We start from the raw sequence: 55615 nt of genomic DNA, 5'->3' as shown, positions 1-55615 counted from the left end.
CCAAGGCGCGCTCGATGCTGGCCGCGGCCGGTTACGCGAAGGGCTTCACCCTCACCACCATCGTCGAGACCGGCGAGTACGCCACCGCCAACGCCGAGGCCCAGAACGTCCAGTCGCAGCTCTCCAAGATCGGCGTGAACCTCCAGCTGAAGCAGCTCTCCACCGGGCCGTACGTGTCGGCGTGGCTCGCGGCGGACTACGACGCCGCCGTCGCGCTGAACGGCGGCTCGTACGATCCGTTCCTGATGTACGGGCGCTACTACACCTCCGGCGGCAGCCTCGCCAAGCCGGCGGGCCTGGACTCCTCGACGCTGTCCGACCTGCTCAACCAGGGCAACTCCACCAGTGACGACGGCAAGCGGCAGGAGACCTTCCGCAACCTCCAGAAGGAGCTGCTGGCCGAGTCCCCGTGGGTCTGGATGTTCCGCTCGGACGACTACTACCTGGTCGGCTCGGGCGTCCACGGGTTCACGCCGCGGCCGGACGAGTTGCTCAGCTCGCTGACCAGCGCGTCCTGAGAGCGGCGAGCCGATGCTGAACCTGCGATGGCTGGGGGCCCGGCTCCTGGGCGCGCTGATCACCCTGCTGGGGGTGACGGTGGTCGTCTTCGTCGTCCTGCGCACCATCCCGGGAAACGCGATCACCGCCTCCCTCGGCATCGAGTCGGGCACGCTGACCCCCGCGCAGCGTGCCTCGCTCGAGCACTTCTACGGGATCGACCAGTCCTGGTTCTCCCAGCTCTGGACGTGGATCTCGGGTGTCGCGCGCGGTGACCTGGGCCTGTCGCTGACCAGCGGCCGGTCCGTCACCGGCCTGGTGGCCTCGGCGCTGCCGGTGACGGTCGAGCTCGCCGTGCTGTCGGCGCTGATCGGCACCGCCTTCGGCGTGGTGCTCGGCGTGCTCGCCGGCAGCCGGCCGGGACGGGCCTCCGACTCCCTCACCCAGGGCGCGTCGCTGGTCGGCCTGGCCATCCCCGAGTTCGTGCTCGGCACCGCCATGGTGACGTTCCTGGCTCAGGCCTTCCACTACTTCCCCGACACCGGCACGTTCGTGCCGCTGACCCGCTCCGTCGGGGGGAACATGAGCCAGGTCCTCTACCCGTCGCTCGTGCTCGCGGTCGCGTTCGCGGCCAACGTGATGCGCACGACCCGATCGGAGTACGTCGAGATGGCCGAGGCCGACTACGTGCGCACCGCACGGGGCAAGGGGCTGTCGCCGGGCCGGGTCCGGAACTCGCACATCCTGCGTAACGCCACGATCCCGATCGTCACGCTGACCGGCATCCAGTTCGGCTACCTGCTCGGCGGCACCGTGATCATCGAACAGATCTTCGCGCTGCCCGGGATGGGACGCCTGCTGTTCACCGCCATCTCCAACCGGGACTACCCGGTGGTGCAGGGCACGGTGCTGGTCATCGCGGTGCTGTTCGTCCTCGTCAACCTGCTCGTGGACCTGCTCTACCGGATCATCGACCCACGGACGCGTGCGGCATGAGTTCTCTCCCCACCACGGTGGCCGAGCCCGTCGGCTCCGCCCCCGCCGCGCCCGGACGGTCCCGGCTGCTCGCCCGGGTCTGGCGGGACCGCAACGGGCGGATCGGCCTCGCCGTCATCCTGCTGCTCGTCGTCATCGCCGTGCTCGGCGCGCTCGGGGTGCTGCCGAACGACCCGATCGCGCAGCACCCGGCGGCCCGGCTCCAGGGCCCCTCAGGCCGGTACTGGTTCGGTACGGACCAGTTCGGCCGGGACATCGCCGCACGGGCCGCCGTCGGGATCTGGACGTCACTGCGGGTCGCGGTCGTCTCGGTGGCGGTGGCGGCCGTGCTCGGCTCGATCCTCGGCATCAGCGCCGGGTTCTTCCGCGGCTGGGTGGACCAGGTCGTCAGCCGCTTCGTCGACATCCTCTTCGCGTTCCCCGCGATCCTGCTGGCGCTCGCGGTCGTCAGCGCCCTGGGCAGCGGGTGGCAGAACACCGCGATCGCGATCGCCGTCGTCTACACGCCGATCTTCGCCCGCGTGTCGCGGGGTCCGACGCTCGCCGTCGGCGCCTCGGAGTACGTCAAGGCGCAGCGGGTGCTCGGCACGCCACTGCCGCGGATCCTTCTCCGCCACGTACTGCCGAACGTCAGCGCGCCGATCATCGTGCAGGTGACGCTGGCGCTGTCCTGGGCGATCCTCACCGAGTCCGCGCTGTCGTTCCTCGGTCTGGGAACCCGGCCGCCGACGCCCAGCCTCGGCCTGATGGTCTCCGAGGCCCGCAACACCGTCGCGGACGCGTGGTGGACGCTGACCTTCCCGGCGCTCGCGATCGTCGTCGCGGTCATCGCGCTCAATCTCCTCGGCGACGGCCTGCGCAGCGCTCTCGATCCGCGAAGGGACTCCCGCTCATGAGCGAACCGATGCTGGCGGTACGCGGTCTGCACACCGCGATCCGTACTCCGTCCGGGCCGCTGGAGATCCTGCGGGGCGTCGACCTCGAAGTCGACCGCGGCGAGACCCTGGCGGTCGTGGGCGAGTCCGGTTCGGGCAAGTCCTTCACCGCCCTGAGCATCGCCGGCCTGCTGCCGACCGGCGCCTCCGTCACCAGCGGTCAGGTGCTCCTGGAGGGCCGGGACCTGGTGGCGCTGCACGAGGCCGAGCGCCGTGCCGTTCGCGGCGCTGAGATCGGCATGGTCTACCAGGACCCGATGACGTCCTTGAACCCGATGATGCGCATCGGCAAACAGGTGACCGAGGGGCTGCGGGCGCACGGCTGGTCGAAGGAGGCCGCCCACGATCGGGCGGTGACCGTGCTCGGCGAGGTCGGCCTGCCGTCGCCGCGGGCGCTGATGCGGCTCTACCCGCACCAGCTCTCCGGCGGCATGCGGCAGCGGGTGCTGATCGCGTGCGCGATCGCGCCCCGGCCCAAGGTGCTCATCGCCGACGAGCCGACCACGGCGCTGGACGTGACGATCCAGCAGCAGATCCTTCAGCTTGTCGCCAGGCTGCGGGACGAGTACGGGCTCGCCGTCGTCTGGATCACCCACGACCTCGGCGTGGTGGCGCGGATCGCCGACCGGGTCGCCGTCGTGTACGCCGGCCGGGTCGCCGAAGTGGCCCGTACGCGCGAGTTGTTCGCCACCCCTCACCACCCCTACACCGACGGTCTCCTGCGCTCGCTGCCGACACCGGAAGATCCGCACCAGGCGCCGTTGCCGCAGATCGGCGGCAGCCCGATCGCGCTGTCCGCGCTCCCGCCGGGCTGCCCGTTCGCGCCGCGCTGCCCGGAGCGACAGGACCGTTGCGACACGGAGGAACCTCCATTGATCGACCGTGCCGGCTCCCGAGCCGCATGCTGGGTGCCGCGCGGGGAATGGCGCGCACCGTCCGCGGGGGTGACCACCCGTGCCTGACAAGCCGACGCCCGGTGGAGGGAACTCCTCCGGTGAGATCGCGATCGAGGTCCGCGACGTCGTCAAGCGCTACCGGACCCCGGGGCGCGGCGAGGTCCACGCACTCGACAACGTGAGTGTGCGCGTCGAGCGCGGTCAGGTGCTCGGCGTCGTCGGGGAGAGCGGCTGCGGGAAGTCGACGCTCGCGCGGCTGCTGACCCGGCTCGAACGGCCGGACTCCGGAAGCGTCGAGATCCTGGGCCGCCGGATCGACCTCGCCAAGCGGCGGGAACTGCGGGAACTGCGGCGCGTCATCCAGCTCGTCTTCCAGGACCCGTACGCCTCCCTCGATCCGCGGCAGCGGATCGGCACCGCGCTGGCCGAGGTCCTGACGGTGCACCGGCTGCCGTCCGGTACGGCGCGGGTCGGCGAACTGCTCGAGACGGTCGGGCTGTCGCCGGCGACCGCGGACCGGTACCCCCACCAGCTCTCCGGCGGGCAGCGGCAACGCATCGGCATCGCCCGCGCGCTCGCCGTCGATCCGCAGGTCCTCGTGCTGGACGAACCCGTGTCGGCGCTGGACGTGTCGGTCCGCGCGGAGATCATCAACCTGCTGGCCCGGCTGCGTACCGAGCTGGGACTGACCTTCGTGTTCATCTCTCACGACCTCGGCATGGTGCGCCATCTCGCCGACCAGGTCGCGGTGATGTACCTCGGCAAGATCGTCGAGTACGGGCCGTGGGACGCCGTCTCCGACACTCCCGGACACCCGTACACGCGCGCGCTGCAGGCGGCGGTGCCGATCGCCGACCCGCGGCTCGACGCTCCGCCGGCCGACCTGGTCGTGACCGGGGAGGTCCCGGACGCCGCGAACCCGCCATCGGGATGCCGCTTCCACCCGCGATGCCCGCTGGTCGAGGACCGCTGCCGCAGTGTCGAACCGCTCATGCTGCCGGAATCCGGCTGGCATCGGCTGGCCTGCCACGTCACGAGCAGCGAGGCGACGGCTGAGGGGACGGACCGGTGAACGCGGCCGCCGACCACCCTCAGGATCACCAGCAGGACGTCCTGACCAGACTGCGAGGACTCCAGCCGACGCTGGTGCCGTCGAAACGGCGGGTCGCCGCCTACATCCTGCGCGCGCCGGCGCACGCCGCCACCCAGACCATCTCCGAACTCGCGCGGGCCGCGCAGACGTCGGAGAGCACGGTGCTGCGACTGTGCCAGGAACTCGGGCTGCGCGGGTACCGCGAGCTCCGGATCACCCTCGCGGCGGAGTCGGGACGCGAGCAGGAGCGGGCGGCGAACCGCCGTATCGGAAGCGACATCAGCCGCGACGACGACCTCGACTCGATCATCGACACCGTCACCTTCACCGACCAGCAGGCGATCGCCGACACGGCGCGTAACCTCGACCGGGCGGCACTCGCCGAGGCGGTCGTGCTCACCGCGGGCGCGCGCCGGGTCGACATCGTCGGCGTGGGGGCGAGCGCCGTCGTCGCACTCGACCTGCAGCAGAAACTGCACCGGATCGGGCTCATCGCGTACGTCTGGCACGACACCCACGCGGCCCTGACCGCCGCCGCGCTGCTCGGTCCGGCCGATGTCGCGATCGGCGTGTCGCACACCGGTACGACCCCGGACGTCGTCGATGTCATCCGCGAGGCGAGCGCACGCGGCGCCATGACGGTCGCGCTGACCGGCGTACCGAACTCACCGCTCGCCGCCGCGGCGGACGTTTTATTGACCACGGTGGATCGGGAGACGACCTTCCGCTCGGGAGCGACAGCGTCCCGAATCGCGGCCTTGTGCGTGGTCGACGTGCTGTTCACCGCGGTCGCCCAGCGCCGCTACGACCAGGCCATCGCCGCGCTCGAGGCGACCCGGGAGGCCGTCGTCACCCGCCGTTCCACTTCGGGCAACGCCCCGACCGCACGGTAGCGAGGCCCGCTGAAAGAGTCCCAGACAGGAAGGCCGTTCGTGAACCACTCCGGAATCCGGGTCGTGTCCCCGACCGAGCAGGTCAACGCCCGGACCGCCGAACTCGACGCCGTGCCGACGCTTGAGCTCGTCCGCCTGCTCCACGAGGAGGACCGCACCGTACCCGACGCGGTCGCCGTGGTGCTGCCCCGGCTGGCCGCGCTGGTGGACGACGCCGCGGCGCGGGTCGCCGGCGGCGGCCGGGTGCACTACTTCGGCGCGGGGACGTCCGGACGGCTCGGCGTGCTCGACGCGGCCGAACTGCTCCCGACGTTCGGGCTGCCCGACGACGTGGTCATCGCCCATCAGGCCGGCGGCGCCACGGCGTTGGTACGCGCCGTCGAGAACGCCGAGGACAACGACGACGGAGCCGACGCCACCGAGGTCACCGGGGCGGACGTGGTGATCGGCCTGGCCGCCTCCGGCCGCACCCCCTACGTCGGGGCGGCGCTGACGGCGGCTCGCGCCGCGGGGGCGGCCACGGCGCTCATCACCTCGAACCCGAACGCCCCACTGGGGGAGCTCGCGGACTACCTGCTCGTCGCGGACACCGGCCCGGAGGCGATCACGGGCTCCACCCGGCTCAAGGCGGGCACCGCGCAGAAGCTCATCCTGAACACGTTCTCGACCGCGCTGATGGTGCGGCTGGGGCACACCTACGGCAACCTCATGGTCGACATGCGGGCGACGAACGCCAAGCTCCGCGGCCGGTCAATGGAGTTGCTCGTGCAGGCCACCGGGGCGGACGACGCCGAATGCGCGGCCGCGATCGATCTCTGCGGCGACCTGAAGACCGCGCTGGTCTACCTGCTCGCGCGGCGGCGCACGGCGGTGACGCCGGATGAGTGCCGGGCCGCGCTGGCGATGTCCGGCGGGCGGGTCCGGCAGGCGCTGGCGACCCTGGACGCGGACCCCGCGCCTCCGGCAGATCTCCCGGCCTGACGGCGGCGGGCCCACCGGCGATGGCGCGGGCCGGCGGGCCCGCCGCCGAGGGCGGGCCCGCCGGCGGCCGGATCAGCGGGCGAAGACCTGGAAGTCGGCCGCCCTGACCTGACCGGAGATCGCGCTTCCGGTCGTGCAGTCGGTCGGGACGTTCGGGTCGTTCGTCTGCTGTCCCGCGTATTCCGGTCCACCGGTGCACTGCGAGGCGGCGACCTCGAGGCGCAGGTGCGTGGCGGTGGTCCGCGGGATGGTGAAGGACCGCATGGTCAGGTCGGGCGCGACCGGGCGGGGCCGCACGGACGGGAAGGCGTCCTTCGCGCTCGTGTAGACGGTGCGGTAGTCGGCGGGGTTCGAGCAGTCGACGGTCGCCGACGCGGTGCAGGCCAGGACCTTGAACGACCGCAGCGCGGTGAACCGGTTCTGGGTGCCGGTGTCGCCGCCCGGGTCCTTGGCGTCGGCCGGCCGCAGCAGCGCGCTGACCTGGACGCGCCGCACCTGCTGTGGCTTGTCGCCGGCGAGGCGCACGGTGACCGCGCGGCCCGCCACCGGGGTTCCGGCCGCGGCGAGCGAGGCCCACGTGGTGCCCTCGTCGTCGTCGATGAGGGCGCCGAGGTCGACGCCGTCGCCGGTCGCCGTGGCGCCGTTCGCCGCCGCGGCGAGGTTGCGCGGCAGCCGTACCCGTACGGTGCGGTGCGAGCCCGGCGTCACCCGCTCGGTGATCCGCGCCATGCCGTGGCCGGGCGCCTGGGCGATGACGTGGTACCGGCCCGCCACCATGGCCGCGGTGTCCGGCCGGTCGGTGGCGGCGTCCGTGTCGGCGACCGGGACCGCGCGGGCCTGGTAGTCGCCCAGGAAGAAACGGGCGCCCGGCACCGGCCTGCCGGTCTCGTCGACGGCCTCGAACCGCACGGTGGCGTTGCGCGCGCTCGGCGAGGCGAAGCCCGGCGTCGCGTCCGCGTCGGCGTTGGTGTTGCTGGCGGCGCCGGAGCCCATGCCGCGCGCCGCGAAGGCGTTCCAGAGCAGGGTCTGGTTCGCGCCGCCGAACCGCATCTGGTCGGCGGCGAGCATCGCGTCACGGGCGTCGAGCATCGTGACGTCGCCCCGGGCCATCAGCAGCCACGCGTCGAAGACGAGCTGGATCCAGCGCCGGTCGCCCGGGCAGGCGGTGACCGGGGTGCGTCCCTCGGCGCAGGCCTTGCGCGAAGCGCTGGTGCCCTTGCCGTAGCGGTCGATGAACGCCTGCCGGATGTCGTAGTTGACGGCGTTCCAGATCTCACCGTCCGCGTGGACCTCGGGACCGGTCAGGTCGAAGCCGAGGTCGCCGTAGTTGAGCGGGTTCTTCGCCAGGTCGTAGTCGCGGATGCCGCGCACCGGGTTGCCGGTCACGTACTGGCCGGTGACGGACTCCTTCTGCCCGGCGGGCACCAGGCCGTTCGCGGCGAGGTACTCCATCGCGACCAGGTCGGACCAGGACTCGCCCATCGAGTTGGCCTGGTAGCCGCTGAGGCGGTTGTCCGGGCCCGCCACCATCCGGTTGGAGATCGCGTGGGTGTACTCGTGGCCGATGACCGACATGTCGTAGTCGCCGTCGACGCAGGGACTGTAGAACGAGCCGGCGATCGACTGCCACAGGTACATGTTCGTGGTCGGCGGGGTGCCGTCGGGCGGCGTGGCCTGGTTGGCGTTGTCCCGGATCAGGCTGGTGGCGACCCGCGCGCCGGACTGGGCGTTGCCGTGCTCGGGGTCGCCGCCGAGCCCGCCCTTGCCGAAGTTGTCGTCCTGCAGGTTCCAGGCGTTCTCGGTGAAGCCCAGGTTGTAGGAGAAGTCGTGCATGCGGTTGTGCATGGCCAGCAGGTTGGTGTCCGCCGCGTCGATGTCACCCCGCTGCGGGCTGTCGAAGACGCCGGGCGCGCACTTCTGGGCGTACCACTGGTTGGTCCAGGGGTAGGTGTACCGCCGGTCCGGGCGCGGCGTGGCGAAGCCGTTCGGGTTGAACCCCGTGCCGGTGGCGTTGTTCCACGCCTCGGCGGCCCACTCGTTGTTGCCGCGCGTCGTCTGGGTGGAGGCGGTGCCGCCGGCTCCCGGGTCGACGTCCCAGGCGAGCGGGGAGGCGGGGTTCGCGACGACGCGGTCGCAGCCGGCCGCCTTCGTCAGGCACCAGGTCTCGCGGGTGTCCTTCGTGCGGTAGTCGGCCGGCGGATTCGCCGGGAAGGCGTTCCATCGCGGGTCGTCGGTCTCGTCGTCCACGTTGTCCTGACGGATGAGGACCTCGCCGGTACGGGCGTCGACGTAGCTGGTGTAGGACCGCACGCCGTCGGGCGCGTCGTCGTTGACCGACACCTCGTAGGCGGCGCGCGCGCCGCCGGCCGGCATCGGCACCGCGACGAGCTTGACGCTCTGCGTGCCGTTCAGCCCGGCGGCCGCGTACCGCCGCCAGTCGCCGGCGGTTCCCCGAGCGGTCACGGTTCCGGCGTCGAGGCGCACGTCGCGGGCCGCGGTCCGCACGGCGTCCTTCTCGGTGAGCGTCGCCGGCGCCGGCGCCGCGACGTCCGGCGCGAGCGTCGAGCTCACCTGGTAGACCCTGCCGTCGGCGACGCCGACCACCGCGAGACCGTCATGACCGGCCGGCAGGTCGCCGAACCGCTGGCGGAACAGCACGGCGGCGCCGGAGCCGATCGGGTTCTTCGCCACGACCTCGAGGGAGTCGACCGCCCGCTGCGACAGGCCGAGCAGGTCGCGGTGCTGCGTCAGGTAGGTCCGCGCGGCCGTCACCGGGTCGGGGGGCAGGCCGGTCGCCAGGGCCGTGGTCCCCTGCGGAGCCAGGCCGGCGGGCGTGCCCATCCGGTTCCAGCGGGCGGCGACGTGCTGCCGCAGGGCCAGGTCGCGCTGCGCGCCGGACGGGGCACGGCCGCCCGGACGGGCGTCACGGTCGCCGACCCCGTGGTGTTCCGTCTGGACGCGCGGCTCGCCGGAGCGGGCGGCCGCCGGCTGGGCGGCCGCGACCGCGCCCTCTCCGAGTGCGAACAGCGCTCCCGCCGACATCACTGCGATCAGCCGATTGGCTCTTGCGTGTCTGCGCCACGTGCGCACGGCACACCGCCTTTGGGGTATGGGGGCAAATTGTGGCGGAGCTTAAAGCGCGGGTAAAGGGCTCGTCAATGCGATGAAAGGGCACGATCCGGCAACGCTCATGGTTACTCACAGCGGAAATGCCGGTTTCACGCTGTTCGCGGGGTTGCCAGGCGATGGCAGGCGCCTTTGCGGTGAAGACCGAGATGGACGGGTCCGTCCCTTGTGGCGGTGACCCGGCAGGATCTACGGTTCTCCCGAGCCCTGACCAAGATCCTCGCTGGGATGACAAATGCTGTCAGTGATCGCCGAGGCCGAGCCGCGCGCCGCGTCACGGGCCCGCCTCCTGCTCGTCGAGGACGACGACGAGCTCAGCGAGATGCTGGGCCGGCTGTTCGCCGAAGAGGGCTACTCCGTCGACGTCGCACCCGACGGCCAGCGGGGCCTGCACCTCGGCCTGAGCCGGCCGTACGACGCGATGATCATCGACCGGGGCCTCCCCGCGATCGACGGCCTGGACCTGCTGGTCCGGCTGCGCCGCCGGGCGGTCGTCACCCCAGTGCTCGTGCTCACCGCGCTCGGCGCCGTCGCCGACCGGGTCGCCGGCCTCGACGCGGGCGCCGAGGACTACCTCGTCAAGCCGTTCGAGGTCGACGAGCTGCTGGCACGGGTACGCGCGCTGCGCCGCCGCAACCGGGACACCGCCCAGGTCCTGCCGCTGGGCGCCGGCCGGTTCGACCTCGCGACCAGAGTGGTGACCCTCCCGGACGGCGCTCAGGTGACGCTGTCGGGACGGGAGTACGAGCTGCTGCGCGTGCTGACGAGCCGCCCCGACCAGGTGCACACCCGCGCCGCGCTGCGCGAGCGCGTCTTCGACGCGGCACCGGCCGAGTCCATCGTCGACACCTACGTGTACTACCTGCGCACCAAGCTCGGCCGGACGGTCGTCCGCACCGTACGAGGCGTGGGCTACCGGGCGGGCGAGCTTTGACCGCACGACCGGGAGCGGCGCCGTGACCAGATCCCCGGACCTCGAACGGCGACTGCTGGTCCGGGCCCGCGCCGTCATCACCGCGCAGGTGGCCGGGGCCGTGACCCTCGTCGTGGCGCTCGTCGGCATGCTCGTCTACTGCGTGACGATCGAGGGCCAGGAGTCCTCCGCGCGACGTGACCTCGCCCTCGCGGTCGCCCAGGCCGACATCGCCCACCCGCCGCCCTGCATCTGGCTGTTCGAGCTGCGCGGGAACGCCCTGACCACCTCACCCGGCGCGCCCGCGGACCTGCCCGTGCGCTCGGTGCTGCGCCGCGTCGCGGCCGACCACCGCACCAGGGTCGGACGGGCCACGGTCGGCGGCCGGGCCTATGTCGTACGGACGGCGGCCCGCGGAGGCGTGGTCCGGCAGGCGGCCATCGACCTGCGCTACCAGGTGGAGGAGCGCCGCCGGCTCTACGGCGCGCTCGCCGCGGCCGAGGCCGCCGGGCTGGCGGCGGCGCTGGTCGTGGGCCAGTTGCTCTCCCGCCGGGCGATCGCGCCGCTGGGCGAGGCCCTCGCCCGCCAGCGCCGGTTCGTCGCCGACGCGAGCCATGAGCTGCGCACGCCGCTGACCCAGCTGCACACGCGCGCGCAGCTCATGGAGCGCCGGCTGCGTTCCGGCGGCGACCCGGCGGACCTGGCCACCGAGCTGCGGCGCATGGTCACCGGCACCCGCCAGCTCGGCGAGGTCATCGACGACCTGCTCCTGTCGGCGCAGCTCCGGCAGAGCCGGCGACCGTTCGGCGCGGTGGACCTCGGAGTCCTCGCCGACGACCTGGTCACCGCCGAGAGCGCCCGCGCCGAGGCCCGCCGGGCCACCGTCGAGGTCCGGCGCCGGGACGCGGGGCCGTACGCCGTCCGTGGCGTGGAGCCGGCGCTGCGGCGAGTGGTCACCTCGCTGATCGACAACGCCTTCGGTCACATCGCCCCGGGCGGGCGGATCACGGTGACGCTGACCCGGAGCGAGAGCGTGGTCGCGCTGGAGGTCCGCGACGACGGCGTCGGACTCGACCCCGGAGACGCCGAGCGGCTGTTCACCCGGTTCGCCCGCGGGGAGCACGGCACGGGCCGCAGGTTCGGCCTCGGGCTGGCCCTCGTCCGCGAGGTGGTCGACGGCCACGGCGGCACGATCGAGGTGGACGGACGGCCCGGCGCGGGCGCGGCCTTCACCGTACGCCTGCCCGCGGCCCCCCGCGCCGAGCCCGCGTTCCCCCGCGTCGAGCATGCCGAGGTCAACCCGTCTCCGCCTCCACCAGTGGCCGCCCCGCGGTCTCCATCCCGGTGAGCCGCAGCACCAGCGCCGCCGCGCCGACGGGAACCGCGACGACGAGCGCCATCGTGGGCAGCTCGGGCGCCGAGGTGAGCAGCAGCGGGCCGAGCATGCCGCCGATCTTGCCCGCGGCCGCGGCCAGACCGCTGCCGCCCGCGCGCAGGGCGGTCGGATAGACCTCGGTGGAGTACGGCGACAGCAGCGCGATCATGCCGCCGGCCCCGGCCAGCAGCGTGACCAGCAGGACGAGGAGGAGCGCCCGGCCGCGGTCCGCGTCCACGCCGAGCACCGGGAACAGCACGAGCACCCCGCCGGTGATCGCGGCGTAGCAGAACATGGTCCGGCGGCTGCCCCACCGCCCGTACAGGTAGGCGGCCAGCACGGTGTTCGGCACCGCGAACAGGGAGGAGAAGAACAACAGCCCGCCCGCCGAGTGTTTGCCGCCATCGCCCAGGAACGTCGGCAGGAACGTGATGAAGCCCCAGTTCACGATGCCCCAGCCCAGGCCGTACAGGGTGATGGTGGCCGTGCGGCGGCGGAACGGCGGCACCACGAGCGCGCGCAGCCGGGACCGGAACGACGACCAGGCGGGCGGGGTCACGGGCGCGGGACCGGACGCGCGGGTCGTGATCCCGTATCGCGCCATCACCCGGGCCGCCTCCTCCTCCCGGCCCATCGTCAGCAGGAACCGCGGCGACTCGGGGATCCAGTGGCTCAGCAGGAGCAGCAGCGCGCCGGTCGGCGCGTTCAGCACCCACAGGATCCGCCAGCCGAAGTGCGGGATCAGCAGGGTGGACGCGCCGCTGGCCACGAGGTACCCCAGCGCCGCGCCCAGCCCGCTCTGCAGCACGATCAGCCCGCCGCGCCGCCGGGCCGGGATCGACTCCGCCATCAGCGAGTACACGGTGGGCAGCATGCCGCCCGCCGCCGCCCCCATGAAGAAGCACATGACGAGGTTCCAGCCGAGGCTGGGCATGAAGCCGCAGATCGAGGTGGCGATGTAGATGATCGAGGACAGCAGGATCGTCGACCGGCGGCCGAAGACGTCGGCGAGGAACCCCCACAGCACGGACCCGATGACGGTCCCGATGATGGCGACGAAGGGCAGCGTCGCCGCCTCCCGCGTGCTGATCCCGTACTCCATCGACATGCCGGGCACCACGAAGCCGAGCGAGGCCGGCTTCATCGTGTCGACGACCAGGCCGACCGTGAGCACGACCACGAGCAGCCAGTGCGCGCGCGACAGCGGCGCCTCGTCGAGCGCGGCGTACGGCACGGCCGAGGCGCGCCGCGCCCGGGCGGCCCGCTCCTCCCGCCCGGGCAGCAGGCACCACGTGCACAGGGCGAGGCCGATCACGATCAGCGTCATGCCGAGCGACATCGTCCGGCCCATCGGCATCCCGGCCATCATGTAGTGGTCGTGCCGGGCCGTCACGTAGTCGGGGACGTGCATGAGAACCCCGGCCGTGACCAGCAGGGCGCCGATCCAGAACGCGTGTCGTTTCACCGTGACCTCCCGGTGCCGGGACAGGCCGCCTCAACGGCCGCGAAATGACGCTCGCACAGCCGTTGCCGGCGGGCGTCCCACACCATGTAGCCGCCGAGGACGAGCTGGACGACGCTGCGCCAGACGTCCTCCCAGCGATCCCGGACGCGCATGACCGCCAGCCGCGCCGCGGGCCGTACGCCGGAGACGGCCGCGCCGCGGGGGATCAGCAGGCAGGGGCCCCGGTTCGGCGCGGACCGGGTGTGCGCGGCGGACGTCCGCAGCGCGAACCGCCGGACCACCTCGCGCGCCGCGACCCGCATCGTGATCGGGGTCAGGTGCCAGGCCGGGCAGGGGCGGTTCGCGGCGATCCCGAACGGGATGTGGTCGGCGTCCCGCGCCGCCAGCGTCTCCCAGCGCTCGGGACGGAACTCGTCGGGGTCCTCGAACCGGGCGCGATGGAACTCCGGATAGGAGAAGAGAAGCACCGACCCCGCCGGGATCGTCGTGTGGTCGTCGACCCGGATCTCGCCCGAGGTGACGCGGTGCGCGACGCCGAACAGCGGGTACAGCCGGAGCGTCTCGTCGATCACCCGCTGGACGTACCGGTCGTCGGCATCGCGCAGCCGTTCCTGCACGTCCGGGTGGCCCGCCAGCACCATCAGCAGGTGGGTCATGGCCTCCGACGTCTGCACGACCGCGGTGTTGAAGAAGGTGCCCTGCAGGTACAGCGCCCGCTCCCGTGCCGAGAGCCCCACCGGCAGCGGATGCCGTACGTCGGCGAGGCGGCGTTCCAGGTGGTCGGTGAGCCGGACCCGCCGGTCCATGTGCCGCAGCCCGCAGCACTTCAGCGCGGTCACCACGTCGTCGGCGTTGGCGACGACGAGGTCGCGCGCCTCCGGCGGGCACGGCTCGCCGAAGACCACCTCGTAGTAGAACTCCGCCCAGATCGGCATCATCAGGTTACGGAGCCGTACGGTCGTCGTGCCGTCGATCCCGCGCAGTCCCCGCTCGACGCACCGGACGGTGAGCTCCTCCGCCCGCGCGGTCGGCATGGCCAGGATCGCGCGCGTCGTCCGGGCGACCTCGTCGTAGCGCGGCCCGGGTTCGAGGTGCTCCTGGTGGATGTGCGGGCCGGGCGCCAGCCAGTACCAGAACAGGTCGGACAGGGCCGCGCCCCTGCTGCGGCCGTCCGCCGCCGGATCGGCGTACACCTGCTTGAACCGGGACACGTCCACCAGCGGGCCGGGCACCGGGATGCCCTCGTCGCCGTTGACCCGGTTGAAGATCCACACGCGGAGCGCGACGACCCGGCCGGGCAGCCAGTACGGCAGGCTCAGCAGGAGGGCGGCCGCGCCCACGGCCAGGACCACGACCGTCATCGGACGAACGTCCGGTCGAGGTCACGGACCGACGCGCACCCGCACTGGACGAGGGCGTGGTCGACCTCGTCGCGGACCCGCTCCAGCACGCCCTTGACGCCCTGCTCGCCCTCGGCGGCCAGGCCCCAGACGACCGGGCGGCCGATCGCCACCGCGCTCGCGCCGAGGGCGATGGCCTTCAGCACGTCGGTGCCGCGCCGGATCCCGCCGTCCATCAGCACGGGCAGGCCGCCCGCGGCGGCCACGACGTCCGGGAGGACGTCGATCGTGGCGGGCACCGTGTCGAGCTGGCGGCCGCCGTGGTTGGACACCATGAGCCCGGCGACGCCGGCGTCGGCGGCGAGCCGGGCGTCTTCGGGGTGCAGGACGCCCTTGAGCACGACCGGCAGGTCGGTGACGTCCCGCAGCCACGCGACGTGGTCCCAGGAGATCTCCGGTGACATCGCGATCTGCCGGACGTGGCCGGGGGAGTCGCCGAACCGGAGGTTCTCGCAGTACAGGCCGTCCGGCAGGTCGTGGAAGCCGTTGCGGTCGTCGCGTTCGCGCCGCCCCAGGGCGGGGGAGTCGACGGTCACGACGAGGGCCCCGCAGCCCGCCGCCTCCGCCCGCCGGACGATCGCCTCCGTGAAGCCGAGGTCGGGCTGGATGTAGAGCTGGAACCACAGCTTCGCGCCTGGCGCCTCGGCCGCGATGGCCTCCACCGCCACGGTCGAGGCCATGCTCACGATCATGATCGTGTCGGCGGCGGCCACCGCCCGCACCGTGGCGCGCTCGCCGTCGGGAGCGGCGAGGCGGTGGAAGGCCGTCGGCGCCACCAGCACCGGCATCGACGCGGCCGTGCCGAGCAGGGTCACGCCGAGCTCCCGCCGCGCGCCGCCGCGCAGGACGCGGGGGACGAGCGCCAGGCGGGCCAGCGCCTCCTCGTTCGCCCGCAGGGTGACCTCGTCGCCCGCGCCGCCCGCGAAGTAGTCGTAGTGCACGGGGTCGAGACGCTCGCGCGCCACCGCCTCGTACTCGCGCAGGGTCCGCACCGGGTCCTCCCTCAGGCCGGCACGGCCGCGGCCTGGGCCGCGAAGAAGGCCCGCAGCGGTTCCCGGTGCGTGTCCGGGGAGTTCCACTCGTTCTCGAGGTTCTCGGTGATGTGATGCGTGGCGACGAGCTCTCCGCCCCGGTAGTGCCGCACGATCGGGTGGAGGTAGTGGCCCTCGTCCGCCCGGCCAGAGTCGCTCTGCGCGATGCGGCGCACCGAGATGTCGAACGGGTCGTGCTTGTCGTGGTCCGGCCCGTAGTCCAGTGTGATCCGGTAGTGGTCGGGCAGGTCGACGTGGTCGAACGGCATCTCCTCCAGGTACCGCGCGCCCTCGCCGTCGACCGCGATCACGTCGGCCAGGAACCCGAACTGCTGCCACAGCGCCGACGTGCGGTTGACCCGTTCGAGCACCGCGTCGGCGAGCGCCTCGGGCGTGCCGGGCAGGTCCCGCTGCGGCCACTCCACGCCTTCGTACCTGCTCTCCAGGATCCGGTGCAGGGCGCGCACGCCGTACCGGAACCCGTGGATGAACCCGCTCGTCCCCTTCTTGAAATCCCGGGACTGGGTGATCGTCCCGCCGAAGTACAGCCCGGGGACGTTCACCGACTCCCACGCCGTCGTCAGGGCGGGGAACCGGTCGCGGATCGTCAGCTCCGGCCGGCACGACTCATCGAAGATGGAGGCGTCGAAGCGGAAGCCGGTGCACACGATGACGCGGTCGTACGGCACGTCCTTGGTGACCTCGTTCGCGCGGGCGAAGCTAACGGTGACGAGGTAGCCGTCGTCCCGCTTCTCGATCTTCTTGACGCTCCCGTCGAGGATCGCGTTCTGCGCCTTGAGCTGGTACGTGTCGAGGAAGTTGTTGTTGACCGCGCGCAGGTGCCCGACGAAGTGCGTCTGCCACGCCAGCCGTACGGAACTCGGCCCCGCGACGTGGATCACCGCGGCCTTCTCGATGAGGTTGTCCGCGGTCTCGAACGCCGAGTTGCCCTTCCCGATGATCAGCACCCGCTGGTCGGTGAAGTCCGCCGGGTCCACCGACACCTCCGTGTAGAGCTCGGCGGTCTCGATGCCGGGGATCGGCGGGACGTACGGCTGCGAGGGACCGGTCGCGGCGACCACCCGCCGGGCGCGGTGCACGTCACCGCTCTCGGTCCGCACCTCGAAGCCCTCGTCGTCGCGGGTGACGTGGACGACCCGGCTGTCGCAGCCGATCTTCAGCTTCGTCGCCTCGGCGAAGTCGCTCAGGTAGCGCACCATCTCGTCGGCGGGCGGGAAGTACCGCTCGCTGTACCGGGTGAACAGCAGCTCCGGGTCGTCGGACAGCAGCGAGTTCCAGTCCATCCGCAGGTTCAGCTCCGGGTCGGTCCACCCGGTGTGCCGCTTGTTGTTCGAGATCAGCGTCCGGTGCCGGGGGAACGTCCTGAAGAAGTGGCCGGGAGTCGGCCCGGCCTCGAGGATGAGATAGTCACGGCCCGCCCGCTCCAGCAGATATCCGAGCTGCAGCCCGGCCGGTCCCGCTCCGATCACCAGGTAGTCCTTCACCACGCACCTCAGCCGTTCGATCAGGGGTCGGACGCGGCAAGGATGGGCTCGCGAATCTCAGAGCTTCTTCAGAGGCGACCGGCGGTGTCCGTTCCCGGCCATCGGGAAACCGGATCCGCCACGCGGGGCGTCCTCCCGGTATGCGGCTCACGACGCTCGTCTGGTGCCTCATGCTCGCGGCGACCGGCTGCGGCACGGGCACGAACTGCGCCGCGATCCTCCGCCCCTCGACCGTCGTCTTCATCGTCAAGGCGGATCTGCCGGCGGGGACCGGCGGCACGGTGAGCGTGTGGGCGTGCGTCGACAAGAGGTGCCGGACGTCCTTCGACCTGCCCGTGACCGGCGACCTGAGGGTGGTCGTGGCGGCCCCGGACCTGACGAGACCCGTCACCGTGCCCGTCGCACTGCGCGTCTACCGCACCGGGAACCGCCTCATCTTCGCCGGCGCCCGCCGGGTCCGCGTCAGGCGAGATCCGTCCCACCCGGGCCCCTGCGAAGACGCGTACACGGCGACGCTCGTGGCGTCGAGATCCGGCGGCCTTCAGCTCGCGCCGACGCCACAGCCGCCGGCCCCCGGCCCGGTCACTCCGGCTGCGGGCTGACGGCGTCGTCGGCCTCCCGGCCGGCGATGAGCGGGCCGATGACCCGCGTGCCGGGGCCGACGCACTCACCCGGTCCGGGAAGCTGCGTCGTGTTGTGCACCGTGAGCGGCCCGCCGCAGTGCGCGCAGGCGGTCACCGCGTGGGTGTCCTGGCCGCAGTCGAGGTGGCGGATGCGGGCGGGCGGCCCGGTCGGACCGGCGTACCAGCGGTCGCCCCAGTTCATCAGGGCGAGCAGCACGGGGTACAGCTCCTCGCCCTTCTGCGTCGCACGGTAGTCGTCGCGCGGCGGGTGGTCCTGGTAGCGCTCGCGGACGAGGACTCCCTCCTCGACGAGACGGGTCAGCCGGGCGGCCAGGATTTTGCGGGAGATGCCGAGGTCGTTCGTGAGGTCCTCGAAACGGGTTACGCCGGTGATGACGTCGCGCATGATCAGCGCGGTCCACGCGTCACCGAACAGGTCGGTGGCGCGTGCGATGGAGCAGGCCATATCGGAGAGCCGGATCCGGGTCACAGGACGACCCTAACCGAGTTCCCTGAGGGAACGCTCACCTAATGCGCCTTAGTGTCACGATCCGGTCATGGCCGGTAATTGCCAAGAAGTGATCTTGGAGGTAAATGTGACGCTATGTCGCGTCACATGCACTTTGTTGGAAGTCTGCCGCCGGACGTGTGCGGCACCCCTCGCGAGGCCATGGAGTGGATCACTCGTCAGGTCGGCGATCACCGGCTGACCACGCTGCCCTGCGACCTCGACCCCAACTGGATCGTCGCCTACCTGCGCACCCTCGCCGAGCGTCCGGCGTTCGAGGTCGACCGGCCCGGCGAGTACACCGGTTACAAGGACATGCGCCGGTACGGCGTCCGGCGCGGCCACAAGCTCCAGCCCGCGGACGTGGCGATGGCCCGGGAGGACGCGCTGCGCGAGATGCTGGAGGAGTTCCGCGCGCTGCGCGCCGAACGCCCCGAACTCGCCGACGTCCGCCTGCAGCTCAGTCTGCCCAATCCGCTCGACCTGGCGATCTTCGTGTTCGAGGGCCGGCCGTGGCTGTCCCTGCGGTACCTCTCGGTGTTCACCCAGGCGGTCGTCGACGAGGTGACCGCGTTCAACGCGGTGACGGGCCAGGACGTCGTCTGGCAACTGGAGACGCCCTCCGTCCTGGTCGGTATGGACATGGCGAAACGGCTGCCCGGCGGCCGGTCCTTCGCCGCGCGCCTGCTCGCCCGCCAGGTCGCCGGCCTGCTCGGCCGCCTCCCCGCCGACGCGGACGTGATCCTGCACCTGTGCTACGGCAACCTGGCGAACACCGAGCTCGTCGCGCCGCGCGACCTCGGCCCGGCCGTGAAGTACCTCAACTTCCTGGCCCCCGCCCTGCGCCGCGCCGGCCGGCCACTGCCGCCGGTGCACATCCCCGCGGCGTACGGCGCGCATCCCTCGCCGCGCACCGAGGAGTTCTACCGGCCGCTGCGGCGGCTCGACCCGGAGTGGCGGATCATCGCCGGCATCGCCGCCGCGACCGATCCGGAGGGTAGCGCCGAGAGCCTGCGGCTGATCGAGGCCGCCGCCGGCCGCGAGGCGTACGCGGTCGCCACGGCCTGCGGTCTGGGCCGCCACACCGTCGAACAGGCCGCGCGGGCGGTCGAGGCGATGGCCGTCGCGGTCGGCGCCGGCCGGCGTTGACGCCGAGGTCCGGGCGCCGGTCCTCACGTCGGCGCCCGGGCCGTCAGCTGCTCCAGCACCGCGAGCTGCTCGTCCGGAGGCGTCCGCATCGCCCACAGCACGTGCGCGGCGCCCAGCGCCCGTACGCGCGGGAGGTCGTCGAGCACCTGCTCCACCGACCCGGTCAGCGGCGTCCGCCCCGCGCGCGGCTTCGCGGTGATGGAGCCGTTGACCCGGACGACGATGGGCAGGGACTCCGGGTCCCGCCCGGCACGCTCCGCCGCCCGCCGGAACACCGACACCGTCTCCTCGAGCTGCTCCCACGCCATGACCACCGGATTGAGCCCGAGCCCCAGCCGCGCGGCGCGTTCGACCGCGGCTCGGGCGACGGCACCGGCGAGGAGCGCCGGTCCGCCCGGCCGCACGGGCTTCGGACCGATCTGCGACTCGGGGATCTCGTAGAACTCTCCCTCGAACCGTACGGGGTCCGGTCCCCACACCGCCCGCATCGCCACGAGGTGCTCCGCGAACCGCGCGCCGCGCCGCTCCCGCGGCACACCGGCCACCGCGAACTCGTGCGCCATCCACCCCTGCCCGAGACCGACGACCAGCCGCCCGCCGCTCAGCACGTCCAGGGTCGCCAGCCGCCGCGCCAGCACGACCGGCGGATGCAACGGGGCGGCGATCACGCTGGTGCCCAGCCGGATCCGGCTCGTCCGCGCCGCGACGAAGCTCAGCGTCTCCAGCGGGTCGTAGACCGTGGCGTACGCCTCGGGCAGCGGCGCCGGCGGTGCGAACCCGCCGTACGAGACCGGCTCCACGGGGCGCAGCAGCCGCTCGAACGTCCAGACCGCGCCCAGCCCGATCCGCTCGGCCTGCTCCGCCACCCGGACCACCGCCTCGGGCGACGCCCCCGACCCGTACGAGGGAAGGTTGAGCCCGAAATCCATGCGCGCCCCCGGTCGCGGACAGATCGCTCTCGTCGGCGAACCTACCCCGGGTGGTCGGCCGCTACCCACGGTGATCCGGGCGGCCGTACCGCCGATGACGATGGCCCCAAGTCGCCGAGCGCATGATCCACCGGACAGGTGTAGGTCATTCTCCGAGGTGCGCGTGCAGTTCTTCGGCTGTCATCCGGTCGAATCGAGAGAGCATCGCGCCGAGGAAACGCAGTTGGTCGAGGTCGGCGGTCGCCACGTGGACGGGACCGCCGTGCCACTCCCACAGCGGGATGCCGTTGAGGTTCGAGGCCGCCGACCAGCCGGGCGGCGCCGGCAGCTCGACGGGTATTCGCTGCGCGAATCTCAGGCTCATGGCGGCGGCGGCCGGATACTTGCGGATGAGTCCGTCGAGTTGCAACAACTCGGCGGCCGTCGAGGGCGTTCGATCGGTCAATGAATCGATGGACGTACGTAGCCGGGACAGTGAGCGAAGGAGCTCTTCTTCGGGCGTCATCGCCGACGGACCTGAATGGAGACGACGTTCTTGATCGCCGTGACGAGATCGTCGACCTCGTCGGCGGTGAGGATCCGATTCCCGTCACGGAGATGGGAGATCGGCTTGCCCCATGACCAGTACCACCGGAGGGCGCCGTCCTCGTCCGGCCGACACGTGACCTGCTCGGACAGGTGGTGATCGGCCGCGATGATCAGAACCGTGTGCCCGTACAGTTCCGCGTTGAGGCCGGCCAGTTGGCAGGCCTGCGTCAGCCACTTCGCGTAGGCGTATATCTGCTCCGCCTTGTGCTCTTCCATTCGCGTTCCCCTTTCTCGAATCGCGTCCAGAATCGCCATCGGCCACTTATGATCGGAACACCTTGAAGCGCTTGTCACGGCCAGGCCACGAGGGGGCCGCGCAAGATATTGCGCGTTATGGTCCGGCGAAAGGGGACAAAAATGGGCAGGATGCCGAGCCCGGCACTGATCACTCTCGGGCGCCAGATGCGGCGGTACCGCGACGCCGCCGGACTCCGCCAGCGGGAGCTGGGCGAGCTCCTCGGCTACAGCGAGCCATGGGTGAGCGCGCTGGAGACCGGGCGGCTCCTCCCGAAGGCCGACCAGGTCGCCGCCATCGAGAGGGCACTGCACATCCCCGCGGGCGTCCTCCTGGAGGTCTGCCGGCAACTCGACATCGACCCGACACCCCAGTGGTTCCGAGAGTGGCGCGACGTCGAGACGACAGCGGACGTCCTCCGCTGGGTCGAGCTGTCGATCATTCCCGGGCTGCTTCAGACCGAGGAGTACGCCGCCGTCCTGCTGGGAGGAGACGAGGCGGCGGTGGCCGCACGGATGGACCGTCAACAGCTTCTGACCAGGGATTCTCCGAAGCCTCCGATGCTGCACTTCGTCCTTGATGAAACAGTGCTATATCGAGGACGCGGAGGGCCCAAGGTCATGCATGGCCAGTTAATGCATCTTGCCGACTCCGCAGGCTCTCATCTCACGATCCAAGTTGTACGCTCGGACGTGAATCCCCGATCGCTGGGGGCGTACATTCTCGCGACCGTAGACGGGCGCGACGTGGCGTATCTGGAGACGGCGGTGCGCGGACTGGTGACCTCCACTCAGGAGGATGTCTCGATCCTTTCGCGTGCCTGGGAGTCCGTGCGGTCGTTCGCCATGCCACAGCACGAGTCGATCGATTTCATTCGCAGAACGGCGGAGGAACGATGGGTCTGATTACTGACTGGCGTAAGTCCCGGCGCAGCGGAGAGAACGGCGGTGCCTGCGTAGAGGTCGCCCTGGCGGAGAAGGCAGCCAAGTAGCCAAGCGAAGCGCCAGAGGAGCGGCCATGAGCTTGATCACTGACTGGCGTAAGTCCCGGCGCAGCGCGCAGAACGGCGGTGCCTGTGTCGAGGTTGCCGTAACTGAGAAGACGGCCGAGTAGTCGGCTCAGGCTCCCGGCCTCCTTGCCTCCTCGTCGGCTCGCTGGCGAGGAGGCCAGGAGATTGCCTCGGCAGAGACGACCGGTCGATTCCTAAGGACGGATGTAGGGGCGGGTCAGGATCTCCATGTTGTGGCCGTCCGGGTCTTCGAAGTAGGCGCCGCGGCCGCCGAAGAGGTTGTTCGTCTTCCCCGGTTCGGTGTGGTGGGGGTCGGCGTAGTAGGTGACGCGGGCGGCCTCGAGGCGGGCGATCATGTCGTCGAATCGCTCGTCGGGGACGAGGAACGCGTAGTGCTGTGACTGGACCGGCTCGTCCCGCTTATCGAGATAGTCGAGCGTGACGCCGTTGCCGAGGTCGACGGGCAGGAACGGCCCGAACGGCGCGCCGACCTCCAGCCCGAGGATCTCGGCGATGAACTCCGCCGATGTTCGCTTGTCCGTGGCGTAGATCGCGGTGTGGTTCAGCTGAACCGTGGTGATGTGCTGTTGGGTCATGGGTGATGCCTCTCCTCGTTCGCTGGAATCGGCGACGCGCGGGCGCCGCAGGTCAAGGCGGGGGAGAGGGATGGGCGGGCCGCGTGCCCGCCGTGCGGTCACGCGGAGGCCGGGCGCCTCACTCGTGTGTGGCCCATGGCCGACCCGGCAGTCACACCGTCGACCCTAACGGCCCTGGTAGAGGAGGACAACGTCGCGTTTCGGGGTGGCCCCGCAGTGATCACTGGCGTTCACTGCGGTCTATGCGCAGCGACCGCCAGTGATCACCGCGGGGCCTGAGGCCGAGGTCGATCGATGGTCTGTGGAGAGCCGCGATGAGCGCGGTTTCGCAAAGGGGGACCCTCCATCGGGTCGTTCGGGATCGTTCGGGGGTCCGTCTGCACGATGATTACGTGCATGCGTCGTTTTATGATCATGACCGTCGCCGCGCTCGCGGTGACGTCGGCCTGTTCGAGCGGCTCTCACCCGGCGACCTCGACCGGTGCTGCGGGAACGAAGTCGCCGAAATCGACCGCCGCGGCCGAATCGGCGACCAAGGCCAACATCCCTGGTTTCTCCGGGCCGGTCGACTCGTCCAGCGGTGTCACCCACGTGTTCGGTACGTGCCTGAAATCCTGGTACACCCCGGCGAGATCCGGCACGCGCGTCCACGTGGAGTACCCCGGACCGGCGAACATCAGCGTCGACCTGTCGATGACGGACAAGTCCGAGCCGCCGCCCGAGGCGCACAAGCAGTTCACCATGGCCCAGGGCACGCAGACGAAGGATCTGCGGTTCCCGGCGATTACGCACGCCGGTTACCCGCAGGTCACCGTGACCTCCGGGAGCAAGACGCAGACCTGCGACGCGGCGAAGCACTGAGTCTCCGGCCGGGCGGAACGCTCGGTGAAGGGCGTCAGTGGCATGCCGTTACGGGGCCTTCGTCCTGACTTGGGGTTGCTATCGCCGAGCATTCCGTACGCCCGCCCGCCGGCTGCCGTCGTGCCTGAGCCGGCGGGTCGATGATCACTGGCGTTCACTGCTTTCTATGGGCGGCGACCGCCAGTGATCACGGCGTTTCGTCGCCCGTACGGCGATCCAGGTAGGAGATCAGGCGGACCTCGCTTCGTCTCAGCCGGTCCTGCTCATCCAGGGGAAGAGCCGCCAGGGCGTCGGGGAGGGCCTCCTTGCGTGGTACGTGGACCATCGTTCCGGTGTAGATCCGGCAGCCGGAGCACCAGGACAGGGAGATGCAGCGTTCGCGGCTCGTCGACTCGGGCGGGTGGCAGCGGTACACGTACGAACGCACGGCCGTGCGGCAGGCGGCGCAGACCCAGCGGTCGCCGTTCTGGACGAAATTCGACAGGTCGACCTTGAGCCAGCGCTGCGGATCCGGCCCTCTTCAATTCGGCATGACCGGCATTGTGCTACAGCCGCGCGGCCACTGCCCAGGTCCCCGCCGCGCAGGTCGGTACCCGGCGCCGCCGCGCCGGTCCCGGCCGTGCGCGAAGGAGCCCGGCCTCATCGGGATCGTGGTCGGCTCGGTCGTCGGGCGGCTCGGCCGTTCTTGATCGGTTACAGTCGGGGCGGCATCGTGCGGAGGAGGGGGCGTGACCAGAGCCGCCCGGCGGGGCTCTTACGGCGTGGACGCGCCGTACGTCCTCTTCGGCCTGGCGTGCGGCGCGGTGGGCCTCGTGTTCGCCGGCATCGGCGTGGGCATCGGGTTCGGCGCGCCGCTCGCCGCGGTGTGCTATGTCCTCGCGGCCGTGATGGCCGTCGGCTTCGCGCTGTACCTGAACGCGACGCGGCGCGGCAAGTTCCAGGTGTGGTCGGAGATCCTCGACGAGGTCGCGCTGCGCGGCGACGAGCGGCTGCTCGACCTCGGCTGCGGGCGGGGCGCCGTCCTGCTCATGGCCGCGGAGCGGCTCACGACCGGCCGGGCGGTCGGCGTCGACCTGTGGCGTACGGTCGACCAGTCGGGCAACGCCATGGACGTGACCGAGCGCAACAGCGTCGCGGAGGGCGTCCGTGACCGGGTCGAGCTGCGCACCGGGGACATGACGGAGCTGCCGTTCGGCGACGGCGAGTTCGACGTGGTCGTCTCGAACGTCGCCGTGCACAACATCAAGTCCGCCGAGGGCCGCGCGCGGGCGATCGACGAGGCGGTACGGGTTCTCCGCCCGGGCGGCAGGCTGTTCATCGCGGACATCGTCGCGGCCGCCGACTACCGGCGACGGCTCACGGAGCTGGGCGCGGCCGACGTCGAGACGCGTCCGCTCGGCTGGCGGATGTGGTGGGGCGGTCCCTGGATGGGCACCCGGCTCGTCACCGCGGCGAAGGCGGACGACCCGGGCGCCTCCGCGCCCTGAGAGGACGATGCGTGCTCTATCCGGAGATCGAGCCGTACGACCACGGCATGCTGGACGTCGGCGACGGGCAGCGCGTCTACTGGGAGGTCTGCGGCAATCCGGACGGCAGGCCGGCCGTCGCGCTGCACGGCGGGCCGGGCTCGGGGTGCGGGCCGTGGTGGCGGAGGTGCTTCGATCCCGACGTCTACCGGGTCGTGCTGTTCGACCAGCGTGGCTGCGGTCGCAGCACGCCGCACGCGAGCGCCCCGGTCGTCGACCTGAGCGCCAACACGACCGACCATCTGATCGCCGACATCGAACTCCTGCGCCGGCACCTGGCGATCGACCGGTGGCTGGTGCTCGGCGGTTCCTGGGGGTCCACCCTCGGGCTCGCCTACGCCGTACGGCATCCCGGCCGGGTCAGCGAACTCGTCCTGTTCGCGGTGGTCATGACACGGCGCTGGGAGGTCGAGTGGATCACCCGCGACGTCGGCCGGCTCTTCCCGGAGCAGTGGGCGCGGTTCCGCGAGGGCGTGCCGGCCGCCGACCGGGACGGCAGCCTCGTCGAGGCGTACAGCCGGCTGTTGCACGATCCCGACCCCGCCGTCCGCGAGCGGGCCGCGCGTGACTGGTGCGCGTGGGAGGACTCGCACGTGGCCGTTCGGCCGGATCACCGCCCCGACCCACGGTACGAGGACCCGGCCTTCCGGATGTGCTTCGCCCGGCTGGTGACCCACTATTGGCGGCATGCCGCGTTCCTCGACGACGATGTCCTGCTCCGCGACGCGCGACGCCTCGCCGGAATCCCCGGCGCGCTGATCCACGGCCGCCTCGACGCCAGCAGCCCGCTCCAGACGGCCTGGGAACTGTCCCGCGCCTGGCCGGACGGCGAGCTGGTCGTCGTCGACGACGCCGGACACGGCGGGGGCGGCATGACCGACGCCATCGTGGCGGCCACGGACCGCTTCGCCGATACGCCCGGGGGAGTGAGGTGACGCCCTCTCAGATGCTCTGGCGACGCCAGTGCTCTCCGAGGCCCGGTTCAGTGGGCGATGACGAACGCTCGCTGATGGATCTTACAGAAACGCTTCTTCCTGCAGATGGCATTGTTGCGGGCCATCTTCGAATGGACGTTCGCGTCGGCGACCTGCTGTATCCCGCGGAGGTGCGTAGGGCTTCGGATGGTAATGGAGCTGAGGTTATGGTGACCGTTCGCAATATGGTTGTCGTCGCCGAGCGGAGCGAAGGCCGGCGCGCTACGGTAGATTCTTTCCGCTTCCGCATCAGTGTTCATCGACGTGCCCAGAGCTGCGAAGAGGCCGAGGCCGAGAAGGACAAGGGGGCGGCATGCGGTCTTCGCTCTCATAATCCCTTCCTTTCGCAGACACGCTGAGACAGAACGCCGCTGCGGAGTCAGCCGTTGTGCACGGCAGAACGCTTCGTGTCCGGACATCCGGTGCGCTCTGCTACATACCCGTTGATCGGCCGGGGATAGCGCTGCGCCGACTCTTGGTGCAGATGGTTACCTCCGCTTTGCCGGGCGGACCAGCCCGAGGACCGTCAGCGCGGCGACGGCGAGGAGACAGAGCCAGGCGAAGGCGTCGCCGACCAGGTCGTACACGGTCGTGACGCCGCGCGTCGGCACGTAGGCCACCATGGTCTGACGGTCGGTCGTGAAGTAGTCGGTGGCGGCGAGGACGCGGCCCTGGTCGTCGAAGACGGCGGACAGGCCCTCGGAGTCCTGGCGCACCAGCGCGTAGCCGCCTTCGATCGCGCGCAGCGCGGCCTTCTCGGTGTGCGCCCGGCCGTACTCCCGCCAGTCGTGCGCGGGAACGAGCATGATGTCGGCCCGTACCCGCATCAGGTCGGGGAAGTCCGCGTCGTAGCAGATGACGTTCGCGATCCGGCCGTACGGCGTGTCGACGACCGGGACGCGTCCGTCTCCCGGGGTGAACGTCTCCGAGCCGGGAATGGGATGGGCCTTCTGGTACGTCCACAGCACCCGCCCGTCCGGGCCTATGAAGACGGTCTCGTCGCGCCCGTAGGCCGGGGCGGCCGTGCTGTACACGCCGAGACCGATCTCCAGGTAGACGCCCGACCTTCGCGCCTCCTGCCTCGCCCGCGTGATGGCGGCGGGCTCGTCCGGCTCCAGCGTCTTGACGCCTTCTTCGGGCCAGACCACGATCTTGGCTCCCGCCTCGGCCTCGCGGCGGGTGGTCGCCAGCAGGTCGTCCTCCACCGCGGTCATCGCGGGCCGGAGCGCCGAGGGCGGGGCGGCGGCGACCTCGCGGCGGCCACCGGGGACCCGACCGAGCGCCGCATGCAGGGCCTCGGTCACCTCCCGGCCGGGACTGACCCCGGCGATCCGGACCGTCGCCCCGCCGCCGGGCGAGAACGCGAGCCGCGCGCCGCCGCCGAGGACGACGGCGGTCAGCACGGCCACGTACACGCCGCCGCCGCGGGCCGACCGCCACGAGGGCCGTTCCCAGAACCGGGCGATGACACTCGCGGACCACGCGATCAGGAAGCCGACGCCGTACGACCCGGTGATCGAGGTGACCTGCAGCAGCGGCAGGTCGCCGTACTGGGTGACGGTGAGCGAACCGTACGCGGTGCCGAACGGCGACAGCAGCGTGATGAGGAACTCCGATCCGGCGACCGCCGCGGGGAACGTCAGCACCGACATCCACGGGCGCAGCCGCCCGACGAGCAGCCGGTCCAGCAGGAACGGCAGCGTCTGCAGCGCGCTCAGGCCGACCGCTCCGGCGATGATGACGACGTTGAAGCCCATCGCCGACTCGTAGACCCAGAACATGGCCGCGGCGATGTTCGCGAGCAGGATCCACAGGGCCGCCGACCACGCGCGGCCGGTGCGGGCGAAGCGCAGCAGGAGCACCGGGAAGATCCACGCCGCGACGGGGATGTCCCACCGGCCGCCGACCGCGAACAGCATCGCCGCGGTGCCGAGGACCAAGAGCGCGTACCGCGCCCACGTCGGCGTCGTACGCCGGGCATCGTCCATTTCTCGTTTCCTGTTCTCGGGAGGAATCGTCCGCATGGGTGCGGGAGCGCCGTTCTCCGGCCGCGCCGAAAACGCTATGAGCGCCGGTCCGTGTGCCGCCTCGTCCTCTTCGCCGATTCCTCGACGGTCCGCGCAACTTTGGATGCGGCCGCGAGGACGAGCACGTGAGCTCGTGAACGGCATACCGTTGCCGGCAGAGATGACGACTTATATGACGGCCGGCGTGCGCCGGGCACGCGGATGGCTCACCGGCAGGCCGTGGCTGACCGACCTGGCGCTGGGCGGCGGGCTCACCACGTTCGACGTGGTGACGTTGTCGGCCCGGACGCCGACGCCGAGCGCGGCGGGCCTGGCGTTGTGGGGGCTGCAGACCGTTCCGCTCTTCTGGCGACGGCGCCGTCCACGCCTGGTGCTGACGGCGATGACGGTCGCCTTCGCGATCTTCGAGGTGGCCGACCCGGTGCCGGGGAAGACGCCGGGCCCGTACTTCCTGATCTTCGGGGTGTTCGCGCTCGCCCGCCGGACCTCGGCGCGGGGCAGCCTGGCGTGGGTGCTGCCGTCCCTCGCCGTCGCGGTGGCGACGGACGCCCTCAGCGGCCGGTCCGGGCCGCCCCGCCTCGACTCCCTCGAACCGACCACCGCGACGGCCTTCGTCGCGTACTTCCTCGTCGCCTGGCTCCTGGGGTACGGCGCGCGGCGGATCGACCTCGACGCCCGCAGGCTCCGGGACCTCAACGACCGGCTTCGCGCCCAGCAGGAGATCAACGCGCGTCAGGCCGTCGTCACGGAGCGGGCGCGCATCGCCCGTGACCTGCACGACGTCGTCGCGCACCACGTCAGCGCGATCGCCGTGCAGGCACGCTCGACGGAGGAGGTTCTCCAGGACGACCCGCGGCTCGGCCGGCGGGGCGTGGCGCGCATCGCCGAGACGGCCGACACCGCGCTGGTCGAGATGCGCCGCATCCTCGGCCTGCTCGCCGCCGGACCCGAGGACGCCGGTCCCGAACCGTCCCTCCGCCACGTCGACCGCCTCATCGAGGCCGCGGAGGCGGCCGGCTGCCGCGTCACGGCGGCGCTCGACCCATCGACCGACGCGCTGCCGGCCGCGATCCAGGTCTCGGCGTACCGGATCCTGCAGGAGGCGCTGACCAACGTCTTCCGGCACGCCGGTCCCGTCGGCGTCCGGGTCGCCGTGCGCCTCGGCGACGGCGGCCTGACGATCGAGGTCGAGAACGGCCCGGCCGCCGCGGACCACCGGTCCGTCCCGGGGTCCGGCCGCGGGCTGCTGGGCATCCGCGAACGCGTCACGGCGTTCGACGGGACCCTCCACGCCGGTCCGCGCCCGCACGGCGGGTGGCGGGTCCACGCCGCGCTTCCACTCCAGGGGGTTCGATGACGATCCGGGTGCTGCTCGCCGACGATCAGGAGATGGTCCGGGCGGCGCTGCGGGCCGTCATCGACCGCCGCGAGGACCTGTGCGTCGTCGGGGAGGCCGCCGATGGGGACCAGGCGGTCGACGCCGCGTCCCGGCTGCGGCCCGACGTCGTGGTCATGGACGTGCGCATGCCCGGGACGACCGGGGTGGAGGCCACCGGCCGCATCCGCGCCGAATGGCCGCACGAGGACGCGCCGCCGCGGGTCCTCGTGCTCACGACCTTCGACCTGGACGAGTACGTGCACGCGGCCCTGCGCGCCGGCGCCTCCGGATTCCTCCTGAAGAACAGCCCGCCCGACCAGCTCGCGCACGCGATCCGCGTCGTCGCCGGCGGTGAGGCGATGCTGGCCCCGAGCGTCACGCACCGGCTCATCGACGCGTTCGCCGCACTGCCCGCCGGTCTCCTGCCCGGCACGCCGGCCCCCGCGTCAGACCGCCGCGAACCCATCGACGCGCTCACCGAACGCGAGCGGGAGGTGCTCATCCTGGTCGCCCGCGGGCTGTCGAACCTTCAGATCGCGGACGCGCTCGGCCTGACGCAGGCCAACGTGAAGAGCCGCGTCAACCGCATCCTCACCCGCCTCGGCCTGGACAACCGCGTCCAGGCCGCCATCCTCGCCCGCGACGCGGGCCTGATCCCGCCCGGCAGGTAGGGCGGCGGCCCCCGATCAGGCGACGGTGTCCAGCAGGGTCCGGAGGATGCGGGTCATCGTGGCGACGTCCTCGGGCGCGAGGCCGGAGACCAGGCGCTTCAGGGTGGCCGCGTGGTCGGTGAGCGTGCTGTCGATGATCTCCCGGCCTTCGTCGGTCAGCGTGACGCGGAAGCTGCGGCGGTCGGCCTGGTCGAGACTCCGCGAGACCAGGCCGGCGGCCTCCAGGCGGTCCAGCCGGCTGGTCATTCCCGCCCGCGACATCATCAGGGTCGCGGACAGTTCCGACGGGATCAGGGTGTAGGGCGATCCGGAACGGCGCAGCGCGGCGAGGACGTCGAACTCCCCGCGTCCGAGGCCGTGGCGTGTCAGCACGTCCTCCACCCGGCCCTCCACCGCACGGGTGACCATCGCCAGGCGACCGAGGACATCCATCGCCGAAAGGTCCAGATCGGGGCGTTCCCGCCGCCATTGCTCGATGATCGCGTCGATCGCGTCCCGGTGCTCCGCGCCGGCCTCTCCCGTCATGGGATCGAATCCTATTCGACGAAAGATAGTTAGCTAACGTAATAGCAGATGGCGAACTACCGTCGCCCCCTGTGGCCGCGGCCCCGGGCGGAGACGCACGGTGAGCGTCACCGGCGTCATCGTGGACGGTTCCCCCGCGGCGGCGGTCCCGGGAGGGGGCCGCCGCCGCGAACGGCGCTCGCGAACAGGGATCGCCGGCAGGGTTCAGCGGGACAGGATGTGGTCGCGGGCTTCGGCGTACCGCTCGCGGATGGCCGGGACCGCGTCGGCCTCGTACGTCGCCAGGCCTTCCCGCTCCCAGCGCGGCGGCTCGGCCGCGCCGGACAGCGCCCAGGCGGCCTGGGCGGCCGCGCCCTCGGCGACGTACTCGCCGGTGGGCGGCACCAGCACCGGCCGGCCGAAGACGGTCGGCGCGATGCGGCGGACGGCCTCCGAGCGGGCGGCACCGCCGATCAGCAGCACCCGGTCGGCCCGCGCCCCCTGGGCCAGGAGCGCGTCCAGCCCGTCGGCGAGGCCGCACAGCATGCCCTCGATCGCCGCGCGGGCCAGGTGCGCCGGCGTCGACGTGGCCAGGCGCAGGCCGTGCACCGAGCCGGTGGCGTCCGGCCGGTTCGGCGTGCGCTCGCCCTCCAGGTACGGCACGAGGACGAGACCGTCCGCGCCAGGTGGTGCGGACAGCGCCAGCCGGGAGACCTCCTGGTGGTCGACGCCGAGCAGGGCCGCGGCGGCGTCGAGCACCCGGGCGGCGTTCAGCGTGCAGACGAGCGGCAGGAACCGGCCCGTCGCGTCGGCGAAGCCGGCGACGTCCCCGGCCGGGTCGGCGGACGACCCCTCCGCCGCGGTGAACACCGTCCCGGAGGTGCCGAGGGACACCACGACGTCGCCGGGCCGCAGGCCCAGCCCGAGCGCCGCGCCCATGTTGTCACCGGTCCCCGCCGACACCAGCGCGCCGGACGGCGTACGGCCGGCGGCCTCGGCCGGGCCGAGGACGCGCGGCAGTTCCGGGACCCGCCCGAACGCCAGTTCCAGGAGGTCCGGCCGGTACTCCCCGGTGGCGGGGGACCAGTAGCCGGTGCCGGACGCGTCGCCCCGGTCGGTGACGAACTCGCCGGTCAGCCGCCACGTCAGGTAGTCGTGCGGCAGGCACACCGACGCCGTACGGGCGGCGGCGTCCGGCTCGTGCCGGGCCAGCCAGCGCAGCTTGGTCACCGTGAACGACGCGACCGGCACGCTGCCGACCGCGTCGGCCCACTTCGCGGGGCCGCCGAACTCCTCGACGAGGTCGCGGGCGGCGTCGGCCGAGCGGGTGTCGTTCCACAGCAGCGCCGGCCGGACGACCTCGCCGGCCTCCGACAGGCAGACCATGCCGTGCTGCTGGGCCGCGACGCCGATCGCGGCGACGTCGTCCAGGCCGCCCGCCGACTCGATGGCACGGCCGAGGGCGTCCCACCAGGCGGCGGGGTCGGCCTCGGTGCCATCCGGGTGCGGCGCCTGACCGGCGCGGACGACCGCGCCGGTCTCGGCGTCGGCGACGACGACCTTGCAGGACTGGGTCGACGAGTCGACCCCCGCGACGAGCGTCACCGGGCGCCGAGGATGTGCTCGACGGCGAGCTGGTCGAGACGCTCGTAGTGGTAGCCCCGCTCGGCGGCGGCCTCCAGGTCGAAGTCGTCCTGGGCCAGCGAGTCGTACGTCTCGTCGGCCGCGAGCGTCGGCACCGCGAGCTGGTCGGTCCGCGAGGCGGTGAGGGCCTCCTGCACCTCCGGGTCGGCGCGGAACGCCCGCGCGCGCTCCTTGAGGATGAGGTACGTGCGCATGTTCGCGGCGGCCGAGGCCCACACGCCGGAGATGTCCTCGGTGCGGGTCGGCTTGTAGTCGAAGTGGCGCGGCCCGTCGTACCCGCCGTTCTCCAGCAGGTCGACGAGGAAGAACGCGCTCTTCAGGTCGCCGTGGCCGAAGACCAGGTCCTGGTCGTACTTCGGGCCGTGCTGGCCGTTCAGGTCGATGTGGAAGAGCTTGCCGTGCCACAGCGCTTGGGCGATGCCGTGGACGAAGTTCATCCCGGCCATCTGCTCGTGCCCGACCTCGGGGTTGAGGCCGACCATGTCGGCGTGCTCGAGCGAGCCGATGAACGCGAGCGCGTGGCCGATCGTGGGCAGCAGGATGTCGCCGCGCGGCTCGTTCGGCTTCGGCTCGAGCGCGAACCGGATGCCGTAGCCCTTGTCGGTGACGTACGAGGCGAGGGTGTCGATGGCCTCGCGGAACCGGTCCAGCGCGACCCGCACGTCCTTGGCGCCGTCGGACTCGGCGCCCTCGCGACCGCCCCAGAAGACGTACGTCTTGGCGCCCAGCTCGGCGGCCAGGTCGAGGTTGCGCATCACCTTGCGGAGGGCGTACCGGCGGATGTCGCGGTCGTTCGAGGTGAACGCGCCGTCCTTGAACACCGGGTGGGTGAACAGGTTCGTCGTCGCCATCGGGACCTTGAGGCCGGTCTCGTCGAGCGCCTTACGGAACGCCGCGACCGCCTTGTCCCGGTCCGGCTCGACGGCGAGGAGGTCGTCGTCGTGGAACGTCACCCCGTAGGCGCCGAGCTCCGCGAGCCGGTGCACCGACTCCACCGGGTCGAGCGGGGGCCGGGTCGCGTCACCGAACGGGTCGCGCGCCTGCCAGCCGACGGTCCACAGCCCGAAGGTGAACTTGTCCTCAGGGGTGGGTTCGAACATCGCGTCTCCTCATTTCGTTCAGGCTCTGGACTAATTAAAACCCGCAGGTGCCAGGTGTCAACAGGGGAGAGGTTGCACGATTAGTCTGTGACCATGCGAAATGAGGTCACGCCAGTCCGGCACGGCACCATGCGGGCCCGTAACCTGGCCGTGGTGCTGGGCGAGATCTCCCGTCGGCAGCCGGTCAGCCGCGCCCGTCTCGCCGACGTCACCGGCTTCACCAAGACCACCGTATCCAGTCTCGTCGCGGCGTTGAAGGACGCCGGCCTGATCCGCGAGGACGGACCCGTACGCGACGGTGAGCGCGGACGTCCCGCGACGGCCGTGTCGATCAACGGCGACCGCGTCGCCGGGCTCGGCCTGGAGGTCAACGTCGACTACCTGGCCGCCTGCGTGCTCGACCTCGGACGGCGGATCCGGCACCGGCACATCGTCGCCGCCGACAACCGGGGGCGCGCGCCCGAGCAGGTCATCGGCGCGCTGACGGATCTGGCCGAGCGGGCGATCGCCGCGGCGGCGGACCAGGGCCTGACGGTCGCCGGCGCGGTCGTCGCGCTGCCGGGCACGCTGGACCGGGCCGGCGGCCGCGTGCGGACCGCCCCCAACCTCGGCTGGCGCGACGTCGCGGCCGGCGACCTCCTCGCCGCCGGCCTGCCACCGCTCGCGCTGCCCGCCGACCAGGACAACGAGGCGAACCTCGCCGCCCTCGGCGAGCTGTGGTTCGGCGACGGCCGGGAGCTCGGCTCGTACGTCCACGTCTCCGGCGAGATCGGGGTCGGCGCGGGCATCGTCGTCGACGGCCGGGTGTTCCGCGGCGCCCACGGGTTCGCCGGCGAACTCGGCCACGTCGTCGTCGACCCCGCCGGCCCGCCGTGCGCGTGCGGCGGCCGGGGCTGCCTGGAACAGGTCGCGGGCCAGGAGGCGATCCTGCGCGCGGCGGGCATCCCCGACGTCACCGGGACGTCGACCGCCGGGCCCGACGGCCCGCTCGCCGCGCTGATCGCCCTCCTGCGCGACGGTGACGAAGCGGCGCTGGCCGCGGTGCGCCGGGCGGGAGAGGCCCTGGGGCAGGCCCTCTCCGCCGCGGTCAACCTGTTCGACCCGGACGGCATCGTGCTCGGCGGGATCTTCTCCGCGCTCGCCCCGTGGGCGTCCCCCGCCGTCGAGGAGGCGCTCGGCGGCGGCACCGGCGTCGTACGGCACACGCCTCCCCGCCTGACCGTCTCCCGGCTGGGCGGCGACGCCGCCGCCCTGGGCGCCGCCGCGCTCGTCATCGAACGCGTCATGACCGACCCCGCCCGCCTCCTCACGGAGGCACCGGTGCGGCCGCGCGAACGGTGACGAGGAGCGGCGAGGGCAACGAGGAACGCCGCGCCGGCCGGGCGCCGATGTCCGCGGCGTTGTCGGGGTGGTTCATGTTCGACGAAACACCGATTTTGACGTTGATTTATGTAGAATTTATGGGTGACCGCCCCGAGACCCACGCTGACCCGACGGCACGCCCTGAGCGAGACGAGCGCCCGTTCGCTGCTGTTGACCCTACTCGGGGAGTTCGTCCTGCGGTACGAGGAGCCGGTCTGGACCTCGACCCTTGTCGAGGTCCTCGACGAGTTCGGCGTCGAGGAGAAGTCCGCCCGGCAGGCGCTGGCCCGTACGGCCGCCGACGGCTGGCTCACCTCCGAGCGGGTCGGGCGGAGCGTCCGCTGGTCCCTCACCCCGCCCGGGCGGCGACTGCTCACGGAGGGCGGGGAGCGCATCTACGGCTTCGGCGCCGAAGCCGCCGCCTGGGACGGCGTCTGGCTCATCGTCTACGTCTCCGTCCCCGAGTCCAAGCGCCGCCTCCGTCACCAGCTCCGTACGAAGCTGAGCTGGGCCGGCTTCGGATCGCCCGGACCGGGGATGTGGATCGCGCCGTCGTCGGCGCGGGAGACCGAGGCGCGGTCGGTCATCGAGGGCCTCGGGCTGCAGGCCGGCGCGATGTCGTTCACCGCGCGGTTCGCCGGGGTCGGCAGCGAGCACGCGATGGTCGAGCGGGCCTGGGATCTGGACGGGGTCGCCGCCGAGTACGGGGCGTTCATCGACGAGTTCGACGCGCTGCGTCCCGCCTCACCTGAGGCGATCATGCTGGCGCAGGCGCGGCTCGTGCACGAGTGGCGGCGCTTCCCCTTCCTGGACCCGCGGCTGCCCTCCGCCCTGCTGCCGGCCGGCTGGATCGGGGCCCAGGCCCGCGGGCTGTTCGCGGCCCGGTACGCCGAGTGGCACCCCGTCGCCCAGCGGCGCTGGCGCGAGCTCGCCGCCGGCTGACCGGACGCGTTCCCGCGACGGCGGCCTCTCGCGCCGGCTCGAACGCTCGGACATCGCCGGCGCGTCGTCTCGCCCGCTCCCGCCGTGGAGCCCGCGGCGTGCGGCCGCGAGGCGGCACGGCCACCGGTACGCGGGCCCGCGGTGACCGTGGAGTCGTCCACCATCGGTGTCGCGAATGGCGCGTGCGGCGTTGATCAGGCCGACGTGGCTGAACGCCTGGGGGAAGTTGCCGAGCGGCTCTCCCGTCGAGGTGTCCACCTCTTCGGCGAGGAGGCCGACGTCGTTGGCCTGCGACGCGGCGGTCCGGAAGACGCGCTCGGCGGGCGTGCGCTGCCCGGTGAGGGCGAGTGCCTGCGCGAGCCAGAACGTGCACAGGAGGAATGAGCCTTCTCCGCCGGGCATCCCGTCGGGCCCGGTGTAGCGGCGGACCAGGCCCCGTTCGTCGGTGAGGCGCCCGGCGATCGCCGCCACGGTGGACCGGACCCGCGGGTCGTCACCAGGGAGGAATCCGACGATCGGGATGGTCAGCGCGGACGCGTCGAGCTCGGTGCCGCCGAACGCCTGGGTGAACGCGCCGGTCTGCGGATTCCAGCCCTCCGTCAGGATCGCGTTCCGGATCTGCGCGCGGACCCGTCTCCAGTCCTCGACGCGGCCGGTCGCCCGCAGCGCGGGCGCCAGGGCGATGGCGCGGTCCAGCGCGACCCAGCACATGAGCTTCGAATGCAGGAAGTGCCGGTTCGGCCCGCGGACCTCCCAGATCCCGCGGTCCGGTTCGCGCCAGCGGCGGGCGGCGGTCTCGGCCGCGTCGCGCAGGAAACCGCGGGCGATCGGATCAAGGCCGTTCTCCGCCGTGTCACCGGACAGGTGGTGCGCCGCGTCGAGCATCTCGCCGTAGACGTCGAGCTGGCGCTGGCGCCACGCGTCGTTGCCGATGCGCACCGGGGCGCTGTCACGCCATCCGGTCAGGTGGGGCAGCGGCCGCTCCGACAGGTCGCATTCGCCGCCGATGCCGTACATGATCTGCAGGTCGACGCCACGGTCGAGCTGGGTGGCGGCGGCGCGGGCGAGGAAGGTGAAGAACGCCGCCTGTTCTCTCTCGCACGACGAGGCGGTGGTGAGGGCCTGCACGGTGAGGCTGGCGTCCCGGATCCACGTGTAGCGGTAGTCCCAGTTGCGCCCTCCGCCGACGCATTCGGGCAGGGACGTGGTGGCGGCGGCGACGATCGCCCCGGTGGGGGCGAACGTCAGTGCGCGCAGCACCCGCCCGCTGTGCCCCACCTCGTCCTGCCACGGTCCCTCGTAGCCCGTGTGCGCCCGGGACCAGGAGCGCCAGCCGGAGATCGTGTCCTTGATGCGGCGGTGGACGAGCCGCGGAGTCCAGCACATCGGTTCGGCCTGCCAGCAGGGGGCGGCGTGCAGGGCCATCGAGAGACGTTCCCCGGCTCTCAGCGTGACCGTGGCGTGCGCCGTCGAGCCGCTCACCCGAAGGTCGACGGGCGTCGACAGGGTGAGCACCTGAGCGCCGCCGCGAGCGATCAGCACACCGCGCGAATGCTCCAGGCGGGGATGGATCAGCCCGAACTCGGGGCGGGGCGCGTAGCAGACCTCGAGGTCGACCCGTCCCTGGACGCAGGTCGCCTCGCGGAGCAGGACACCGGGCGAGGACGCGCCCAGCCCGTGCCCGCGCTCGCGGCCGCCCAGGGCGAGCGCGTCGACCAGGACGACCGTGCCGCCCCGGGTACGGAAGGTCGTCTCCAGGACAAGGGTGTCGTCGAGGTACCGGCGAGCGACCTGCGCGGGAGCGGACGGGCGGATGGACCAGTGCCCGGCCTGCTCGTCCAGCAGCCTGGCGAAGATCGCCGGACTGTCGAAGCGAGGTGAGCACAGCCAGTCCACCGAGCCGTCCGAGGTGACCAGGGCGGCCGAGCGGCAGTCCGACAGGAGACCGTGATCGCTGATCGGCCGGGTGCTCATGCCGCACCTCCTCACCGGCGGGCGCGGCGTCCGGACGACCGTCTCGGACGGGCCCGCGGCGACTTGGGGTCCGGTACGGAGCCACAGTGAGCGTCCGTGTGCCGGTGCGGTGCGATCACTTCGCCGTCCGGCAGGAGCTCTCCGGTGTCGTCGAAGACGACGACGCCGTTGCACAGCAGGCTCCATCCCTGCTCGGGGTGGGAGGCGACGGTGTGCGCGGCGTCCCGGTCGGTGGCGTAGGCCGGTGGGCAGTGCGGTCGGTGGCGGCACATGGCATACCTCCAAGCTGGTGGGCGCCTTTCCAAGAGAGCGCCTTCGACAAGAGATAGGCGCACGGGTTACAGCCGGTAGATCCGCCGCGGAGGCGGCTCGGACGCTCGGTGTAACCCCCCGGCCTATCTCAGGGGGAAGGTCCGCGAAGTGCGGATATAGGACGACGTCCGCAGGGCGGAGATCACCGCCGCCCACGCGGAACGGGGGGAATACCGATGAACCGCATATCTCTCGCTCGTGGGCGGCCATGGCCCGCGGCGCTCATCGCCGTCGGCGGGATGCTCCTGCCGGCCGCCTGCGGTTGGGGGCAGGACACCATGAGCTCACCGGCGGCCCGATCCGCGCCCCGGGCCAACGCCCCGGCAGGGGCCATGCCGGGGATGCGGATGCACGGCGGCTCCGGCTCCGGCGCCGCGCCCGCCGCCGCACCGGTCGCCGCGAACTCTGTGTCGATCAAGGGCTTCGCGTTCGCGCCGGCGTCGGTGTCCGTCAAGGCCGGCACCACGGTGACCTGGACGAACAAGGACGAGGAGCCGCACACGGTGGTGGCGAACGGCGGAGCGTTCCACTCCGCAGCGCTGACGCCGGGCGGCGTGTTCCGCTACCGGTTCACCAAGCCCGGAAGCTACCCGTACGTCTGCTCGATCCACCCGTTCATGCGCGGAACGGTGGTGGTGACGCCGTGACCGCCGAGAATGATCCCACCGGCATGACACGCCGCCAGTTGCTGCGGCACAGCGCGTGGTTCGGGGGCGTGGTCGTCCTCGCGGTCGCCGGCGGCGAGGTGGTCAGCCACGTCGCCGGAGGGGGCGACGTCCTGCCCGCGAACGCCGCGCTGCGGTTCGTGCAGATCAGCGACAGCCACATCGGCTTCCACGGACCGGCGAACACGGATGTGACCGACTCGTTCGCCGACGCGCTGCACCAGGTCAACGCGCTGCCGCACCGGCCCGACTTCGTCTTCCACACCGGAGACCTGACCCACCTGGCCGCGCCAGGGCAGTTCGACCAGGTCAAGCAGATGATGACGACGCTGAAGACGGGACACGTCTTCACGATTCCGGGCGAGCACGACTCCATCGACGACGCAGGCCAGAAGTACCGCAGGGCCTTCGGCGCCGGGACGCGCGGCGACGGCTGGTACAGCTTCGACCTGCACGGCGTGCACTTCATCGCGCTGGTGAACACGCTGCACATGAACAAGCTCGGGCATCTGGGCACCGAGCAGCTCGACTTCATCCGCAAGGACGTGGCCGGGCTGTCCAGCGATACGCCGATCGTCGTGCTCAGCCACATCCCGATGTTCGCGCTGTATCCCAAGTGGGGGTGGGCGACCGACGACTCCGTACGGGCCCTCGCCCTCCTGCGGCGGTTCGCCTCGGTGACCTGCCTCAACGGCCACATCCACCAGCTCTTCACCAAGACGGAGGGCAACGTCACGTTCCACAGCGCCACGACCACCGCGTATCCGCTGCCACATCCGGGCGACGGCCCGGCACCCGCCCCGGTCACCCTGCCGGCCGGACGCTTGCGGCACGCGCTCGGCATCCGCGAGGTCGGCTACGTGCGCGGCCGGCACGCCCTGGCGATCCGGGACAAGAGGCTCGGTTGAGTCCCCGGCCTCGCCACCGTGCGACCATGGTGAAGGGGACTGGTCATGGACCGCTGGATCCCGGGCCGACGCGAACGCCCGGGGCCGGACGCCGAGATTCCCGCTGAGCACCGCCCGCCGCTGCGTCTGGTGGAGGGGGAGGCCTACACCGGCTGGGAGGCCATCTACCTCGACAATGTGCAGCGGATCTACCGGTTGATGTTCGCCAAGGTCGGCAACCGGCCCGACGCCGAGGACCTCACCGCCGAGGTCTTCCTCACCGCGCTGCGACCGCTGCGCACCTCCGCGAGCGTGGGTGAGGTCCGCGCGTACCTGCGCGTCACCGCCCGTACGGTGCTGGCGGCGCACTGGCGGCGCACGCTGGGGCGTGAGATCACCGGCATCGACCTGGAGCGCGTGGCGGCCGACTTCGGCCGGCCGCCCGAGACCGGTCGTGCGCCGGAACGCGTCGAGCGGATCCTGGCGGCGCTGCCCGACCGGTACCGGCGCGTCCTGGAACTGCGCTTCCTGCGGTCCTACTCGATTCGCGACGCGGCCCGCGAACTGCGGACCAGCGCCGGGAACGTCAAGGTCCTCCAGCATCGGGCGCTCAGGCTAGCCGCAGAGATCGTCCGGGAAGAACCCCCGGAAGACAGGAGGGGGAGGTGACGATGAAGGGCCTACGGCGATACGTCGAGGATCTGATCAAGGGCCGCCGCCCGCATCCCTTCCCGGTCGACGAGGCGGACGCGGACGCGCTACGCCTGGCCATCGAGCTGCGGGCCGCCCGTCCGGGATCGGACGCGCCGCGCGAGGAGTTCGTCGCCGACCTGCACCGTCGACTGGCGGAGCCGGAGCGGGCCCGACCGCCGCTGCCGGTCCGCCGTCGGCTGGTCCTGGGCGGCGCGCTGGCGGGGGCCGGTGCCGTGGCGGGGGTGACGATCGACCGCGGCCTCACCCGCGGTCCGACGTTCGCGGGCGACGGGACGTTGCAGCCACTCAACGGCAGGTGGCATACGGTGGCGGCGGCGGCCGAGCTCACGGAGGGCGCGGTGGTCCCCTTCGACGCCGGCAGCGTCACCGGCTTCGTGGCCCGCCGGGCCGGTCGGCTGCGGGCGGTCTCCGGCGTGTGCACGCACCAGGGGTGCCGCCTGCACGTCGAGGGCGGCGCGCGGCTGCGCTGCCCCTGCCATCGGGCGCTCTTCGCCCTCGACGGCAAGGTTCTCCACCACCGGCTCGCCGCGCCGATATCCGCGCTGCCCCGGCTCGCCGTCCGCGAGGCGCGCGGCGTCGTCGAGGTCTACGTCACCGCCACTTAGGATCCGTCTCAACGCCCCGCCGTCCCCTGTGCGGCGCGGACTTCGAGACAGGCCCTGGCGTGCGTCGCCGGCCGGCCGGGCGTGCGGGTCAGGACCGGGTCTCGTCCAGGAGGTCACGTCCGCCCTCCTCCGGAGCCGCCGGGTTGACACCGGCCCGGCCGAGGCGTTCGCGGACGAGGTACCGCTGGACCTTCCCGGTCGCCGTCGTCGGCAGCGACTCGACGAAGTGCACCGCGCGCGGCCGCTTGAAGGACGCGAGCCCGTCCCGGCAGAACGCGACGACCTCCTCGGCGGTGACGGCGGACCCGGGCGCGCGTACGACGGCGGCGACGGGCTTGTCCAGCTCGTCGCCGTCCGGCAGCGCCACAACCGCCGCCTGGGCGACGCCGGAGTGCTCCAGCAGCCGGGCCTCGACCTCGCTCGGGGACACCCAGATCCCCCCGGCCTTGATCATGTCGTCGGAGCGGCCGAGGAACCGGTAGGCACCGTCCTCCTCGACGACGTACGTGTCTCCGGTGCGCAGCCACTCACCCTGGAACACCTTCCGGGTCACCGCCGTACGGCACCAGTAGCCCGTGGCGATCGAGTCGCCGCGCACCATCAGGTTCCCGGGGGTGCCGCGCGGCACGTCGGCGCCGGCGTCGTCGACGACGCGCAGGTCGTACCCGGGGACCGGCACGCCGCTGGTGCCCGGCCGCACCTGGCCCGCGCGGTTGGAGATGAAGATGTGCAGCGCCTCGGTGGCGCCGATGCCGTCCAGGATCTCCACGCCGTACCGCTCGGCGAACCGCCGGAAGATGGGCGCCGGCAGCGGCTCGCCCGCCGACACCGCCGTACGGACCGGCGCGAACGTCTCCGCGGGCAGCTCCGCGGCGAGCAGCGCGGCATAGAAGGTCGGCACGGCGAAGAACAGCGTCGGCCGGTCCCGCTGGACGCGCTCCGCGATCAGCGCCGGCGTCGGGCGGCCCGGCTCGAGCACGGTCGACGCGCCGGCCGAGAGCGGGAAGAAGCAGGAGTTGCCGATGCCGTACGCGAAGAAGAGCTTCGGCACCGACAGGCACCGGTCCTCCGGCCCGATCCCGAGCACCTGGGCGCCGTACGTCTCGGCGACCGACCGGATCGAGGCGTGCCGGTGCACGGCGGCCTTCGGCAGGCCGGTCGTCCCGGAGGTGTAGAGCCACAGGGCGCTGGAGTCGGGGTGGGTGTCGTACGGGTCGCCGTTCCCCTCGTCGCCGACGACGGCGTCCAGCCGGTGACCCTCCGCCCAGGCGGGCGGCGTCGGCGCGCCGGGCCCGCTCAGCAGGAACGCGGCCAGCTCGGGCGCGGACTGCGCGGCCTCCTCGGCGGACGCGGCGAACTCCGGGCTGGCGGCCAGCACCCGCGCCCGCGAGTCGCGCAGGAGCCCGGCGAGGTCCTTGGCGGTCAGCATCGTGGACACCGGGACCGGCACGGCGCCGACGCGCATCGTCGCGAGGATCAGCGTGAGCAGGTCCGGGCCGTCGGCCATGGAGAGCATGACCCGCTCTTCGGGCCGTACGCCGAGTTCGCGCAGCCCGGCGGCGGTGCGCCGGATCCGGCCCAGCAGGTCCGCGTAGGTGAGGGCGCCGCCCGGCCCGGTGACGGCGATCCGGTCGCCGTCGCCGGCCTCGACATGCCGGTCGACGAGATGGGTGCTGGCGTTGAACACCGGCCTCACGCCCTTGGCTGGAGGGGACGTACTCGTTGACGAACGGACCTGCCGTCGGTGCCGCGTCTCGCCGGCGCCGGGCAGTTGGCGATCTTAGTCGCCCCTTTCCCGGAGCGGGGGAGAAGCGGGGAACGGCCCTCGAAAATGTCAGTGTTCGAACGTATGATCGAACCATGGCCGAGAACGCGACGCTCGCAAGCCGTACCCGTCCTCCACTTCCGGCCCCCGAGGTGGCGGCCCTCGCCCTCTCGCTCGCCCACCTGGGCGCCGGTCCGCAGTCCGCCACGGCCCGCCGGGCCCTGCGCCGCCTCTTCGACGATCTCGACCCGGCCGAGACCGCCGGCACGACCCTCGACACCCTGGCCCGCCCGCTCGACCCGGCGACGGCGCACCGGGCCCGGACCGCGGCGGGCGCGATCACCGCGCGGCTCGTCGTCCGCCTCCACTACGCCGACGCCAGGGGCAACGTGACGGTCCGCGAGGTGGAGCCGGTGACCTGCCTCGTGCACCGCGACCACTGGTATCTCGTCGGCTGGTGCCGGCTGCGGCGGCACATCCGTGCCTTCCGCTTCGACCGGATGCTGGCCCTCGAGGCGACCGAGATCCCGGCGCGTCCGCACCGCGCCGACCGCTTCCTGCCGTTCCAGCCGCGCGCGCCGCGGACCGCGCACTGCCGTCGCTGATCCGACCGTCGCCGGGGGACGGGACCGTCCGGTCCCGTCCCCCGGCGACGGGGACGCGCCTCAGCCGATCAGCTCCGTGCGGAGCCGCGTCTTCAGGATCTTGCCGGCCGGGTTGCGGGGCAGTTCGCCCTCGCGGAACCAGAGGTGGGTCGGGACCTTGAACGCGGCGATGCGTTCGCGGAGGAACTCCTGCAGCTCCTCCGGCGTCACCGTCAGTCCCGGGCGGAGGCAGACGACCGCGCCGACCTCCTCGCCCAGCGCCTCGTGCGGCACCCCGATCACGGCGGCCTCGGCGATCGCCGGATGGTCGTACATCGCCGACTCGACCTCGGCGCAGTAGACGTTCTCCCCGCCGCGGATCAGCATGTCCTTGGCCCGGTCGACGATGTAGACGAAGCCGTCCGCGTCGATGCGCGCCAGGTCCCCCGTGTGGAACCAGCCGTCGCGGAACGCCTGCGCGGTCGCCTCGGGGTCGTTCCAGTAACCCTTGATGACGTTCGGTCCCCGGACGAGGAGCTCGCCGATCTCATCGGTGGGCAGGTCCGCGCCCGCAGGGTCCACGACCTTCACGTCGCACACCGGGACCGCCGGGCCGATGCTGTCGGGATGGGTCAGGTAGTTGATCCCGCTGTTGTACGTGGTCACCGCCGACGTCTCGGTCAGGCCGTACCCGTTGCTCGGGACCCGCTCCGGGAGCACCTCCTTGATCCTCTCCAGCAGGGCGGGCGGAGCGGGCGAGCCCCCGTAGGACACCGACGCGAGGCTCGAGGTGTCGTACTTGTCGAACTCGGGGGAGGTCAGCAGCTGCCAGGCCATCGTCGGCACCCCGCCGAACGCCGTGACCCGCTCGCGTTCGATGAGCTGGAGCGCGCGTTCGGCGTCCCACTTGTGCATCAGGACGATGCAGCCGCCCAGGACCGCGCTGGCCACGAGGACCGTGTGGCAGCCGGTCGCGTGGAAGAGCGGCAGGCTCGTCAGCGTGATGCGCCGCCCCGGATTGGCCAGCTCCTCGATCGGGTTGCCCGCCTGCAGGCCGGCGCCCAGCATGGCGTACGCCAGGCTCAGGGTGTTGCCGGTGATGTTGCGCTGCGTCCCGAGCGCGCCCTTCGGCCGGCCCGTCGTACCGGAGGTGTAGAAGATCGTCGCGTCGTCCTCCGGCTCGATGTCGGCGTCCGGAAGGGCGGTCTCGGTGACGTCGCCGAGCACCGACTCGTACGCCTCCGCGCCCGGCGGCGGCGTCCCCTGGGCCCGTACGACGATCGTGGCGACGCCGAGTCCGGGCAGGACGTCGGTGAGCCGGTCGAGGCGCTGCTCGTCGGCCACCAGGACCTTCGCGCCGCTGTCCCGCAGCCCGTACTCCAGCTCGGGACCCGTCCACCAGGCGTTCAGCGGGACGACGACGGCGCCGACGGCCGCGGCGCCCCAGAAGGCGACGAACCATTCGGGGCGGTTGCGCATCGCGATGGCGACCCGGTCGCCCTTCCGCACGCCGTACCGTTCGGTCAGCCGGCGCGCGAACGTCGCGGCGTGCCGGAAGTGCTCCTCGAAGGTCAGGCGCTCGTCCTCGTAGACGACGTACGGTTTGTCGCCGTGCCCCCGGCTGTTCTCGAGGACGGCCCGCAACGACGGGGAAGCGTACTTCCAGACGCGCGTCCGCACGCCGTGGATGTCGACCTCGTCCATCTCGAACAGCTGCCCCGGCGCGGTCAGCTCGGCCCTGACCTCATCCAGACTCTTCATCGGCACCTCCGGAGCGGAGCCTACGATCCGAATGCCGTTCTAGAAAAGTCCCCTCAGGTGAGCGGCTTCAGGGTTTGCGGGCGACTCCCGCCCAGCAGACGCTCCGGGACGGGTCGTCGCTGAGCGGGCTCGACGCCTCGTCGGGGCGCCACAGCGGAGTCCACACCACGCCGGGGTCGATCAGGTCGAGGCCGGCGAAGAACGCCTCGACCTGCGCGCGGGTCCGGACATGGGCCGAGCTGGAGGTCTTGTAGTTCTCCTCCAGGGCGGCCTCCACGTCGTCGTCCCCATCGTCGGTGGCGTGGGAGATCACCAGGTGGCTGCCCGCCGGGAGCGGCTTCAGGAGGCGGCGGACCAGCTCGTACGGCTCCTCGGCGGCGGAGATGAAGTGCAGGACCGCGACCAGCATGAGACCGACGGGCCGGTCGAGGTCCAGCAGCCGGCGCAGCGCGGGATCGGCCAGGATGCCCTCGGGGTCGCGCAGGTCGTGGCGCACGATCGCCGTGCCGTCGATCCCGTGCAGCATGTCCCGCCCGTGGGCGAGCACGACCGGGTCGTTGTCGACGTACACGACCCGGGACTCCGGGGCGATCTCCTGGACGACCTCGTGGACCTGGCCGTACGACGGCAGGCCGGTGCCGATGTCGAGGAACTGCCGGACGCCCGCCTCGGCCGCGAGGAACCGGGCCGCGCGGCGCAGGAACCCGCGGTTCTCCCGGGCGGCGTCGCGCGCGCTCGGCAGGGCCGCAATGGTGTTCTCCGCCACGACGCGGTCGGCGGGATAGTGGTCCTTGCCGCCGAGGATGTAGTTGTACACCCGCGCCGGGCTGGGGATTTCAGGCCGGAACTCGTTCTGCCGGTCGTAGTCCGTCACGAGAAGCCTCATCGCCGGGATGTCGGAGGCGGTCGATTCTTCCACGAACGCTCGTGTCCGGCGGCTGGATCCGGGAACCTGCCGCCGGACACGAACGATCGCTGGGCGGCCACAGGATCGCCCACATCACCATCACATGCCTGGCCACGGCTGACAATGGGATTGCATCCAGCTATGGGATAGCATTGCGCCACGACGCTGACGATGCAAGCCCATCGTGAAGTGGGATTGCATCGCGGCGGTCTCCGGCCGGTCGTGGAAGACTCGGAGGCCCGCCGCGAAGGAGGTCGAGGTCATGGCGAACGCGGGAGCGAGCGGCCCCACCGCGCTCCGCATCCTTCTCGGATCCGAGTTGCGCCGGCTCCGGGACAAGGCCGGGGTCGCTTCGGTCGAGGCCGCCAGGGCCATCGGCGGGTCCGAGTCGAAGATCAGCCGGATGGAGCTCGGCCGCAGCGGCTTCAAGGAGGCGGACGTCGCGATCCTGCTGTCGCTGTACGGCATCACCGCCGAGGAGGAGCGGGACCAGCTGCTGACCCTCGCCCGCCGGGCCAACCAGCCCGGCTGGTGGCACAGCTACGGCGACATCCTGCCCTCCTGGTTCCAGCCCTACGTCGGGCTGGAGCAGGCGGCGGCCCGCATCCGCACCTACGAGCCGCAGTTCATCCCCGGCCTGCTGCAGACCGAGGAGTACGCCGCGGCCGTCATCTCCCTCGGCGACTTCCCGCCGGAGGACGTGGAGCGCAGGGTCTCGCTGCGGGCCACGCGGCAGCGGCGCTTCCGTGACGGTGTGCTGCGGCTGTGGGCGGTGATCGACGAGGTGGCGCTGCGCCGTCCCGTCGGCGGTCCCGAGGTGCTGCGCGGGCAGCTGGAGTACCTCATGACCGTGGCGAAGCAGCCGGGCCTCACGCTCCAGGTCACACCCTTCGAGGCCGGCGCGCTGCACGCCGCGCCCGGCGGGTTCACCATCCTGCGGTTCGCCGACCCGCAGCTGACCGACGTGGTCTACGTCGAGCAGCTCGGCAACGCGCTCTACCTCGATAAACGCGAGGACGTCGACCGGTACACCCTCGCCATGGACCGCCTCAGCGTCGTCAGCGCCACCCCCGACGAGTCCATCGATCTCATCGGCACGATCCTGGAGGGCCTGTGATGCGCACCGACGACCTGTGGCGAAAGAGCTCCAAGAGCACCCCCGAGGGCAACTGCGTGGAGGTGCGCGTCCTCGTCCGCTGACCTGCCGCCGGCCCGCTGACACGCGCGTCACGGAAGTGGAGCGTCCTGTCACGCTCCGTGTACGGTGCGGGCCGTGGAGAACCTGCGGATCGGCGTGGTCGACATCGTCCACGACGAACAGACCACCAATGACCACCTGGCCTGTGCGGTGTGCACCTGGCGGCTCGGGGTGTCGCCGCGCGAGTACGCCCTGCGCCTCGCCCGCCGCCATGACGAGTCGCACCAGAACGGACCACGGCGCGCGCGTCCGGGCGGCGCGGGCGAGCCGGGGGAGGACGCGGCGGGCTAGCGGACCCGGCCCGCGGTCGGTTCGGCCGCGCGGCGGGCCAGGCTCACCAGGTCGTCGGCGCGCAGACCCGGCCAGCCGTGCACCCGCGCGCGCCATTCGTCGGGCACGGCGGACAGGCCGTAGCGCGCGCCCAGCAGCGCCCCGGCGATCGCCGCGACCGTGTCGGTGTCGTTGCCCACGCGGACGGCGGCGACGAGGCCGTCCGAGAGGTTCGCGGTGTGGGTGATCGCCGACCAGGCGGCCTGCAGCGCGGGCACGACGAAGCCGTTCGGGCTGAACCGCCCCGGCGGACCGGTCTCGGCGTCCCGGAGCCAGGCCGCCCAGTGGTGCCGCCGCTCGGCGGGCAGCAGGTCCAGGCCCTCCCGGACGCCGTCGAACGTCGCGTCCAGCACCGCGCGCCGTACGCCCGAGCACCACAGCACGCAGGCGTCCCCCGCCAGGTCGTCGAAGTGGGTGAGCGAGCTGACCAGCCGCGCGGCCTCCGCCATCCCCACCGGGTCGGCCAGGTAGGGGAGGGCCACGATCCCGGTCCGCATGAGCGAGCCGTTCCCGGCCGTGCGCCCCGTCTTGCGGTGCAGGTCGGCCGACGCCTCCCGCATCGACCGCGCCAGGCCGCCGGCGCGGGCGGTGGCCGCCAGCACCCCGGAGGTCTGCAGGCCCACGTCGCTCGCGCCCTCGAGGGACCACCGCAGGAAGCGCTCGGCGATGCCGTCGAGCGCCTCCTCCGAGCGCAGGTCGCCCGCTGTCGCGGCGACCTCGGCCACGCAGACCTGCATCTGGGTGTCGTCGCTGTACTCACCGGGCGCGTAGGGGCCCAGCCCGCCGCCGACCATCTCGGGAACGGCGGTCCCCGGCAGGGGCTCGGCGAACTCGTACGGCACGCCGAGCGCGTCCCCGCAGGCCGCGCCGAGGAGCACGCCGGCCGCCCGGTCTCGCTGATCGTTGTTGAGCATCAGGAGTACGGACGTGCCGGCGGCCTCGATGGTTCCGTCGGTCATTCCGCGGAGCCCGTGAGCCTGGCCACCTCCCGCTCGTGCGTCTCGGCGTCGGCGCGGGCCGCCTTCGGGCTCCACCGGCCCGCCAGCGGCAGCATGAGGAAGACGAAGGCCACTTCGGCGGCGATGCAGACCCACCACCAGTGCTGCCACTGGTGCGGCGCGTCGGCCGCCGCCTTCTTGATCTTGCCGAGCTCCTGCAGCAGCGCGGGCGGCGGGGGCGTGCCGGGCGGCACCTTCTTCGCCGCGGCGAGCACCTCGGGCGCCTGGGTCAGCGTGTCCATGGCGCCGACCACGTACGGGAGGGTGAAGTAGGCGACGCAGACGACGATCCGCAGGATCCAGCCCCAGACGGCCAGGCCGGTGGCGGTCAGCGCGGGGTTCCGCCGCTCGACCGTCTCGGTGAACGCCGCCATCCAGGGCGTGTACGCCACTCCGAGGCCGACGGCGAGCAGGCTGATGATCCAGATCAGGGTGGACGCGCTCGTGTGCGGATGGGTGGTGCGCGTCAGGAACACGTACGTCATCACGACCGCGAGGATCGTGCCGCCCACCATGAAGGGCTTGCGCACCCGCAGCCGGTCCGACACCACGCCGACGATGACGAGGGAGATCGCGTTCATCGCCCAGTACCAGCTGTTGACGCCGTTGGCCTTCGCGGTGGTGAGGCCGAAGTTCGAGGTCAGGTAGATGGTGAAGAACGCGACCGCGGTGTAGTAGATCAGCAGGAACACGCTGACGCCGAGGGCCGGGGCGAGGATGTTCAGCCGCAGCATCTGCCGCCAGGGGTTGCGGAGGTCGGCCTCGCGCTCGGCGGTCTCGGCCCGGGCCTCGACCAGCGCGCGGTCCGCCATGCTCACCATGACCTGGTCCCGGAGCCCCGGCCGCAGCTCCCGCAGCCCGACCAGGGCGACGGCGAACGCCACGAGTCCGACGACACCGACGATGTAGTACTGGCTGGACCAGGACTCGTCGAAGTGCGGCAGGGTGCGGTTGGCCACGAAGCTGACGACCAGGCTCCCGATCACCGGGCCCAGGGTCCAGAAGCCCATCGCCGAGGCGCGGCCGATCTGCGGTGAGAAGTCACGGACGAGGGCGGGCGTCGCCACCAGGCACATCCCCTCGACCAGCCCGGACAGGATGGCGAAGACGGCGAAGGTCGCCTTGTTCGGGGCGAACGGCGTCAGGATCGCCAGGACGCCCGTGGCCAGCAGCCCGTACGTCACGAGGTTGGCGCGGCCCCACCGGTCGGCGATGCCCGCGGCCAGCGACCCGAAAGCGCCGACCAGGTTGGACACCACCAGGATGTTCACGTAGTAGATGAACGACATCTTGAAGTGCGCGAGCATCAGCGGCGCGACGCCGCCCGCGACGTACAGCTCGTAGTACAGGACGATCGTGACGAACACCGCCACGGCCAGATAGCGGTAGCGCGCCGCGGTGTCCGGATAACGGTCCAGGCCGCGTCTCCACAGCCGGTCGAGTGAGAGGCCGTCGGAGGGGGACGTCGTCGGGTCGGTGGGGGCCATCGCCACCTCGTTTCCTGCGGGGTTCGATGTGGGCGGACGCTCCGGAGCGCACGTGGCACCCCGCCCCCGAGGACCCGGACGACCTGGGTCATCCTGGGCCGTGTCATCCTGGTAAATGAGCGTTCATTCACAGAATGGAACCCATTAGTACGCTCGGGTCGGGCGGCAGTCAAGAGGAGGAGCGAAGCCGGTGACCGAATCGGACCTGCCGCTCGGAGGGTCGCGCGTCCAGCGCCGGCTCGCCGCGGCCGCGGTCGAGCTGTTCTACCGCCAGGGCGCGCTCGCGACCCCGGTACGGCAGATCACCGAGGCGTGCGACCTGACGCCCGGCGCGCTCTACAACCACTTCGGGTCGAAGGACGAGCTGCTGTACGTCCTCGTCCGCGACATCCACCTGCGGCTGGAGGACGAGGTGACCGCGGCGCTGGAGGCCGTCGCGGGGAACCCCCTCGAAGAGCTGCGGGCGATCGTCGCGGTGTACGTCCGGCGGCACGCGGACCACCGGGAGACGGCGCGGGTCGCCAACCGGGAGTACCGGCTGCTCGGCGGCGCGTGGTACGACGAGATCGTGACCATCCGCCGGCGGTTGCGCGACCGCGTCGTCGACGTCCTGCTCGCCGGGCACGAGAAGGGCGTGTTCCGGCTGGTCGGCGGCGACGGCCGGGCCGCCGCCGTCCTCACCGCGGTCCCGATCCTCGACATGTGCGTGCACATCAGCGAGTGGTTCCGCGACCGGCGGCGGCCCGGCGCCGCCGAGCTTCAGGCCCGCTACGTGGAGCTGGCGCTGCGCATGGCGGGTGCCCAGACCGACTGATCGGAGGTCCTCATGGCTCGACTTCTCCGCCCGTACGCCCAGGCCCGGCCGGACGAGCCCGCCGTCGTCGACGAGCGCGGCACGACCACCTGGCGGGAGTTGGAGGCGCGGGTCGACCGGCTCGCGGGAGCGCTGCGCGGCCTCGGCCTGACCACGGGCGACGTCATCGCGATCCACTCGGGGAACCGGCGGGAACACGTCGAGATCATGGCGGCGGCCACCCACATCGGCCTGCGGTACGTCCTCGTCAACTGGCACTGGAGCGCGGACGAGCTGGCGTACGTGCTCGCCGACTCCGGCGCGAAGGCGATCTTCTCCGAGGAGCGGTTCGCCGAGATCGCCGTGGCCGCCACGGCGGAGGCGGGTCCGCCCGCCAGGATCGGCCTGGGCGAGATCCCGGGCTTCCGGCCGTACGAGGACGTTCTGGCCGCCGGCCCGGACGGGGAGCCGGAGGACCAGGTCCTCGGCTGGCCGATGATCTACACATCGGGCACCACGGGCCGTCCGAAGGGGGTCAGCCGCAAGCTGGTGCGCGCCGGCGCGCCGATCGACACGATGGCGATGGTCGCCCCCACGTACGCCCAGGCCCTCCACATCCCCGAAGGCGGCCGATCGCTGCTGGTCGGCCCGGTCTACCACTCGGCACAGTGGCTCTTCTCCTACGTCCTGCTGTGCGCCGGGCGCTCGCTCGTCATGCGGCAGGGCTTCGACCCGGAGGAGACGCTGCGGCTCGTCGAGCGCTACCGGATCACCAACACGCACCTCGTGCCGACCCAGTTCGTCCGGCTGCTCCGCCTCGACGAGCAGACCCGCCGCGCGTACGACCTGTCCAGCCTCGCCGCCGTGTGGCACGGCGCCGCGCCGTGCGCGCCCGAGGTGAAGCACCGGATGATCGAGTGGCTCGGCCCGGTCGTGTACGAGTACTACGGGTCGACCGAGGCGTCCATCAACACCGTCGTCACGTCCGAAGAGTGGCTGGCACGGCCGGGCACGGTCGGGCGGCCGCTGCCCTCGGTGGAGACCCACGTGCTGCGCCCGGACGGCACCCCGTCCAAGCCCGGCGAACCCGGGCAGCTGTGGTTCCGCTACGCGAGCGGCGACGACGTCGAGTACTGGGGCGACCCCGAGAAGACCGCGTCGATCCACCGCGACGGGCTGTTCACCACCGGCGACATCGGCCACCTGGACGAGGACGGATACCTGTTCCTCGCCGACCGGGTCATCGACATGATCATCAGTGGCGGGGTCAACATCTACCCGGCCGAGATCGAGGGCGTGCTCATCACCCACCCGGCGGTACGCGACGTCGCGGTCTTCGGCGTGCCCGACGAGGAGTACGGCGAGCAGGTCAAGGCGGCGGTCGAGCTGGAGGAGGGCCACGCGCCCTCGCCCGCGCTGGCCGAGGAGCTGATCGCGCACTGCCGCGCCTCACTGGCCCGCTACAAGGCCCCCCGCTCGGTCGACTTCGTCGACGCCCTGCCGCGCACGCCCACCGGCAAGCTCTACAAGCGGCTCGTCCGCGATCCCTACTGGACCGGCCGGGACAGGCGCATCTGAGGCGCGCGGCAGCGATGCCGGCGCGCCGGCCCCGGTGGCGCGTGAGCCGGTGCCGGCGCGCCGCTCAGCACCAGTGGCCCAGCTCGGCGTCCTGAAGGATCCGGCGCAGCTCATCCTGGTCGGCCCGCCAGCCGACCAGGTCGTAGTACCGCTCGGACGGCTCACGGACGACGGGGACCCCGGGCGCGTGCGCGCGCATGGCCCGGGCCAGCCGGGCGGAGTGGTACCGCCAGCCACGGGCCTCGGCGTGGAAGCTGACGGCGAGCACCAGTCCCTCGCGCGTCGGCCGCCGGTCGAGCCGGCGGAGGCGGGCCCAGACGCCCAGCGGAAGGTCGTGCCGGGAGACCGCCTCGTCGAGCTCGGCGAGGTGCCGTTCGGGGGAGCCCGGAGCGGTGGGGTGCACCCGGAGCCCGACGCACCGGACCGCGCCGTGGACGAAGTCCGTACGCCGGGAGAACAGCACGAGCGCGCTCACCTCGTCCCAGGCGAACCGGCGCCCGCCGTCCCGTGACGCGGCCAGGAAGATCCCGTCCGCGTCGACGGCGAAGGCGATCCCGCCGGTGCGCCGGGCCCGCGCCAGCCGCACCGCCCCGGCGGCGGTCAGCAGGATCGACGCGACCGCCAGCGCCATGGGCGGGGGCACGCGGTCCGGGTGCCCGCCGTGCGCCGCGCCGGCGATCCAGCGGATCGCCTTTCCGAAGGCGAACGCCCCGGCCACGATCATGAGGATCGGCGGGACACGCCGGTACCGCGCGACGTACGGCGTCGGTGCGGGCTCGTCCGGGAGCTCGGTGGTCACCGCGCGCATCCTCCGCCTCAGGCACTGGTCCTCCGGCGCACTGTACTGCGTGGCCTCCGGGATCGCATGAGGATGGGCCCGCCTCGGGCACCGGACGGCCGTGGTCCCCACGCCGGTCACCGGCCCGGAGGCGTCAGGCGCCGAGCGCCGGAGGGCCGTGGCCGCCACGGCGGTCACCGGCGCGTCCGCGGGGCGTGGTCGCCACGGTCGTCACCGGCCGGAGGCGGTCAGGCGCCGAGCACGGGGTAGTCGGTGTAGCCGCGGTGGTCGCCGCCGTAGAAGGTCGCCATGTCCGCCTCGTTGTACGGGCCGCCCGCCTCGATCCGCGCCGGCAGGTCCGGGTTGGCGAGCCACAGCCGGGCGTACGCGATCGCGTCGGCCAGCCCCTCCCGCAGCGCGTCGACGCCGGCCTCGGCGGTCGCCGGGAGCGGCTCCGGCGACGGATGCGGGTTGAGGATCAGCGCGCCCGGCCACGCGGCCCGGATCGCGCGCGTCGGCTCCCGGTCGCCGGTCTCCATCACGTGCACGTAGGCGAGGCCCAGCGGCGCCAGCGCGCCGGCGAGCGCCGGGTACAGCTCGCCGGTGTCGGACTCGGTGATGCCGTTCACCGGGGCGCCGGGGGAGACCCGGATCCCGACCCGCTCGGGCCCGATCGCGTCCGCGACCGCCTCGGCCACCTCCACCGCGAACCGGATCCGGCCCGCCACCGAACCGCCGTACGCGTCGGTCCGCCGGTTGCTGCCGTCGGCGAGGAACTGATGGATCAGGTAGCCGTTGGCCCCGTGCAGCTCGACGCCGTCGAACCCGGCGTCCAGCGCGTTGCGCGCGGCGGACGCGTGGTCCTCGATCGTCCGGGCGATGTCCTCCACGGTCATCTCCCGGGGCGTCGGGTGGTCGAGCATGCCCTCGGGGGTGAACAGCTTCTGCCCGGAGGCGATCGCCGAGGGCGCCAGCGGGAGCGCGCCGTCCGGGTACAGGACCGGGTGACCGATCCGGCCGGAGTGCATGAGCTGGACGACGATCCGGCCGCCCTTCTCATGGACGGCGTCGGTCACCTTCCGCCAGGCCGCCACCTGCTCGGGGGAGTGCAGGCCCGGCGTGTTGAGGTAGCCCTGGCCGATCACGCTCGGCTGCGTGCCCTCCGTGACGATCAGTCCGGCGCTCGCCCGCTGCGCGTAGTACTCCGCGGTCAGTTCGGTGACGAGACCGCCGTACGCGCGGCTGCGCGTCATCGGCGCCATCACGAGGCGGCTGGGCAGCTCCAGCACGCCGGCGGTGACCGGCTCGAACAGTTCCCTCATCGCATGTTCTCCTTCGTGGAATCGCTGGTGGGAACGCTAGAAGCCGGTGACCGGAGGGCGAATCAGTAACGTTTCGGTACTGGGCCACGTAGGTTTGTGGACGTGTTGTACGGGCGGGACGCCGAACGCGAACGGCTGACACGACTGGTCGACGACGCGCGTACCCGGCGCCGGAGCGGCTCCCTCGTGCTGCGCGGCGAGGCCGGGATCGGCAAGTCCGCGCTGCTCGGCCACGCCGCCGACGTGGCGTCGGGACCGCGCGACCAGGCGGCCGGGGAGAACGCCGGTCCGGACGCGGCCGGCGCGGCGTCCTCGCCGCGGGTGCTGCGCGCCACGGGCGTCGAGGCCGAGCGGGACCTGGCGTACGCCGGGCTCCTTCAGCTCCTGTGGCCCGTGCAGGAACGCCTGTCGGGCCTGCCGGACCCGCAGGCGGACGCGCTGCGCACGGTCTTCGGCTCCGGCGGCCCCGGCCGGGGCGACCGCTTCCTCACCGGGCTGGCCCTCCTCACGCTGCTGGCCGACCTCGCCGACGAGGCGCCCGTGCTGTGCCTGGTCGACGACGTGCAGTGGATCGACCCGGCGAGCGTGGACGCGCTGCTGTTCGCGGCCCGCCGGCTGTCGGCGGAGGGCGTCGTCATGGTCTTCGCCGCCCGCGACGACGGGTTCGCGGGGCACGGCCTGCCCGAGATCGAGCTGACCCGGCTGGACCGCGCCGACGCCGCGCGGGTCCTCGCCGGCCGGCGGCTGCCCCCTGACCGTCGGGACCGGGTCATGGCCGAGGCCGACGGCAACCCGCTCGCGCTCCTGGAACTGGGGGCCACCGGGCGGCGGCACGACGGCGGGCACGGGCCGCTGCCGGTGACCGACCGGGTCCTCGCGGCCTTCCGCGCCCAGATCGGCGGGCTGCCCGAGCGGACCCGGCTGATGATGCTCGTCGCCGCCGCCGAGGCGCGCGGTCACCTGCCGACGCTGCTCGGCGCGGCGACGACCCTGGACGTGTCCCTCGACGACCTCGAACCGGCCGAGCAGGCGCGGCTGGTGGAGGTGACCGGCACCTCCGTCTCCTTCCGGCATCCGCTGGTCCGCGCCGCCGCCTACCAGGGCACCTCGCTCGCCCGCCGCGTCACCGCGCACCGGGCCCTCGCCGCCGCGGCGGCCGCCCACGACTGCCGGGCGCGCCATCGCGCCGCGGCGGCGACCGCGCCCGACGAGGACGTCGCCGCC

55 protein-coding genes and 2 pseudogenes (1 of these 57 cut by a window edge) are annotated in these 55615 nt (G+C 72.4%); 32 read left to right on the top strand and 25 right to left on the bottom strand.

Annotated elements, in window-relative coordinates; all coding sequences use genetic code 11:
- The 7 genes in view from ABD978_RS19705 to ABD978_RS19675 are tightly spaced (at most 39 nt apart) and all read left to right on the top strand, a layout consistent with a single transcriptional unit that may run on beyond the window.
- Positions 1 to 518: the final stretch of an ABC transporter substrate-binding protein gene (locus tag ABD978_RS19705; RefSeq protein WP_345356141.1), read on the top strand. It extends 1057 nt beyond the left edge of the window; the window shows 518 of its 1575 coding nt (coding positions 1058–1575); its start codon lies off the left edge, out of view; it ends in the stop codon at positions 516 to 518.
- A 13-nt stretch (positions 519 to 531) separates the two neighbouring features.
- Positions 532 to 1494, top strand: coding sequence for an ABC transporter permease (locus tag ABD978_RS19700; protein WP_345356138.1), 963 nt, complete (start codon positions 532 to 534; stop codon positions 1492 to 1494).
- The gene (locus ABD978_RS19695; RefSeq protein WP_345356135.1) at positions 1491 to 2390 is read left to right on the top strand and encodes an ABC transporter permease; all 900 of its coding nucleotides are present in this window, start codon (positions 1491 to 1493) and stop codon (positions 2388 to 2390) included. Before ABD978_RS19700 ends, ABD978_RS19695 begins: the two co-directional genes overlap by 4 nt.
- The gene (locus ABD978_RS19690) at positions 2387 to 3391 is read left to right on the top strand and encodes an ABC transporter ATP-binding protein (protein WP_345356132.1); all 1005 of its coding nucleotides are present in this window, start codon (positions 2387 to 2389) and stop codon (positions 3389 to 3391) included. Before ABD978_RS19695 ends, ABD978_RS19690 begins: the two co-directional genes overlap by 4 nt.
- Positions 3384 to 4397 carry an ABC transporter ATP-binding protein gene (locus ABD978_RS19685; RefSeq protein ID WP_345356129.1) on the top strand — a complete coding sequence of 338 codons (1014 nt, stop codon included), beginning with the start codon at positions 3384 to 3386 and terminating at the stop codon, positions 4395 to 4397. Before ABD978_RS19690 ends, ABD978_RS19685 begins: the two co-directional genes overlap by 8 nt.
- Positions 4394 to 5311 carry a MurR/RpiR family transcriptional regulator gene (locus ABD978_RS19680; RefSeq protein ID WP_345356126.1) on the top strand — a complete coding sequence of 306 codons (918 nt, stop codon included), beginning with the start codon at positions 4394 to 4396 and terminating at the stop codon, positions 5309 to 5311. Before ABD978_RS19685 ends, ABD978_RS19680 begins: the two co-directional genes overlap by 4 nt.
- Positions 5312 to 5350: 39 nt before the next feature.
- Complete coding sequence (locus ABD978_RS19675; RefSeq protein ID WP_345356123.1) at positions 5351 to 6292, top strand: N-acetylmuramic acid 6-phosphate etherase; 942 nt, start codon at positions 5351 to 5353, stop codon at positions 6290 to 6292.
- A gap of 72 nt (positions 6293 to 6364) precedes the next feature.
- Here ABD978_RS19675 and ABD978_RS19670 read toward each other — a convergent pair whose 3' ends face one another.
- Positions 6365 to 9334: a M36 family metallopeptidase gene (locus tag ABD978_RS19670; protein ID WP_345356120.1), complete on the bottom strand. Its 2970-nt coding sequence runs from the start codon at positions 9332 to 9334 to the stop codon at positions 6365 to 6367.
- 319 nt (positions 9335 to 9653) lie between these two features.
- Between ABD978_RS19670 and ABD978_RS19665 the strand changes: the two genes are divergently transcribed.
- Positions 9654 to 10352 (top strand): response regulator transcription factor, encoded by a 699-nt coding sequence (locus ABD978_RS19665; protein ID WP_345356117.1) that lies wholly within the window; start codon positions 9654 to 9656, stop codon positions 10350 to 10352.
- Positions 10353 to 10374: 22 nt separating this feature from the next.
- Complete coding sequence (locus ABD978_RS19660; protein WP_345356114.1) at positions 10375 to 11679, top strand: sensor histidine kinase; 1305 nt, start codon at positions 10375 to 10377, stop codon at positions 11677 to 11679.
- Here ABD978_RS19660 and ABD978_RS19655 read toward each other — a convergent pair.
- From ABD978_RS19655 to ABD978_RS19640, 4 genes are read right to left on the bottom strand one after another with little or no spacing between them, the layout of a single operon-like run.
- Complete coding sequence (locus tag ABD978_RS19655) at positions 11627 to 13171, bottom strand: MFS transporter (RefSeq protein WP_345356111.1); 1545 nt, start codon at positions 13169 to 13171, stop codon at positions 11627 to 11629. The two genes, ABD978_RS19660 and ABD978_RS19655, sit on opposite strands and share 53 nt — an antisense overlap.
- Positions 13168 to 14532, bottom strand: a complete 1365-nt coding sequence (locus ABD978_RS19650) for a cytochrome P450 (protein ID WP_345356108.1) — start codon at positions 14530 to 14532, stop codon at positions 13168 to 13170. The genes ABD978_RS19655 and ABD978_RS19650 overlap by 4 nt, the downstream gene beginning before the upstream one ends.
- On the bottom strand, positions 14529 to 15563 hold the full coding sequence (locus ABD978_RS19645) for an alpha-hydroxy acid oxidase (RefSeq protein ID WP_345356105.1): 1035 nt from the start codon (positions 15561 to 15563) through the stop codon (positions 14529 to 14531). The genes ABD978_RS19650 and ABD978_RS19645 overlap by 4 nt, the downstream gene beginning before the upstream one ends.
- Positions 15564 to 15574: 11 nt before the next feature.
- Complete coding sequence (locus ABD978_RS19640; protein WP_345356103.1) at positions 15575 to 17107, bottom strand: NAD(P)-binding domain-containing protein; 1533 nt, start codon at positions 17105 to 17107, stop codon at positions 15575 to 15577.
- Between the two features lie 140 nt (positions 17108 to 17247).
- Here ABD978_RS19640 and ABD978_RS19635 point away from each other — a divergent pair, with 140 nt between their 5' ends.
- Positions 17248 to 17709: a hypothetical protein gene (locus ABD978_RS19635; RefSeq protein WP_345356101.1), complete on the top strand. Its 462-nt coding sequence runs from the start codon at positions 17248 to 17250 to the stop codon at positions 17707 to 17709.
- Here ABD978_RS19635 and ABD978_RS19630 read toward each other — a convergent pair.
- On the bottom strand, positions 17690 to 18220 hold the full coding sequence (locus ABD978_RS19630) for a winged helix-turn-helix transcriptional regulator (RefSeq protein ID WP_345356098.1): 531 nt from the start codon (positions 18218 to 18220) through the stop codon (positions 17690 to 17692). The two genes, ABD978_RS19635 and ABD978_RS19630, sit on opposite strands and share 20 nt — an antisense overlap.
- Before the next feature lie 126 nt (positions 18221 to 18346).
- Between ABD978_RS19630 and ABD978_RS19625 the strand changes: the two genes are divergently transcribed.
- A complete protein-coding gene (locus ABD978_RS19625; protein WP_345356096.1) occupies positions 18347 to 19387 on the top strand; it encodes a hypothetical protein in 1041 nt (346 codons plus the stop codon).
- A 23-nt stretch (positions 19388 to 19410) separates the two neighbouring features.
- Here the strand turns inward: ABD978_RS19625 and ABD978_RS19620 are convergent, their stop codons facing one another.
- From ABD978_RS19620 to ABD978_RS19610, 3 genes are all read right to left on the bottom strand, one after another.
- Positions 19411 to 20316, bottom strand: a complete 906-nt coding sequence (locus ABD978_RS19620) for a TIGR03619 family F420-dependent LLM class oxidoreductase (RefSeq protein WP_345356093.1) — start codon at positions 20314 to 20316, stop codon at positions 19411 to 19413.
- Between the two features lie 145 nt (positions 20317 to 20461).
- Entirely contained in the window at positions 20462 to 20761 is a 300-nt protein-coding gene (locus tag ABD978_RS19615; protein ID WP_345356090.1) for a hypothetical protein, read from the bottom strand.
- A gap of 56 nt (positions 20762 to 20817) precedes the next feature.
- Entirely contained in the window at positions 20818 to 21120 is a 303-nt protein-coding gene (locus ABD978_RS19610) for a hypothetical protein (protein WP_345356087.1), read from the bottom strand.
- Between the two features lie 141 nt (positions 21121 to 21261).
- Here ABD978_RS19610 and ABD978_RS19605 point away from each other — a divergent pair, with 141 nt between their 5' ends.
- Genes ABD978_RS19605 through ABD978_RS19600 form a run of 3 tightly spaced genes read left to right on the top strand, consistent with a single transcriptional unit; the run spans position 21262 to position 22252 of the window.
- On the top strand, positions 21262 to 22044 hold the full coding sequence (locus ABD978_RS19605) for a helix-turn-helix domain-containing protein (RefSeq protein ID WP_345356084.1): 783 nt from the start codon (positions 21262 to 21264) through the stop codon (positions 22042 to 22044).
- Positions 22035 to 22130: a DUF397 domain-containing protein gene (locus ABD978_RS43935; RefSeq protein WP_364438605.1), complete on the top strand. Its 96-nt coding sequence runs from the start codon at positions 22035 to 22037 to the stop codon at positions 22128 to 22130. The genes ABD978_RS19605 and ABD978_RS43935 overlap by 10 nt, the downstream gene beginning before the upstream one ends.
- Positions 22131 to 22156: 26 nt before the next feature.
- Positions 22157 to 22252 carry a DUF397 domain-containing protein gene (locus ABD978_RS19600; protein ID WP_345356081.1) on the top strand — a complete coding sequence of 32 codons (96 nt, stop codon included), beginning with the start codon at positions 22157 to 22159 and terminating at the stop codon, positions 22250 to 22252.
- Positions 22253 to 22342: 90 nt separating this feature from the next.
- On the opposite strand, the gene ABD978_RS19595 is transcribed toward ABD978_RS19600, so the two are convergent.
- A complete protein-coding gene (locus ABD978_RS19595) occupies positions 22343 to 22744 on the bottom strand; it encodes a VOC family protein (protein ID WP_345356078.1) in 402 nt (133 codons plus the stop codon).
- Positions 22745 to 23140: 396 nt separating this feature from the next.
- On the opposite strand from ABD978_RS19595, the gene ABD978_RS19590 reads away from it, so the two are divergent.
- Positions 23141 to 23605: a hypothetical protein gene (locus ABD978_RS19590; RefSeq protein WP_345356075.1), complete on the top strand. Its 465-nt coding sequence runs from the start codon at positions 23141 to 23143 to the stop codon at positions 23603 to 23605.
- A gap of 187 nt (positions 23606 to 23792) precedes the next feature.
- On the opposite strand, the gene ABD978_RS19585 is transcribed toward ABD978_RS19590, so the two are convergent.
- Entirely contained in the window at positions 23793 to 24032 is a 240-nt protein-coding gene (locus tag ABD978_RS19585) for a hypothetical protein (RefSeq protein WP_345356072.1), read from the bottom strand.
- 301 nt (positions 24033 to 24333) lie between these two features.
- Between ABD978_RS19585 and ABD978_RS19580 the strand changes: the two genes are divergently transcribed.
- Complete coding sequence (locus ABD978_RS19580) at positions 24334 to 25092, top strand: class I SAM-dependent methyltransferase (protein WP_345356069.1); 759 nt, start codon at positions 24334 to 24336, stop codon at positions 25090 to 25092.
- A gap of 11 nt (positions 25093 to 25103) precedes the next feature.
- Positions 25104 to 26066 carry a prolyl aminopeptidase gene (pip, locus tag ABD978_RS19575; protein ID WP_345356066.1) on the top strand — a complete coding sequence of 321 codons (963 nt, stop codon included), beginning with the start codon at positions 25104 to 25106 and terminating at the stop codon, positions 26064 to 26066.
- A gap of 47 nt (positions 26067 to 26113) precedes the next feature.
- Here the strand turns inward: pip and ABD978_RS19570 are convergent, their stop codons facing one another.
- A complete protein-coding gene (locus ABD978_RS19570; protein ID WP_345356063.1) occupies positions 26114 to 26437 on the bottom strand; it encodes a hypothetical protein in 324 nt (107 codons plus the stop codon).
- A 156-nt stretch (positions 26438 to 26593) separates the two neighbouring features.
- Positions 26594 to 28093, bottom strand: coding sequence for an apolipoprotein N-acyltransferase (locus ABD978_RS19565; RefSeq protein ID WP_345356060.1), 1500 nt, complete (start codon positions 28091 to 28093; stop codon positions 26594 to 26596).
- A 199-nt stretch (positions 28094 to 28292) separates the two neighbouring features.
- Between ABD978_RS19565 and ABD978_RS19560 the strand changes: the two genes are divergently transcribed.
- Positions 28293 to 29489 carry a sensor histidine kinase gene (locus ABD978_RS19560; protein WP_345356057.1) on the top strand — a complete coding sequence of 399 codons (1197 nt, stop codon included), beginning with the start codon at positions 28293 to 28295 and terminating at the stop codon, positions 29487 to 29489.
- On the top strand, positions 29486 to 30181 hold the full coding sequence (locus ABD978_RS19555; protein ID WP_345356054.1) for a response regulator transcription factor: 696 nt from the start codon (positions 29486 to 29488) through the stop codon (positions 30179 to 30181). Before ABD978_RS19560 ends, ABD978_RS19555 begins: the two co-directional genes overlap by 4 nt.
- A 15-nt stretch (positions 30182 to 30196) precedes the next feature.
- Here ABD978_RS19555 and ABD978_RS19550 read toward each other — a convergent pair whose 3' ends face one another.
- The 3 genes from ABD978_RS19550 to xylA all read right to left on the bottom strand — a co-directional run bounded on the left by ABD978_RS19550 (position 30197) and on the right by xylA (position 33429).
- The gene (locus ABD978_RS19550; RefSeq protein WP_345356051.1) at positions 30197 to 30706 is read right to left on the bottom strand and encodes a MarR family winged helix-turn-helix transcriptional regulator; all 510 of its coding nucleotides are present in this window, start codon (positions 30704 to 30706) and stop codon (positions 30197 to 30199) included.
- A 204-nt stretch (positions 30707 to 30910) separates the two neighbouring features.
- Positions 30911 to 32290 carry a xylulokinase gene (xylB, locus tag ABD978_RS19545; protein WP_345356048.1) on the bottom strand — a complete coding sequence of 460 codons (1380 nt, stop codon included), beginning with the start codon at positions 32288 to 32290 and terminating at the stop codon, positions 30911 to 30913.
- Positions 32287 to 33429: a xylose isomerase gene (xylA, locus tag ABD978_RS19540; protein ID WP_345356045.1), complete on the bottom strand. Its 1143-nt coding sequence runs from the start codon at positions 33427 to 33429 to the stop codon at positions 32287 to 32289. The genes xylB and xylA overlap by 4 nt, the downstream gene beginning before the upstream one ends.
- Before the next feature lie 93 nt (positions 33430 to 33522).
- On the opposite strand from xylA, the gene ABD978_RS19535 reads away from it, so the two are divergent.
- Positions 33523 to 34770: an ROK family protein gene (locus ABD978_RS19535; RefSeq protein WP_345356042.1), complete on the top strand. Its 1248-nt coding sequence runs from the start codon at positions 33523 to 33525 to the stop codon at positions 34768 to 34770.
- A 123-nt stretch (positions 34771 to 34893) separates the two neighbouring features.
- Positions 34894 to 35733: a PaaX family transcriptional regulator gene (locus ABD978_RS19530; protein ID WP_345356039.1), complete on the top strand. Its 840-nt coding sequence runs from the start codon at positions 34894 to 34896 to the stop codon at positions 35731 to 35733.
- Between the two features lie 195 nt (positions 35734 to 35928).
- Here the strand turns inward: ABD978_RS19530 and ABD978_RS19525 are convergent.
- Together ABD978_RS19525 and ABD978_RS19520 are read right to left on the bottom strand one after the other, a co-directional pair.
- Positions 35929 to 37707 (bottom strand): annotated as a pseudogene (locus ABD978_RS19525) (glycoside hydrolase family 15 protein); the annotation flags it as partial.
- Positions 37708 to 37808: 101 nt separating this feature from the next.
- Positions 37809 to 37979 (bottom strand): annotated as a pseudogene (locus ABD978_RS19520) (DUF5999 family protein); the annotation flags it as partial.
- Positions 37980 to 38195: 216 nt separating this feature from the next.
- Between ABD978_RS19520 and ABD978_RS19515 the strand changes: the two are divergent.
- From ABD978_RS19515 to ABD978_RS19500, 4 genes are read left to right on the top strand one after another with little or no spacing between them, the layout of a single operon-like run.
- The gene (locus ABD978_RS19515) at positions 38196 to 38666 is read left to right on the top strand and encodes a cupredoxin domain-containing protein (RefSeq protein WP_345356036.1); all 471 of its coding nucleotides are present in this window, start codon (positions 38196 to 38198) and stop codon (positions 38664 to 38666) included.
- Positions 38663 to 39592 carry a metallophosphoesterase family protein gene (locus tag ABD978_RS19510; protein ID WP_345356033.1) on the top strand — a complete coding sequence of 310 codons (930 nt, stop codon included), beginning with the start codon at positions 38663 to 38665 and terminating at the stop codon, positions 39590 to 39592. Before ABD978_RS19515 ends, ABD978_RS19510 begins: the two co-directional genes overlap by 4 nt.
- Before the next feature lie 45 nt (positions 39593 to 39637).
- Positions 39638 to 40240 carry an RNA polymerase sigma factor gene (locus tag ABD978_RS19505; protein ID WP_345356030.1) on the top strand — a complete coding sequence of 201 codons (603 nt, stop codon included), beginning with the start codon at positions 39638 to 39640 and terminating at the stop codon, positions 40238 to 40240.
- 2 nt (positions 40241 to 40242) lie between these two features.
- Positions 40243 to 40890, top strand: coding sequence for a Rieske (2Fe-2S) protein (locus tag ABD978_RS19500; protein ID WP_345356233.1), 648 nt, complete (start codon positions 40243 to 40245; stop codon positions 40888 to 40890).
- Between the two features lie 88 nt (positions 40891 to 40978).
- Here ABD978_RS19500 and ABD978_RS19495 read toward each other — a convergent pair whose 3' ends face one another.
- Positions 40979 to 42586, bottom strand: coding sequence for a benzoate-CoA ligase family protein (locus ABD978_RS19495; RefSeq protein WP_345356027.1), 1608 nt, complete (start codon positions 42584 to 42586; stop codon positions 40979 to 40981).
- Positions 42587 to 42750: 164 nt separating this feature from the next.
- Between ABD978_RS19495 and ABD978_RS19490 the strand changes: the two genes are divergently transcribed.
- On the top strand, positions 42751 to 43260 hold the full coding sequence (locus tag ABD978_RS19490; RefSeq protein ID WP_345356024.1) for a helix-turn-helix transcriptional regulator: 510 nt from the start codon (positions 42751 to 42753) through the stop codon (positions 43258 to 43260).
- Positions 43261 to 43320: 60 nt separating this feature from the next.
- On the opposite strand, the gene ABD978_RS19485 is transcribed toward ABD978_RS19490, so the two are convergent.
- On the bottom strand, positions 43321 to 45000 hold the full coding sequence (locus ABD978_RS19485) for a class I adenylate-forming enzyme family protein (protein ID WP_345356021.1): 1680 nt from the start codon (positions 44998 to 45000) through the stop codon (positions 43321 to 43323).
- 67 nt (positions 45001 to 45067) lie between these two features.
- Positions 45068 to 45919: an SAM-dependent methyltransferase gene (locus ABD978_RS19480; protein WP_345356018.1), complete on the bottom strand. Its 852-nt coding sequence runs from the start codon at positions 45917 to 45919 to the stop codon at positions 45068 to 45070.
- A gap of 250 nt (positions 45920 to 46169) precedes the next feature.
- On the opposite strand from ABD978_RS19480, the gene ABD978_RS19475 reads away from it, so the two are divergent.
- From ABD978_RS19475 to ABD978_RS19470, 3 genes are all read left to right on the top strand, one after another.
- Positions 46170 to 47024, top strand: coding sequence for a helix-turn-helix domain-containing protein (locus tag ABD978_RS19475; protein WP_345356015.1), 855 nt, complete (start codon positions 46170 to 46172; stop codon positions 47022 to 47024).
- Positions 47024 to 47107, top strand: a complete 84-nt coding sequence (locus tag ABD978_RS43930; RefSeq protein WP_364438989.1) for a DUF397 domain-containing protein — start codon at positions 47024 to 47026, stop codon at positions 47105 to 47107. Before ABD978_RS19475 ends, ABD978_RS43930 begins: the two co-directional genes overlap by 1 nt.
- A gap of 73 nt (positions 47108 to 47180) precedes the next feature.
- Positions 47181 to 47396, top strand: coding sequence for a hypothetical protein (locus ABD978_RS19470; RefSeq protein ID WP_345356012.1), 216 nt, complete (start codon positions 47181 to 47183; stop codon positions 47394 to 47396).
- On the opposite strand, the gene ABD978_RS19465 is transcribed toward ABD978_RS19470, so the two are convergent.
- Positions 47393 to 48394, bottom strand: a complete 1002-nt coding sequence (locus ABD978_RS19465) for an ADP-ribosylglycohydrolase family protein (protein ID WP_345356009.1) — start codon at positions 48392 to 48394, stop codon at positions 47393 to 47395. The two genes, ABD978_RS19470 and ABD978_RS19465, sit on opposite strands and share 4 nt — an antisense overlap.
- Entirely contained in the window at positions 48391 to 49920 is a 1530-nt protein-coding gene (locus ABD978_RS19460; RefSeq protein ID WP_345356230.1) for an MFS transporter, read from the bottom strand. Before ABD978_RS19460 ends, ABD978_RS19465 begins: the two co-directional genes overlap by 4 nt.
- Positions 49921 to 50110: 190 nt before the next feature.
- Here ABD978_RS19460 and ABD978_RS19455 point away from each other — a divergent pair, with 190 nt between their 5' ends.
- Positions 50111 to 50734 carry a TetR/AcrR family transcriptional regulator gene (locus tag ABD978_RS19455; protein ID WP_345356006.1) on the top strand — a complete coding sequence of 208 codons (624 nt, stop codon included), beginning with the start codon at positions 50111 to 50113 and terminating at the stop codon, positions 50732 to 50734.
- A gap of 12 nt (positions 50735 to 50746) precedes the next feature.
- Complete coding sequence (locus ABD978_RS19450; RefSeq protein WP_345356003.1) at positions 50747 to 52291, top strand: AMP-binding protein; 1545 nt, start codon at positions 50747 to 50749, stop codon at positions 52289 to 52291.
- Positions 52292 to 52355: 64 nt separating this feature from the next.
- Here ABD978_RS19450 and ABD978_RS19445 read toward each other — a convergent pair whose 3' ends face one another.
- Together ABD978_RS19445 and ABD978_RS19440 are read right to left on the bottom strand one after the other, a co-directional pair.
- On the bottom strand, positions 52356 to 53090 hold the full coding sequence (locus ABD978_RS19445) for a hypothetical protein (RefSeq protein WP_345356000.1): 735 nt from the start codon (positions 53088 to 53090) through the stop codon (positions 52356 to 52358).
- A 227-nt stretch (positions 53091 to 53317) separates the two neighbouring features.
- A complete protein-coding gene (locus ABD978_RS19440; RefSeq protein WP_345355997.1) occupies positions 53318 to 54391 on the bottom strand; it encodes an alkene reductase in 1074 nt (357 codons plus the stop codon).
- 102 nt (positions 54392 to 54493) lie between these two features.
- Here ABD978_RS19440 and ABD978_RS19435 point away from each other — a divergent pair.
- Positions 54494 to 55615: AAA family ATPase (locus ABD978_RS19435; protein ID WP_345355994.1), on the top strand; the 1122-nt coding region annotated here is incomplete at its 3' end.

The organism is Actinoallomurus liliacearum (genome assembly GCF_039542035.1).
Lineage (GTDB): Bacteria > Actinomycetota > Actinomycetes > Streptosporangiales > Streptosporangiaceae > Actinoallomurus > Actinoallomurus liliacearum.
This window is presented reverse-complemented; position numbering and strand designations above follow the sequence as displayed.

What these genes read in the sequence shown, in the direction of transcription:
- ABD978_RS19700 (WP_345356138.1), top strand. Translation starts at nt 532, where the DNA reads ATGCTGAACCTGCGATGGCTGGGGGCCCGGCTCCTGGGCGCGCTGATC.
- ABD978_RS19695 (WP_345356135.1), top strand. Translation starts at nt 1,491, where the DNA reads ATGAGTTCTCTCCCCACCACGGTGGCCGAGCCCGTCGGCTCCGCCCCC.
- ABD978_RS19690 (WP_345356132.1), top strand. Translation starts at nt 2,387, where the DNA reads ATGAGCGAACCGATGCTGGCGGTACGCGGTCTGCACACCGCGATCCGT.
- ABD978_RS19670 (WP_345356120.1), bottom strand. Translation starts at nt 9,334, where the DNA reads ATGTCGGCGGGAGCGCTGTTCGCACTCGGAGAGGGCGCGGTCGCGGCC.
- ABD978_RS19665 (WP_345356117.1), top strand. Translation starts at nt 9,654, where the DNA reads ATGCTGTCAGTGATCGCCGAGGCCGAGCCGCGCGCCGCGTCACGGGCC.
- ABD978_RS19650 (WP_345356108.1), bottom strand. Translation starts at nt 14,532, where the DNA reads ATGACGGTCGTGGTCCTGGCCGTGGGCGCGGCCGCCCTCCTGCTGAGC.
- ABD978_RS19635 (WP_345356101.1), top strand. Translation starts at nt 17,248, where the DNA reads ATGCGGCTCACGACGCTCGTCTGGTGCCTCATGCTCGCGGCGACCGGC.
- ABD978_RS19625 (WP_345356096.1), top strand. Translation starts at nt 18,347, where the DNA reads ATGCACTTTGTTGGAAGTCTGCCGCCGGACGTGTGCGGCACCCCTCGC.
- ABD978_RS19620 (WP_345356093.1), bottom strand. Translation starts at nt 20,316, where the DNA reads ATGGATTTCGGGCTCAACCTTCCCTCGTACGGGTCGGGGGCGTCGCCC.
- ABD978_RS19610 (WP_345356087.1), bottom strand. Translation starts at nt 21,120, where the DNA reads ATGGAAGAGCACAAGGCGGAGCAGATATACGCCTACGCGAAGTGGCTG.
- ABD978_RS19605 (WP_345356084.1), top strand. Translation starts at nt 21,262, where the DNA reads ATGGGCAGGATGCCGAGCCCGGCACTGATCACTCTCGGGCGCCAGATG.
- ABD978_RS43935 (WP_364438605.1), top strand. Translation starts at nt 22,035, where the DNA reads ATGGGTCTGATTACTGACTGGCGTAAGTCCCGGCGCAGCGGAGAGAAC.
- ABD978_RS19600 (WP_345356081.1), top strand. Translation starts at nt 22,157, where the DNA reads ATGAGCTTGATCACTGACTGGCGTAAGTCCCGGCGCAGCGCGCAGAAC.
- ABD978_RS19595 (WP_345356078.1), bottom strand. Translation starts at nt 22,744, where the DNA reads ATGACCCAACAGCACATCACCACGGTTCAGCTGAACCACACCGCGATC.
- ABD978_RS19590 (WP_345356075.1), top strand. Translation starts at nt 23,141, where the DNA reads ATGCGTCGTTTTATGATCATGACCGTCGCCGCGCTCGCGGTGACGTCG.
- ABD978_RS19570 (WP_345356063.1), bottom strand. Translation starts at nt 26,437, where the DNA reads ATGAGAGCGAAGACCGCATGCCGCCCCCTTGTCCTTCTCGGCCTCGGC.
- ABD978_RS19565 (WP_345356060.1), bottom strand. Translation starts at nt 28,093, where the DNA reads ATGGACGATGCCCGGCGTACGACGCCGACGTGGGCGCGGTACGCGCTC.
- ABD978_RS19560 (WP_345356057.1), top strand. Translation starts at nt 28,293, where the DNA reads ATGACGACTTATATGACGGCCGGCGTGCGCCGGGCACGCGGATGGCTC.
- ABD978_RS19555 (WP_345356054.1), top strand. Translation starts at nt 29,486, where the DNA reads ATGACGATCCGGGTGCTGCTCGCCGACGATCAGGAGATGGTCCGGGCG.
- ABD978_RS19550 (WP_345356051.1), bottom strand. Translation starts at nt 30,706, where the DNA reads ATGACGGGAGAGGCCGGCGCGGAGCACCGGGACGCGATCGACGCGATC.
- xylA (WP_345356045.1), bottom strand. Translation starts at nt 33,429, where the DNA reads ATGTTCGAACCCACCCCTGAGGACAAGTTCACCTTCGGGCTGTGGACC.
- ABD978_RS19535 (WP_345356042.1), top strand. Translation starts at nt 33,523, where the DNA reads ATGCGAAATGAGGTCACGCCAGTCCGGCACGGCACCATGCGGGCCCGT.
- ABD978_RS19515 (WP_345356036.1), top strand. Translation starts at nt 38,196, where the DNA reads ATGAACCGCATATCTCTCGCTCGTGGGCGGCCATGGCCCGCGGCGCTC.
- ABD978_RS19505 (WP_345356030.1), top strand. Translation starts at nt 39,638, where the DNA reads ATGGACCGCTGGATCCCGGGCCGACGCGAACGCCCGGGGCCGGACGCC.
- ABD978_RS19500 (WP_345356233.1), top strand. Translation starts at nt 40,243, where the DNA reads ATGAAGGGCCTACGGCGATACGTCGAGGATCTGATCAAGGGCCGCCGC.
- ABD978_RS19490 (WP_345356024.1), top strand. Translation starts at nt 42,751, where the DNA reads ATGGCCGAGAACGCGACGCTCGCAAGCCGTACCCGTCCTCCACTTCCG.
- ABD978_RS19485 (WP_345356021.1), bottom strand. Translation starts at nt 45,000, where the DNA reads ATGAAGAGTCTGGATGAGGTCAGGGCCGAGCTGACCGCGCCGGGGCAG.
- ABD978_RS19475 (WP_345356015.1), top strand. Translation starts at nt 46,170, where the DNA reads ATGGCGAACGCGGGAGCGAGCGGCCCCACCGCGCTCCGCATCCTTCTC.
- ABD978_RS43930 (WP_364438989.1), top strand. Translation starts at nt 47,024, where the DNA reads ATGCGCACCGACGACCTGTGGCGAAAGAGCTCCAAGAGCACCCCCGAG.
- ABD978_RS19465 (WP_345356009.1), bottom strand. Translation starts at nt 48,394, where the DNA reads ATGACCGACGGAACCATCGAGGCCGCCGGCACGTCCGTACTCCTGATG.
- ABD978_RS19460 (WP_345356230.1), bottom strand. Translation starts at nt 49,920, where the DNA reads ATGGCCCCCACCGACCCGACGACGTCCCCCTCCGACGGCCTCTCACTC.
- ABD978_RS19450 (WP_345356003.1), top strand. Translation starts at nt 50,747, where the DNA reads ATGGCTCGACTTCTCCGCCCGTACGCCCAGGCCCGGCCGGACGAGCCC.
- ABD978_RS19440 (WP_345355997.1), bottom strand. Translation starts at nt 54,391, where the DNA reads ATGAGGGAACTGTTCGAGCCGGTCACCGCCGGCGTGCTGGAGCTGCCC.